Source organism: Streptomyces sp. NPDC086549, assembly GCF_044746205.1.
In the GTDB taxonomy this organism is placed as follows: domain Bacteria; phylum Actinomycetota; class Actinomycetes; order Streptomycetales; family Streptomycetaceae; genus Streptomyces.
The window spans coordinates 288,892-346,562 of the sequence record NZ_JBIVBS010000003.1; the positions used below are offsets into that span (position 1 = coordinate 288,892).

The 57,671-nt window shown below is 68.7% G+C and carries 47 protein-coding genes and 1 pseudogene (1 of these 48 running past the window's edge); 25 read left to right on the top strand and 23 right to left on the bottom strand.

What is annotated here, in order from left to right; all coding sequences use genetic code 11:
• Window positions 1–136 precede the first annotated feature (136 nt).
• The 4 genes from ACIPSA_RS12275 (at window position 137) to ACIPSA_RS12290 (ending at window position 5,162) form a co-directional block, all read left to right on the top strand.
• Window positions 137–979, top strand: a complete 843-nt coding sequence (locus ACIPSA_RS12275; RefSeq protein ID WP_402632476.1) for a nitrilase-related carbon-nitrogen hydrolase — start codon at window positions 137–139, stop codon at window positions 977–979.
• 106 nt (window positions 980–1,085) lie between these two features.
• Window positions 1,086–2,486 carry a dihydropyrimidinase gene (gene hydA, locus ACIPSA_RS12280; RefSeq protein ID WP_402632479.1) on the top strand — a complete coding sequence of 467 codons (1,401 nt, stop codon included), beginning with the start codon at window positions 1,086–1,088 and terminating at the stop codon, window positions 2,484–2,486.
• An 11-nt stretch (window positions 2,487–2,497) separates the two neighbouring features.
• A complete protein-coding gene (locus ACIPSA_RS12285; RefSeq protein WP_402632482.1) occupies window positions 2,498–3,517 on the top strand; it encodes a TIGR03842 family LLM class F420-dependent oxidoreductase in 1,020 nt (339 codons plus the stop codon).
• A 115-nt stretch (window positions 3,518–3,632) separates the two neighbouring features.
• Window positions 3,633–5,162, top strand: coding sequence for an NCS1 family nucleobase:cation symporter-1 (locus ACIPSA_RS12290; protein WP_402632485.1), 1,530 nt, complete (start codon window positions 3,633–3,635; stop codon window positions 5,160–5,162).
• Between the two features lie 27 nt (window positions 5,163–5,189).
• Here ACIPSA_RS12290 and ACIPSA_RS12295 read toward each other — a convergent pair whose 3' ends face one another.
• The gene (locus ACIPSA_RS12295) at window positions 5,190–5,858 is read right to left on the bottom strand and encodes a hypothetical protein (protein ID WP_402632488.1); all 669 of its coding nucleotides are present in this window, start codon (window positions 5,856–5,858) and stop codon (window positions 5,190–5,192) included.
• A gap of 270 nt (window positions 5,859–6,128) precedes the next feature.
• Between ACIPSA_RS12295 and ACIPSA_RS12300 the strand changes: the two genes are divergently transcribed.
• Window positions 6,129–6,965 (top strand): SDR family NAD(P)-dependent oxidoreductase, encoded by an 837-nt coding sequence (locus ACIPSA_RS12300; RefSeq protein WP_402632491.1) that lies wholly within the window; start codon window positions 6,129–6,131, stop codon window positions 6,963–6,965.
• 84 nt (window positions 6,966–7,049) lie between these two features.
• Here ACIPSA_RS12300 and ACIPSA_RS12305 read toward each other — a convergent pair whose 3' ends face one another.
• The 6 genes from ACIPSA_RS12305 to ACIPSA_RS12330 all read right to left on the bottom strand — a co-directional run bounded on the left by ACIPSA_RS12305 (window position 7,050) and on the right by ACIPSA_RS12330 (window position 12,606).
• Entirely contained in the window at window positions 7,050–7,934 is an 885-nt protein-coding gene (locus ACIPSA_RS12305) for an ABC transporter permease (RefSeq protein ID WP_402632494.1), read from the bottom strand.
• A complete protein-coding gene (locus ACIPSA_RS12310; RefSeq protein ID WP_402632497.1) occupies window positions 7,921–8,709 on the bottom strand; it encodes an ABC transporter ATP-binding protein in 789 nt (262 codons plus the stop codon). The genes ACIPSA_RS12305 and ACIPSA_RS12310 overlap by 14 nt, the downstream gene beginning before the upstream one ends.
• 34 nt (window positions 8,710–8,743) lie before the next feature.
• Complete coding sequence (locus ACIPSA_RS12315) at window positions 8,744–9,853, bottom strand: ABC transporter substrate-binding protein (RefSeq protein ID WP_402632499.1); 1,110 nt, start codon at window positions 9,851–9,853, stop codon at window positions 8,744–8,746.
• A 472-nt stretch (window positions 9,854–10,325) separates the two neighbouring features.
• Window positions 10,326–10,784, bottom strand: a complete 459-nt coding sequence (locus tag ACIPSA_RS12320; RefSeq protein WP_402632501.1) for an RrF2 family transcriptional regulator — start codon at window positions 10,782–10,784, stop codon at window positions 10,326–10,328.
• A 33-nt stretch (window positions 10,785–10,817) separates the two neighbouring features.
• Entirely contained in the window at window positions 10,818–12,047 is a 1,230-nt protein-coding gene (locus ACIPSA_RS12325) for an acyl-CoA dehydrogenase family protein (RefSeq protein ID WP_402632504.1), read from the bottom strand.
• A 31-nt stretch (window positions 12,048–12,078) separates the two neighbouring features.
• The gene (locus ACIPSA_RS12330; protein ID WP_402632507.1) at window positions 12,079–12,606 is read right to left on the bottom strand and encodes a winged helix-turn-helix domain-containing protein; all 528 of its coding nucleotides are present in this window, start codon (window positions 12,604–12,606) and stop codon (window positions 12,079–12,081) included.
• 163 nt (window positions 12,607–12,769) lie between these two features.
• Between ACIPSA_RS12330 and ACIPSA_RS12335 the strand changes: the two are divergent.
• Window positions 12,770–13,117, top strand: a pseudogene (locus tag ACIPSA_RS12335) (ATP-binding protein); the annotation flags it as partial.
• 74 nt (window positions 13,118–13,191) lie between these two features.
• On the opposite strand, the gene ACIPSA_RS12340 reads toward ACIPSA_RS12335, so the two are convergent.
• Window positions 13,192–13,809: an LmbU family transcriptional regulator gene (locus tag ACIPSA_RS12340; protein ID WP_402632510.1), complete on the bottom strand. Its 618-nt coding sequence runs from the start codon at window positions 13,807–13,809 to the stop codon at window positions 13,192–13,194.
• Window positions 13,810–14,407: 598 nt separating this feature from the next.
• Between ACIPSA_RS12340 and ACIPSA_RS12345 the strand changes: the two genes are divergently transcribed.
• Window positions 14,408–15,319: a LuxR C-terminal-related transcriptional regulator gene (locus ACIPSA_RS12345; RefSeq protein ID WP_402632513.1), complete on the top strand. Its 912-nt coding sequence runs from the start codon at window positions 14,408–14,410 to the stop codon at window positions 15,317–15,319.
• A gap of 46 nt (window positions 15,320–15,365) precedes the next feature.
• On the opposite strand, the gene ACIPSA_RS12350 is transcribed toward ACIPSA_RS12345, so the two are convergent.
• From ACIPSA_RS12350 to ACIPSA_RS12375, 6 genes are all read right to left on the bottom strand, one after another.
• On the bottom strand, window positions 15,366–16,391 hold the full coding sequence (locus ACIPSA_RS12350) for a DMT family transporter (RefSeq protein WP_402633745.1): 1,026 nt from the start codon (window positions 16,389–16,391) through the stop codon (window positions 15,366–15,368).
• 89 nt (window positions 16,392–16,480) lie between these two features.
• Window positions 16,481–17,953 (bottom strand): pyridoxal phosphate-dependent decarboxylase family protein, encoded by a 1,473-nt coding sequence (locus ACIPSA_RS12355; protein ID WP_402632516.1) that lies wholly within the window; start codon window positions 17,951–17,953, stop codon window positions 16,481–16,483.
• A 33-nt stretch (window positions 17,954–17,986) separates the two neighbouring features.
• The gene (locus ACIPSA_RS12360) at window positions 17,987–19,714 is read right to left on the bottom strand and encodes an NAD(P)/FAD-dependent oxidoreductase (RefSeq protein ID WP_402632519.1); all 1,728 of its coding nucleotides are present in this window, start codon (window positions 19,712–19,714) and stop codon (window positions 17,987–17,989) included.
• 112 nt (window positions 19,715–19,826) lie between these two features.
• A complete protein-coding gene (locus tag ACIPSA_RS12365; RefSeq protein ID WP_402632522.1) occupies window positions 19,827–20,513 on the bottom strand; it encodes a GNAT family N-acetyltransferase in 687 nt (228 codons plus the stop codon).
• On the bottom strand, window positions 20,513–21,226 hold the full coding sequence (locus ACIPSA_RS12370) for a gamma-glutamyl-gamma-aminobutyrate hydrolase family protein (protein ID WP_402632525.1): 714 nt from the start codon (window positions 21,224–21,226) through the stop codon (window positions 20,513–20,515). Before ACIPSA_RS12370 ends, ACIPSA_RS12365 begins: the two co-directional genes overlap by 1 nt.
• Window positions 21,227–21,684: 458 nt before the next feature.
• Window positions 21,685–22,617 (bottom strand): proline dehydrogenase family protein, encoded by a 933-nt coding sequence (locus ACIPSA_RS12375; protein WP_402632528.1) that lies wholly within the window; start codon window positions 22,615–22,617, stop codon window positions 21,685–21,687.
• A 182-nt stretch (window positions 22,618–22,799) separates the two neighbouring features.
• Here ACIPSA_RS12375 and ACIPSA_RS12380 point away from each other — a divergent pair, with 182 nt between their 5' ends.
• From ACIPSA_RS12380 to ACIPSA_RS12415, 8 genes are all read left to right on the top strand, one after another.
• Complete coding sequence (locus tag ACIPSA_RS12380; protein ID WP_402632530.1) at window positions 22,800–23,318, top strand: DinB family protein; 519 nt, start codon at window positions 22,800–22,802, stop codon at window positions 23,316–23,318.
• Window positions 23,319–23,327: 9 nt separating this feature from the next.
• Window positions 23,328–23,846, top strand: coding sequence for a flavin reductase family protein (locus ACIPSA_RS12385; protein ID WP_402632533.1), 519 nt, complete (start codon window positions 23,328–23,330; stop codon window positions 23,844–23,846).
• 103 nt (window positions 23,847–23,949) lie between these two features.
• A complete protein-coding gene (locus ACIPSA_RS12390; RefSeq protein ID WP_402632536.1) occupies window positions 23,950–25,449 on the top strand; it encodes an amino acid adenylation domain-containing protein in 1,500 nt (499 codons plus the stop codon).
• A complete protein-coding gene (locus ACIPSA_RS12395; protein WP_402632539.1) occupies window positions 25,446–26,720 on the top strand; it encodes an MFS transporter in 1,275 nt (424 codons plus the stop codon). Before ACIPSA_RS12390 ends, ACIPSA_RS12395 begins: the two co-directional genes overlap by 4 nt.
• A complete protein-coding gene (locus tag ACIPSA_RS12400; protein WP_402632542.1) occupies window positions 26,717–27,808 on the top strand; it encodes a thioesterase domain-containing protein in 1,092 nt (363 codons plus the stop codon). Before ACIPSA_RS12395 ends, ACIPSA_RS12400 begins: the two co-directional genes overlap by 4 nt.
• Before the next feature lie 89 nt (window positions 27,809–27,897).
• Entirely contained in the window at window positions 27,898–29,112 is a 1,215-nt protein-coding gene (locus ACIPSA_RS12405; RefSeq protein ID WP_402632545.1) for an acetyl-CoA carboxylase biotin carboxylase subunit family protein, read from the top strand.
• 33 nt (window positions 29,113–29,145) lie between these two features.
• A complete protein-coding gene (locus ACIPSA_RS12410; RefSeq protein WP_402632548.1) occupies window positions 29,146–30,768 on the top strand; it encodes a thiamine pyrophosphate-dependent enzyme in 1,623 nt (540 codons plus the stop codon).
• Window positions 30,769–30,840: 72 nt separating this feature from the next.
• Window positions 30,841–32,016, top strand: coding sequence for a pyridoxal phosphate-dependent aminotransferase (locus ACIPSA_RS12415; RefSeq protein ID WP_402632551.1), 1,176 nt, complete (start codon window positions 30,841–30,843; stop codon window positions 32,014–32,016).
• An 83-nt stretch (window positions 32,017–32,099) separates the two neighbouring features.
• Here ACIPSA_RS12415 and ACIPSA_RS12420 read toward each other — a convergent pair whose 3' ends face one another.
• The 6 genes from ACIPSA_RS12420 to ACIPSA_RS12445 all read right to left on the bottom strand — a co-directional run bounded on the left by ACIPSA_RS12420 (window position 32,100) and on the right by ACIPSA_RS12445 (window position 38,607).
• Window positions 32,100–33,458 carry an amidohydrolase family protein gene (locus tag ACIPSA_RS12420; protein ID WP_402632554.1) on the bottom strand — a complete coding sequence of 453 codons (1,359 nt, stop codon included), beginning with the start codon at window positions 33,456–33,458 and terminating at the stop codon, window positions 32,100–32,102.
• A 2-nt stretch (window positions 33,459–33,460) separates the two neighbouring features.
• Window positions 33,461–34,744, bottom strand: coding sequence for a serine hydroxymethyltransferase (glyA, locus tag ACIPSA_RS12425; protein ID WP_402632557.1), 1,284 nt, complete (start codon window positions 34,742–34,744; stop codon window positions 33,461–33,463).
• 37 nt (window positions 34,745–34,781) lie between these two features.
• Entirely contained in the window at window positions 34,782–35,801 is a 1,020-nt protein-coding gene (locus ACIPSA_RS12430) for an aldo/keto reductase (RefSeq protein WP_402632560.1), read from the bottom strand.
• A 117-nt stretch (window positions 35,802–35,918) separates the two neighbouring features.
• Complete coding sequence (locus ACIPSA_RS12435) at window positions 35,919–37,106, bottom strand: acyl-CoA dehydrogenase family protein (protein ID WP_402632563.1); 1,188 nt, start codon at window positions 37,104–37,106, stop codon at window positions 35,919–35,921.
• A gap of 17 nt (window positions 37,107–37,123) precedes the next feature.
• Window positions 37,124–37,783, bottom strand: a complete 660-nt coding sequence (locus ACIPSA_RS12440) for a cytidylyltransferase domain-containing protein (RefSeq protein WP_402632566.1) — start codon at window positions 37,781–37,783, stop codon at window positions 37,124–37,126.
• A complete protein-coding gene (locus tag ACIPSA_RS12445) occupies window positions 37,780–38,607 on the bottom strand; it encodes a PIG-L deacetylase family protein (protein WP_402632570.1) in 828 nt (275 codons plus the stop codon). Before ACIPSA_RS12445 ends, ACIPSA_RS12440 begins: the two co-directional genes overlap by 4 nt.
• A gap of 476 nt (window positions 38,608–39,083) precedes the next feature.
• Between ACIPSA_RS12445 and ACIPSA_RS12450 the strand changes: the two genes are divergently transcribed.
• Both ACIPSA_RS12450 and ACIPSA_RS12455 read left to right on the top strand, forming a co-directional pair.
• Entirely contained in the window at window positions 39,084–39,347 is a 264-nt protein-coding gene (locus ACIPSA_RS12450) for an indolepyruvate ferredoxin oxidoreductase subunit alpha (protein WP_402632573.1), read from the top strand.
• 531 nt (window positions 39,348–39,878) lie between these two features.
• Entirely contained in the window at window positions 39,879–40,709 is an 831-nt protein-coding gene (locus ACIPSA_RS12455; RefSeq protein ID WP_402632576.1) for a LuxR C-terminal-related transcriptional regulator, read from the top strand.
• Between the two features lie 74 nt (window positions 40,710–40,783).
• Here the strand turns inward: ACIPSA_RS12455 and ACIPSA_RS12460 are convergent, their stop codons facing one another.
• The 3 genes from ACIPSA_RS12460 to ACIPSA_RS12470 all read right to left on the bottom strand — a co-directional run bounded on the left by ACIPSA_RS12460 (window position 40,784) and on the right by ACIPSA_RS12470 (window position 42,020).
• Window positions 40,784–41,257 (bottom strand): LmbU family transcriptional regulator, encoded by a 474-nt coding sequence (locus ACIPSA_RS12460; RefSeq protein WP_402633747.1) that lies wholly within the window; start codon window positions 41,255–41,257, stop codon window positions 40,784–40,786.
• 6 nt (window positions 41,258–41,263) lie between these two features.
• Window positions 41,264–41,395 carry a hypothetical protein gene (locus ACIPSA_RS12465; protein ID WP_402632579.1) on the bottom strand — a complete coding sequence of 44 codons (132 nt, stop codon included), beginning with the start codon at window positions 41,393–41,395 and terminating at the stop codon, window positions 41,264–41,266.
• 376 nt (window positions 41,396–41,771) lie between these two features.
• Complete coding sequence (locus ACIPSA_RS12470; protein ID WP_402632583.1) at window positions 41,772–42,020, bottom strand: hypothetical protein; 249 nt, start codon at window positions 42,018–42,020, stop codon at window positions 41,772–41,774.
• A gap of 17 nt (window positions 42,021–42,037) precedes the next feature.
• On the opposite strand from ACIPSA_RS12470, the gene ACIPSA_RS12475 reads away from it, so the two are divergent.
• The 8 genes in view from ACIPSA_RS12475 to ACIPSA_RS12510 are tightly spaced (at most 35 nt apart) and all read left to right on the top strand, a layout consistent with a single transcriptional unit that may run on beyond the window.
• On the top strand, window positions 42,038–42,751 hold the full coding sequence (locus ACIPSA_RS12475; protein WP_402632586.1) for a thioesterase II family protein: 714 nt from the start codon (window positions 42,038–42,040) through the stop codon (window positions 42,749–42,751).
• Window positions 42,752–42,754: 3 nt separating this feature from the next.
• Entirely contained in the window at window positions 42,755–43,579 is an 825-nt protein-coding gene (locus ACIPSA_RS12480) for a mycofactocin-coupled SDR family oxidoreductase (RefSeq protein WP_402632589.1), read from the top strand.
• Between the two features lie 14 nt (window positions 43,580–43,593).
• The gene (locus ACIPSA_RS12485) at window positions 43,594–46,536 is read left to right on the top strand and encodes an amino acid adenylation domain-containing protein (RefSeq protein WP_402632592.1); all 2,943 of its coding nucleotides are present in this window, start codon (window positions 43,594–43,596) and stop codon (window positions 46,534–46,536) included.
• Window positions 46,533–47,786 (top strand): ATP-grasp domain-containing protein, encoded by a 1,254-nt coding sequence (locus ACIPSA_RS12490; protein ID WP_402632595.1) that lies wholly within the window; start codon window positions 46,533–46,535, stop codon window positions 47,784–47,786. Before ACIPSA_RS12485 ends, ACIPSA_RS12490 begins: the two co-directional genes overlap by 4 nt.
• Entirely contained in the window at window positions 47,783–50,947 is a 3,165-nt protein-coding gene (locus ACIPSA_RS12495) for an amino acid adenylation domain-containing protein (protein WP_402632598.1), read from the top strand. The genes ACIPSA_RS12490 and ACIPSA_RS12495 overlap by 4 nt, the downstream gene beginning before the upstream one ends.
• A 35-nt stretch (window positions 50,948–50,982) precedes the next feature.
• Window positions 50,983–56,154 (top strand): amino acid adenylation domain-containing protein, encoded by a 5,172-nt coding sequence (locus ACIPSA_RS12500; RefSeq protein ID WP_402632601.1) that lies wholly within the window; start codon window positions 50,983–50,985, stop codon window positions 56,152–56,154.
• 4 nt (window positions 56,155–56,158) lie between these two features.
• Window positions 56,159–57,403: a cytochrome P450 gene (locus ACIPSA_RS12505; RefSeq protein ID WP_402632604.1), complete on the top strand. Its 1,245-nt coding sequence runs from the start codon at window positions 56,159–56,161 to the stop codon at window positions 57,401–57,403.
• A 22-nt stretch (window positions 57,404–57,425) separates the two neighbouring features.
• Window positions 57,426–57,671 carry the 5' end (the start) of an ATP-grasp domain-containing protein gene (locus tag ACIPSA_RS12510; protein ID WP_402632607.1) on the top strand. It continues 1,020 nt past the right edge of the window, so the window shows 246 of its 1,266 coding nt (coding positions 1–246); its start codon is at window positions 57,426–57,428; its stop codon lies beyond the right edge, outside the window.

The window sequence follows — 57,671 nt, forward strand, 5'->3', positions numbered from 1 at the left end:
GGGGCCCCTCCGCGCCCGGGGGGTGTTACGCGTGGGGGGGGGGGGGCCCCGCGGGGCTCCCCGCGCCCCCCGCGGGGGGGCGCGGCGGCCCCCCCCCCGCCCCCCGCCCCAGAACACCGAGCGACCGGAGGTCCCGATGAGCAGAGTGATCCGTGCCGCCGTCTTCCAGACCGCCTGGACCGGCGACAAGGAATCGATGATCCAGGTACACGAGCAGGCGGCCCGCGACGCGGCCGCGCAGGGTGCTCAGGTCCTGTGCTTCCAGGAGCTGTTCTACGGGCCGTACTTCTGCCAGGTCCAGGACAAGGCCTTCTACGAGTACGCCGAGCAGATCCCCGACGGCCCGATCGTCAAACGCTTCCAGGCCCTGGCCAGGGAACTGGGCATCGTCCTCGTCCTGCCCATGTACGAGGAGGAACAGCCCGGCGTCCTCTACAACACCGCGGCCGTGATCGACGCCGACGGCTCGTACCTCGGCAAGTACCGCAAGCACCACATCCCGCAGGTCCCCGGCTTCTGGGAGAAGTTCTACTTCCGCCCGGGGAACAGCGGTTGGCCGATCTTCGAGACCGCCGTCGGCCGGATCGGCGTCTACATCTGCTACGACCGCCACTTCCCGGAGGGCTGGCGTGCCCTGGGCCTCGCGGGCGCCGAGATCGTCTTCAACCCGTCGGCCACCTCACGCGGCCTGTCCCGCTACCTGTGGCAGCTGGAGCAGCCGGCGGCGGCCGTCGCCAACGAGTACTTCGTGGGCGCGATCAACCGGGTCGGCGTGGAGGACCTGGGCGACAACGACTTCTACGGGACGAGCTACTTCGTCGACCCGGAGGCCCAGTTCGTCGGCGAGGTGGCGAGCGACAAGGAGACCGAACTCGTAGTCCGCGACCTGGACCTGGCCAAGCTCCGCGAGGTCCGCGACCGCTGGCAGTTCTACCGGGACCGCCGTCCGGACGCGTACGGCCCGCTGACCGCTCCCTGACCGCAGGCCCGCAGCCCGCGGGCCCGGCACACCGGGAACGGGCCCGCGGGGCTCGGCGGCGCCCCGAGCAGGAGCCTTCAGCAACGTCCGTTTAAGGAGAGGGAGTATGAGCCGTACCGTCATCCGCGACGGTCTCGTCATCACCGCGTCCGACGAGATCCACGCCGACGTCCTGATCGAGGACGGCCGTATCGCCGCCCTCGCCGCCTCCGGCACCCCGGCCGCCGAGGCCTTCACCGCCGAGCGGGTCATCGACGCCACCGGGAAGTACGTGATCCCGGGCGGCGTCGACGCCCACACCCACATGGAGCTGCCGTTCGGCGGCACCTTCGCCTCCGACACCTTCGAGACCGGCACCCGGGCGGCCGCCTGGGGCGGCACGACCACGATCGTCGACTTCGCCGTGCAGAGCGTCGGCCACACCCTGCGCGAGGGCCTCGACACCTGGCACGCCAAGGCCGAGGGCAACTGCGCGATCGACTACGGCTTCCACATGATCGTCTCCGACGTGAACCAGGAGACGCTCAAGGAGATGGACCTCCTGGTCGAGGAGGGCGTCACCTCCTTCAAGCAGTTCATGGCCTACCCCGGCGTCTTCTACAGCGACGACGGCCAGATCCTGCGCGCCATGCAGCGCTCCGCCGAGAACGGCGGCCTGATCATGATGCACGCGGAGAACGGCATCGCGATCGACGTCCTGGTCGAGCAGGCGCTGGCACGGGGGGAGACCGACCCGCGCTACCACGGGGAGGTGCGCAAGGCCCTCCTGGAGGCGGAGGCCACCCACCGCGCGATCAGGCTCGCCCAGGTCGCCGGCGCGCCCCTGTACGTCGTCCACGTCTCGGCGATGGAGGCGGTGGCCGAGCTGGCCCGGGCCCGCGACGAGGGGCTGAACGTCTTCGGCGAGACCTGCCCGCAGTACCTGTTCCTGTCGACGGACAACCTGGCCGAGCCCGACTTCGAGGGCGCCAAGTACGTGTGCAGCACCCCGCTGCGGCCGAGGGAGCACCAGGCCCAGCTCTGGAAGGGCCTCAGGACCAACGACCTGCAGGTGGTCTCCACCGACCACTGCCCCTTCTGCTTCGTGGGCCAGAAGGAACTCGGCCGCGGCGACTTCTCCAAGATCCCCAACGGCCTTCCGGGCGTCGAGAACCGCATGGACCTGCTCCACCAGGCCGTCGTCGACGGGCACATCTCCCGCCGCCGCTGGATCGAGATCGCCTGCGCCACCCCGGCCCGTATGTTCGGCATGTACCCGAAGAAGGGCACCATCGCCCCGGGCGCCGACGCCGACGTCGTCATCTACGACCCGCACGCCGAGCAGGTCCTGTCCGCCGAGACCCACCACATGAACGTCGACTACTCGGCCTACGAGGGCAGGCGCGTCACCGGCCGGGTGGAGACCGTGCTCTCGCGCGGCGAACTCGTCATCACCGAGCGGGAGTACACCGGACACGCCGGTCACGGCGTCTACACCCCGCGCTCCACCTGTCAGTACCTCACCTAGGAAGGGCGCCCATGGACTTCGGACTCGTCCTGCAGACCGACCCGCCGGCCTCCCGTGTCATCAGCCTGATGAAGCGGGCCGAGCGCAACGGCTTCACCTACGGCTGGACCTTCGACTCCGCCGTGCTGTGGCAGGAGCCGTTCGTGATCTACAGCCAGATCCTCGCCAACACCACGAAGCTGACGGTCGGCCCGATGGTCACCAACCCGGGCACCCGTACCTGGGAGGTCACCGCCTCCACCTTCGCCACCCTCAACGACATGTTCGGCAACCGCACGGTCTGCGGCATCGGCCGTGGTGACTCGGCGATGCGGGTCGCGGGCCGCAAGCCCAACACCCTGGCCCGGATCAGCGAGGCCATGAAGGTCATCCGCGCGCTGGGCCGGGGCGAGGAGGCCGACCTCGGCGGCACCGTGGTCCGGTTCCCGTGGATCAGGCCGGGCGCCGAACTCCCCGTGTGGATGGCCGCGTACGGGCCCAAGGCCCTGAAGATGACCGGCGAGGAGGCCGACGGGTTCATCCTCCAGCTGTCGGACCTGTACCTCACCGAGTACATGGTGAAGGCCGTCAAGGACGCGGCCGTAGCCGCCGGGCGCGACCCATCCGAGGTGAAGATCTGCGTGGCCGCCCCGGCCTACGTCACCGAGGACGACTCACCCGAGGCGCTCGCCCACGCGCGCGATCAGTGCCGGTGGTTCGGCGGCATGGTCGGCAACCATGTGGCCGACCTGGTCTCCAAGTACGGCGAGCACTCCGCCCAGGTCCCCGACGAACTCACCGACTACATCAAGGCACGTCAGGGCTACGACTACTCCCACCACGGACGCAGCGACAACCCCGACACCGAGTTCGTGCCCGACGAGATCGTGGACCGCTTCTGCGTCATCGGATCCGCGCAGAAGCACATCGAGAAACTGAACGCACTGCGTGAGCTGGGTGTCGACCAGTTCGCGGTGTACGACATGCACGACGCGCAGGAGGCCACCATCGACGCGTACGGGACGCAGGTCATCCCGGCCGTCAACGGCTGATCCCCGCCCGGCAGTTGATCTCCCCCTTCCCGCCGTCCCGGGGAGGGGGCCGCCACCCCCCTCGGCGCCACCCGCACGGCCTTTCCCGTCCCACCTCACCACGATTGGCCTGCCCATGACCGACACCGCTCCCGAGGCGATACCACTGTCCGGCCAAGTCACCCTCACCGACGGGCGCGTCGAGCTCACCCCGGGCTCCCCGCCGCCGAATGGTCCGTACGCGAACGAGGACCTGCTCCCGGTCCCCGTCGAGAAGCGCACCTGGACCACGTACAACTTCTCCGCGCTGTGGGTCGGCATGGCCCACAACACGGCCTCCTGGACGCTGGCCTCCGGGCTCATCGCCGTGGGCATGGACTGGAAGCAGGCCGTGTTCACCATCGCCCTGGCCAACCTGATCGTGCTGGTCCCGATGCTGCTCACCGGGCACGCGGGACCCAAGTACGGCATCCCCTTCCCCGTCTTCGCCCGCGCCAGCTTCGGTGTGCGTGGCGCCAACCTCCCCGCTGTCGTACGGGCGTTGGTGGCGTGCGGCTGGTTCGGCATCCAGACCTGGATCGGCGGCGAGGCGATCTACTTCCTCGCCGGGAAGCTGATCGGTGACAGCTGGACCGACGCCGGCAGGATCGGCGGATACGCCTGGACCATGTGGCTGTCGTTCGCGATCTTCTGGGTGATCCAGGTCGCGATCATCTACCGGGGCATGGACACGATCCGCCGCTTCGAGAACTGGGCGGCGCCCTTCGTGCTCGTCGGCGCGTTCGTGATGCTGGTCTGGATGAGCAACAAGGCGGGCGGCCTCGGCCCCCTCTTCGACCAGCCCTCCAAGCTCGGCTGGGGCGAGGACTTCTGGAAGCTGTTCTGGCCGTCCCTGATGGGCATGATCGGCTTCTGGTCCACGCTGTCGCTGAACATCCCCGACTTCACCCGTTACGGCAAGAGCCAGAAGGCCCAGACGTGGGGCCAGGCGCTCGGCCTGCCGACCACCATGACCCTGTTCGCCTTCCTCTCCGTGCTGGTCACGTCCGGTTCGCAGGCGGTGTACGGCAAGCCGATCTGGGACCCCGTACAGCTGGCCGCCCAGACCGACAACGTGGTGGGCCTGCTGTACGCGCTGGTGACGGTGCTGGTGGCGACCCTGTCCGTGAACATCGCGGCCAACCTGGTCTCGCCCGCGTTCGACTTCTCCAACATCGCGCCCCGGAAGATCAGTTTCCGCACCGGCGCCCTCGCCACCTGTGTCCTCGGCGTGCTGATCTTCCCGTGGAAGCTGTACTCCGACCCGCAGGGCTACATCTTCACCTGGCTCGGCCTGGTGGGCGGCCTGCTCGGCACGGTCGCGGGCATCCTCATCGCCGACTACTGGATCCTGCGCCGCACCCGCCTCGACCTCACTGACCTGTACCGCACGGGCGGCCGCTACTGGTACGCGGGCGGCTGGAACTGGCGGGCGGTCGTGGCCTTCCTGACCGGCGGTGTGCTCGCCGTCGGCGGCGCCAGCTTCAAGCCGCTGATCGACGGCAGACCCATCCCGGCGCTCTCCTCCCTGGCCGACTACGGCTGGGCGGTCGGCCTGGGCACGTCGCTCACGCTGTACCTGGCGCTGATGCTGCTGACCGGCCGGAAGGAGCAGGCCGCCGGCTGAGGGCGGAGTGTCCGGCGTGGAGGGCGGTCAGCTCGTGCGGCCGCCCTCCAGTGCCGTCACCGCGTCCTTGGCGGCCTTGATGGCGCCCTTGTTGATCACGTCCGCGCCGGGCGCCTTCTTCGTCTCGAAGTCACTGCCGTTGTACGTGACGACGACGAGGGCGTTGGAGGCGCGGGCGATCACCACGCCCTCACGCGTCTGCTGCTTGTCCTGCGTGGTCACGTTCACCACGGAGTAGGCGGAGTCGCCGAGGCCCGGTACGTCCCCTCCGCCGCTTTTCTCCGCGATGCGATCCTTGTACTGCTTTTGTGCGGTTTCCTCAGAGTCGGTGATCTCGAAGGAGACGTCGAGCCAGCGGTAGTCGTACCCCTTGAGCGCGTTCCAGGAGCAGGTGCGGCGCAGCTTCGTGTCGGTCGACGGTATCTCCTTGCCGGCCGTCTTGGCGCCCGGCACCAGGGAGGTGATGGTCTTCGCCGCCACGCTGCCGCAGGGCGCGGGCGAGGAGGCGTACGTCTTCGACGCCGCCTTCGACGAGGGCGCGGTGGGCGACTGGCTGGGCGCCTGCTGGTTCGGCCGGTGCTCGGCGGCCGGTGCCGGGGCGAACGGACCGGACGCCAGCGCCCAGCCGGCCGTGGCGAGCACGGCGACCGGCGACAGGCGCGCGGTCAGAGCGAGCGGCAGAGGAAGATCACGCACGGGCGCACTTCTCGTGGGGGAGGGGCGGAAGGAGTCCACACTGCGGACGGGACGCCAGTGTCACACGACTCTCTGTGAGGCGGTAGTGAAAACTCGCTCCGTGCCTGCGCGGTAACTGTGGAGTGTTGTTGACGGGCTGTGTGCCTCAGGGGCGTACGGCCGAAACCGTCCACAATCCGGCCCGGTGCCGGCTCGAAGCCGTCGGCGACGGATCACCGGGTCCTAGGCTCGGACGCGCTTCGTGATCCCGGAGGAGGGCGTTGAAGAGCAGTGAAGGACAAGCGAGTTGTCATCGTGACCGGCGGAGGTACCGGCATCGGGGAAGCCACGGCCCGGCTGCTGCGCGAGGGAGGTCACCACGTGGTCGTCTCCGGCCGGCGCAGCGAGCCCCTGCGGCGCCTCGAAGCGGAGACCGGGGCCTTGGCGTATCCGTCCGACGTGGGTGATCCCGAGGCGGCCGACGGTCTCGTCCGAACGGCCCTGGCCGCGCACGGACGTCTCGACGGGCTGGTCCTCAACGCGGCTATCGGGCGCGGCGGAGCCGTGGGCGACCTGTCGTTGGGGGACTGGGACGAGGTGATGCGCACCAACCTCACCGGCCCGCTGATGCTCCTGCGCGCGGCGCTCCCGCACCTGCTGGAGACGGGCGGATCGGTGGTCGCCGTCGCTTCGGTGTCCGCGCTGCGCAACGGCACGAGCAACGCCCCGTACGCCACGTCCAAGGCGGCCCTGCTGCAGCTGTGCCGCTCCGTCGCCGTCGACTACGGACGTCAGGGCGTGCGTGCCAACATCGTGTGCCCTGGCTGGGTACGCACCGAGATGGCCGACCGGCGCATGGCGCGTTTCGCCGAGGAGGCGGGTCTCGGGGACGGCGGTGTGGACGCCGCCTACGAGGAGGCGACCGCGCTCCTGCCCATGGGGCGGCCGGGTGAACCGCGTGAGATCGCCGAGGTGATCTGCTGGTTGCTGTCCCCGGCGGCGTCGTACGTCAACGGCTCGGTGCTCACCGTCGACGGCGGGGCGACGGCCCTCGATCCCGGGACCCTCGGGTTCGACTTCCACGTCACACGACGCGGCCGGGCCCAGGCCCACCCTGCCGAGGGGTGACGCGAAGGGAGCGGACGACGACCGAGGAAGCGCGACGGTGACTGATGCGCTGAGCCGGGCCGGTGCCGATGGCGATCCGGTGGTTCAGCGGGTGACCAGCAGGCCGCGGCTGCGCAGGACCCATCGTTCCAGCGGGCTGAAGATGAGCAGGTCGATGGCGATGCCGACGAAGAGGATGAGGAAGATGGCTTCGAACACCATGGACATGGAGCTGGCGTTGCGGCCGTTCTCCAGCAGTGCGCCCAGGCCGATGCCCAGGTCGGGGGAGGAGGCGATGATCTCGGCGGCCATCAGTGAGCGCCAGGAGAAGGCCCAGCCCTGCTTGAGGCCGGCGAGGTAGCCGGGCAGCGCGGCGGGCAGGACTATGTGCCAGGCGCCCTTCAGACCCGTCGCGCCCATGGTGCGGCCGGCTCGTAGGAACAGTGGTGGTACCTGGTCGATGCCGGAGACGAGGCCGTTGGCGATGGAGGGGACGGCGCCGAGGAGGATGACGGCGTACATCATGGAGTTGTTCAGGCCCAGCCAGATCACGGCGGGGGGCACCCAGGCCACCGACGGCAGTGACTGCAGGCCGGACAGGACCGGGCCGATGGCGGCGCGTACGAACTTGACCCGTGCGACGAGCAGGCCGAGAGGGGTGCCGATGGCGAGGGCGAAGAGGAAGCCGAGCAGGCCGCGGGAGACGCTGGTCCAGATGTAGCCGAGCAGTTTGCCTTCCAGCCAGGCGTCCTTGAACTCGTTGCCGACGTCGGTGGGTGAGGGCAGTTTGGTGGGGTCGTCGACGATCCTGACGGAGATCAGGGCCTGCCATGCGAGCAGGACGACGGCGGTGGCGACGAGTGGTGGCAGGATTTTGCCGGTGAAGGTCTGGCGGAGCGGGGTGCGGCCGGTGGTGGCGGTCTCCAGGGCGTCCAGGCCGGCCTCGACGCTTCCCGCGTCCGTGGGGGTCGTGGTGTCAGTGCTGGCCATGGCGGCGGATCTCCCCACGCAGTACATCGGTGATCTCGAGGGACAGTTCGGCGACCGGCGCGTCCTCGATGCGCCGTGGCTGGGGGATGTCCACCTGCCACTGGCGGGCCACCCGGCCCGGGCGGGAGGAGAGCAGCACGACCCGCTGGGCGAGGCGGACCGCTTCGCGCACGTTGTGGGTGACGAACAGGACGGACAGTCCGGTCTCGGCCCAGATGCGGGTGAGTTCGTCGTGCAGCACGTCGCGGGTGATCGCGTCGAGTGCGGCGAAGGGTTCGTCCATCAGCAGCAGCTGGCTGTCCTGGGCGAGCGCGCGGGCCATGGCCACGCGCTGGCGCATACCGCCGGACAGTTCGTGCACCCGTTTGCCGTACGAGCCCTGCAGTCGTACGAGTTCGAGGAGCTCCTCGGCGCGGCCGCGTCGTTCGTTCTTCGGGACTCCGCGGAGTTTCAGGGCGAGTTCGATGTTCTTGCCCGCGGTCAGCCAGGGGAACAGGGCGTGTTCCTGGAACATCAGGGCGGGGCGTCCGTGGGTTGCGATGGTGCCGGCGGTGGGCTGGTCGAGCCCTGCGACCAGGTTGAGCAGGGTGGACTTGCCGCAGCCGGAGGCTCCCAGGAGGGTGACGAACTCGCCGGGTGCGACATCGAGCGTGATGTCGTCCAGCACGAGCTGCTGCCCGGCGGGGCCGGCGAAGGACTTCGAGACGTGCTCGATGCGGGCGGCGTGCGTCGCCACCGTGGCATCCACGGCATCCTTGGCGATCGTGGTGGCCATGGTCGTCACCTCCTGGGAACTCTCGGATCCGGACTTACTTGACGCCGAGACCGGCGTCGCCGACCTCGTCCTTGCCCTCGGCCTTGAGGACCTTGTTGAGCGGTGCGAGGTCGTAGATGCCCTTCAGACTGGGGTTCTCCAGCAGGCCCGCCTTGACCGCGTGCTCCGCCTCGGTGTTGAGGGTGGAGGCCAGCGGGTCGTCGAGGAAGGAGACGGACTTCCAGGCCGGGTCGATGACGTCGGCGGGCAGCTCCTTGCCCGACAGCTCCTTCAGCGCCGCGTTGGCGGACGCCTTCGCCTTGTCCGGGTTGGCGTTGATCCACTCATTGGTCTTCACCGAACCGCGCAGCACGGCCTCGACGACGTCCGGGTGCGCCTTCAGGAACTTCTGCGACACGATGATGTTCGTGATCACGAACTTCTTGTCGGGCCACAGCGTCGACTCGTCGAGCAGCACCTTGCCGCCCTCGGCGACCAGCTTGGACGCGGTCGGCTCCGGCACCCAGGCCCCGTCGATGGAACCGGACTTGTAGGCGTCCGGAGTGATCTTGTTGTCGGTGCGGACGACGGAGACATCGCCCTTGCCGCTCTCCGCGTCGACCTTCCAGCCCTGCTCCGCGATCCAGTTGAGGAACGCCACGTCCTGCGTGTTGCCGAGCTGAGGCGTGGCGATCTTCTTGCCCTTGACGTCCTTCAGGGACTTGATCTTCTTCGGGTTGACGACGAGCTTCACACCGCCCGACGCCGAACCGCCGATGATGCGCAGGTTCTTGCCGTCCGACTTGGTGTAGCCGTTGATGGCGGGGGAGGGACCGATCCAGCCGATGTCGATGGACCCGGCGTTCAGCGCCTCGATCTCGGAGGGGCCGGCGTTGAAGGTCGAGGGCTTGATCGTGGTGCCGCCGAGCTCCTTCTGGAACAGGCCCTCCTGGACGCCCACGAGAGCGGTGGCGTGCGTGAGGTTGGGGAAGTAGCCGATCTTCACTTCGTCGACGGAGAGCTTCTTGGCGCCCGCCGCGGCCGCGGTCTTCTTGCTGTCGTCGTCGGTGGACTTGGATCCGTACCCGCAGGCGGTCAGCAGGAGGGGAAGCGCGGCTATGACGGCGATGGTGCGCAGGGCGGTGAGCGGTCTTGCGGCAGACACGGAGGTGTCCTCTCAGGAATGGGTGATCAGGGAGGTACGGAAGAGCGAGGAGTGGGGCCCATGGGCACGCACCAGTACTCCGCTCGCCGGCGCTCGGCGGCGGGAATGCCGCCTCGGGCCGAGGAGCGGGTCGTGGGGGAAGTGGTGTTGCGCTCGCGGCACGCGGTCAGGAGGTTGCGCGGTCGCCGTCAGCCGAAGGGTGTCCCGGTTGGCAGGTTCTGCGGAGGTCTCAGACGGACCGACAGATGGCGCTGGACGTACGGCCGAAGTCGATGTGGCGACGTGAGGTCAGGAGGGGCTGCAACCGGACGGTGCGGTCGAGCATTCGCATGGCCACACCTCGAAGTTCCCTAGTTTTCCCACCTGGCTGATAGGGATCGTGGCAGAAGGCTGCGTCCACCCCAAGAGGGTGTTCGCATGATGGACGTCCCCATCTCGAATTTCGAGATCAGAGGTGGAATGGTCCGGAATGTCAGGGGTTCACCCAGGCGCCCGGGGTGTCGGTCAATGCGGACACTTCGGTGGGTAGTTGGGCGGATGCGACATCGGCGAGCGACACGCCGTCGAGGATCTCGCGCACGTTGGACCGCAGTGCGATCCACAGGGGGAGCAGCGACTCGGCGGGGCCGGTGTAGCACAGCTCCGGCGGGCGGACCCCGCGCACCGAGACCAGCGGCCCGTCCACGATGCGGATGACGTCGGCGATGCTGATGGACTCGGCGGGCCTGGCCAGCCGGTAGCCGCCGTTGCCGCCGCGCCGGCTGAGGACGAGACCGCCCCGGCGCATGTCGTTCAGGATGCTTTCGAGGAATTTGTGCGGGATGGCCTGGGCGTCGGCGATGGCCTCGGCCTTCAGCGGCCCGTCGTCCCGTGCCGCGGCGAGCTGCAGCGCGGCACGTACCGCGTAGTCGGCCCTGGCTGAGATCCTCATGTGCTCATTGTCCCGTAGGGCTTCGGCCTGCCATCAGATGGGCAGGACGAACGGGGGGTGCGCCCCGTTGAGGAAGTAGTCGCCGACATCGCGGAGCCGGGGCGCGACGGGCTCGTGCAGGGAGTGGGTCCGGGCGTTGCGCCAGAAGCGGTCCAAGCCCAGCCGTGAGGAGGCGGAGCGGGCGCCGATGATGTCGAGGGCGCGGCTGGTGGACTCCTGCGCGGCCCGGGAGGCGGCGGCTTCGGCCACGGCCACGAGAACGGAGATCTCCGCGTACTCGTCGTAGCTGAGCTCTTCGCCGCGTGCCAGCCCGCCGTGCACGGCTTCCAGTGCCTGATCGGCGAGCGCCGACGCGGAGCGGGTGAGGAGGGTGAGTTCCCCGTAGACGGTCAGCACATGCGGGTCCTGGGGAGAGCCGACCGGCCAGGCGGGGTGCCAGGGCGAGTGACCCGCCCGGCTGTACTCACGGGTTTCGGCGAGCACTCCCTGGGCCATGCCGAGACGGAGCTGGACGGAGAGGAGCCGCCCGACCGGCGACACCAGACCGGCCAGGGGCGACAGGACGTCCTCGTCCGCGGACAGGGAACCGAGTACGTCGTCGGCGGCGACCGGTACGGCGTCGAACTCCACGCTCCCGCCGGCCGCGAGCCGCTGGCCGAAGGTGTCGGCGTCGCCGTCGATCCGCACGCCGTGCCGGGCGGGATCGACGACGACGGCGAGCGGTTCGCCGGTGTCGGTCCGAACGGCCCGCACGGCGAGGCGGTCGGCGACCAGGACCCCGGTGGCGTAGCTCTGCCGGCCGTCGAGCACATGGCCGCCGCTGGTCCGGGTCAGCGTCAGAGACGGTTCCTGGCCGGCGAAACCACCACCCCAGCACCACCCTTCCGCCGCGGACTGCTGCTCGATCCGGGCGGCGAGAGCGGGCTCGGTGAGGAACCGGGCGCTCCATGAGAGGAAGTAGTGACAGCCGAGCAGCTGACCGATCGCGCCGTCGGCCGCGGCGACCTCCCGGACCACGGAGCAGACCGTGGGCCAGTCGGCGCCGCCTCCCCCGAGCTCGGCCGGCACGAGGAGCGTCAGCAGTCCCGCCTCACGGAGCCGGGAGACCTCGTCGAACGGGACCTTGCCGGCCTGCTCTCTGGCCACCGCGTCCGTGGCCAGGTCGTCCGCCGTCTCGCGGGCCACGCGCAGCCAGTGTTCACGGCCGGATTCGATCCGGTCGGGCGGCGAAGTGGGGTCGGACAGCGCAGGGGCAACGGCCATGGAAGCGGTCTCCTCGAGGTCAACGGCGCGCTCAGGGTGCGTACTTGTAACCCACGCGTCGTACGGTGACGATCCGGTGCCGGTGAGCCGCGCCCAGCTTGCGGCGCAGGCGCGCGATGTGGACATCCACGGTGCGGCCGTCACCGATGTGGTCGTAGCCCCAGATGGCGACCATCAGCTGCTCGCGCGAGTGCACCTGGTGGGGGTGCCGGACGAGATGGGCCAGCAGCCCGAACTCCAGGTAGGTGAGGTCGAGTTCATGTCCGTCCAGCTCCGCGACATGGCGCGTGGGATCGACGCGGACGGCGTCGCCTGCCGGCTGCCGCACGGGAGGCGAGTCCGTGTAGGCGACCGGCCGGATCTCCGGCCGTGTCACGTCCTTGGCGAAGAGCTGGGCGGGATCGATGCCTTCGGGGACGAGCATGAGGTAGCCGACGAGGGGAGTGGAACGGTGTCCCTCGTCGCCGTCCTGCGCGGCGTCGTCCACGAGGCGGAGACGGCGGACGTCGGGGAGCGGCGTACCCGATGGGGCGGCCTGGGCCGGAAGTGCCGTGGTCATGGCGGTCGTCCTTCAGAAGTGCGTCGGGGCATCGGGCGCGGTGGGGTGGCTCGGCCTGATCGCCTGGGATGTGGAGAGAAGGAGTGGAGCGGCATGCGCGACGTGTGGGCCGCGTGCCCTACGCGCGACAGCAGGCGGCGCTGACGACGTGACCAAAGTCGACATGCCGACGACGAACGAGTCGCTGCTGTGTGTGGGGCATGTGTCTCATGCTGCGCACCTGTTGGCGGGCCGTCAACACTTTCCCAGTAAATCGATAGGAAATGTAGGGAACGCAACACCGAGGGTCCTCACCGAGGCCCTCACCAACGCGGCACGGCACGCCGGCCCGGCCCGGGTCCGGGCCGGACTCGACGATGGGGAGCGGGAGCTGACGGTACGCGTGGACGACGACGGCAAGGACCGCGACCCGGCCGGCCCGCCGGTACCGGGAACCGGACTCGCGGGCATGCGGGAACGCGTGACGGCCCTGGGCGGCACCTTGCACGCCGCCCCGCGCGCGGAGGGCGGCTTCTCGGTGTGCGCGCCCCTGCGCCACTCGGGCCGTGCGCGTCGGGGAACTCCGTTACCCTCGGCGCTTCCGGATCACCCGCCCTGGACGGACTCCAGACCCGCTGCCCGGTCGAGGTTTATGATGATCCACTCGGCCAGATCACGGCCGTCGCGCTCCGCGGCGTTCGCCCACAGGTTCTCCCGCTCGGTGGTGGTCCGGACCTGGAGGCGGACCTCCTCCTGCCGTTCCCGCTCGTCGGCCGGAGGGGACAACGCCTTCCGCAGCTGCTGACGGAGTGTGTTCCGGGACCACTCCTCCTGTGCGGCACGCTCCAGCCACATCCGGCGTTCCGAGGGCTCCAGTGAGGCCACCTCCGCGTGGTGCTGGAAGCTGACCTTCGCATGCCGCTCGGTCGTGGGGAACCGCCTGGCGATCCATGAGTAATTCCGCAGGGTCTTGTAGTCGAGACCCGTCTCCTTCATCGCCTGCCGGTACCTGTCGGGGTACTTTTCCTGGCCGTAGATGAGCCAGTCACCGAGCCACCAACACGACGAGTCCGATATCAAGAAGAGGTGCCTGCCGAAGCGTTTCCATTCCGCCAGCGAGAAGTCCTGTGGAAGGCAGAGACCGGTGCGACGGGTGAGGACGGATCCGTCGAGAGGGGACGTGGAGGAATTGCCGAGTTTGGTTGTGCTGAGAGACTTCCCCATGCTGATCATTACTCCCCGTGTGATGGATCGATCAAAGGGCTGCGTCGTTGCCCGGCGGCCCTCTACGCGCGTCATTCCGCGCCCGCCGGAGTCCTGGGGCCCACGGACGGGCGCATCGGTGCCGTATGCAGGGTCAGGTGCGGGAACAGGGTCTGACGGGAGGCCAGTTCGCCCCGCCGGGTGGCCGGTTCTTTCTGTTCGCCCGCGAGGCGGCCGTCCGCGATGGCGTGGGTGGGACCTGCGGGCCGCGGGAGGCGTACGTGGCGTCGGGGGGCGGCACTTCGCCCAGCCCCGGACGCCGGTCGACGCGGTGGCCCCACACTGAGCACTGCCTTGTAAACAGGCCGCGAGTCATGTCGACGAATCCCCCGATTCTCTGATCGCAGGGAAGTGTGACATCGCGTTCGAGCCGCGGTCTAGGCCGTTCAACTGTCACAAATCGGCCTGGCCGCCGGGTGCCACCCGGACTACCGGACAGGCGGGGTGAAACCGAATGGCCGAAAATCGTCAGGATCGGCGGTGGTCACACAACAAATGTTGCTGTCAAGCTCATTGGTGATCTTGGTAAGTTGTGCGCCGCCGTGCGAGGGAGGGTTCGATGCAGTCGCGAGATGGTTGGGATGTTCCGGCGTGGGCCGGAGAAGGCGGCTCGGAGCACCGGCTTTGCCGGTGCGGGGAGTCGGAGGCCGGGCCGAACCTGTCGGCCTCGGGCCTGAACCCGTCCACGGCGCTGGGGCAGGAGGCCGCGATGCGCCGGCTGATCGAGCGGACCACCACGGCTCTGCGCGACATGGCCGAGGAGTTCGACGAGCTCGGCGACTCCCTCGGCCGTAATCCCGCCAGGCCCGAAAACGGCTGGCAGCACCGCGTCGCGGCGTACGCCGTGGAGTTCCTCACCGACCCGGCGGAGATCGCCGAGGCGCTGCTCGACGCGGCGGCCGTCGCCGTCAACGAGATCATGAGCATGCATCCGGGCCCGGTGGTGACGGGCGCGGCACTCGCCGAGGAGCTCGAACGTACGCGGTACGCACGCGCGCGGGGCGTGACGGTGCGGAGCATCTACGCGGAGTCCTTCTCCAAGTCGCCGAACGGTGCCAAGCATCTGCGCAACCTCGCCGCGCTCGGAGTACAGATTCGACTCCTGGGATCGGTCCCCTTCCGGGTGGTCGTGAGTGACACTCTGGCCATGTTCTCGGCATCCGGGGATGACGGCCTGACCGTCCTGCGCCCGGCTCTCATGGCGGGCATCGGCCGGCAGGTGCTCGAACACTGGTGGGCGGTGGCCACCCCGCTCGACGAGCTCGCTCATGACCTGGAAGACGGCCCCACTCCGCAGGAACAGGCCATACTGCGGCTGATGTCGGCGGGGGTGAGGGACACGTCGATCGCACGCGAAATCGGCGTCTCGATACGTACGTTCCGCCGGAACCTGGTGACGCTCATGAACAAACTGGGTGCGGAGAACCGGTTTCAGGCAGGAGTCAAGGCTTGCAGCAAGGGGTGGCTGTAACCCGCGGCAGTTCTGGGAGCGGGCGAGTCCGCTGTCCCGTCTCACTTCACTTTGCGCGGGATTCCGGCACGCGCGCCCTGTCGAAGACGTAAAAACAGAGGAAGACACCGCCGATCACCAGCGAACAGCCCCAGAATTCCCCCGGCTTGGGCGCACGTCCCTCCCACAACAGGTAGAAGAACGCTCCGAACACGGCTTCCATCCCGATGATCGGCCCCATGATCGTCGATGGAAGCCGCTTCGACGCGATGTTCCAGAACCACGTGGCGCACCAGGACCCCAGGACCGCCAGTGCCGTGCACCATCCCAGGAACGGCAACAAGGTGCCGACACCGGCGAACGGGGACGTGCCCTCGGCGGACTCGGCCAGCGGCAGCAGGACCAGTGAGCCGCAGAACGCCCCGAATCCGATGCAGGCGGTCCAGGTGGTGTTGTCGACGACGGAGTCCGCCCGCTTCAGGATGATCCGGTTGGCGATGACGAAGTAGGACCATGCCAGACACGCGGCGAAGCCGAGCGCGGCTCCGACGAGCCGGTCCCGCCCGTCGCCATGGGGGCCGAAGGCGCTCACGCCGCCGTTCACCAGGAACAGACCGACCGAGATGACGGCGATGGGGAGCGCGCAGTTGCGCCATCGCAGGACCTTCTCGATCAAGTTGGAAGCCAGCGAGACCATGACCGGGATGAGCCCCGTCATGGTCGACGCAAGGACGCCCCCGCCGATGGCCGCGGACATGGACAGCAGGAGATAGAAGCCGATATACCCCACAATGCCAAGATGTAGGGCCAATGCGATATTTCGGATACCGAGATCTCGCAGTTTGTCCCGACGGGATGCCAGAACGGCCATGGACACGAGCCCGAAGACCGTGTACCTGCCCAGGACGAGGTAGTAGATGTTCACAGGGCGGACGGCGGCGGGGCCCAGGAACGTGAACCCCCACAGAGCCGTCGCCACGAGCGCGGCCGACACCCCGACGAGTGCCGGTGTGGCAGGCCGTCGCCGACTCCCCGGTGCCGCTTCTCCCGCCGGTTCGGCACGGGGACCGGTGGAGGTCTCCGTGCCTGGCACCGCCATGTCCTGCTGCCGGACGGTCCCGTGGCCCGGTCGCTCCATGTACTGCCCCCATTCCTCGGGTCCTTCGCTCCGTCCGTGCGCCGTCACCGCGACGACACGAGAAGTTCGTCGCCGATCGACAGGACCTGCTCGACGAGGAAGTCGAAGTCGGACCGGGTCGACCTGTGGTTGTTGTTGGCGACACGAAGGACGAACCTGCCGTCCAGCACCGTATGGGACGGCATGGCCAGCCCTTCCACCTGCAGCCGCGACAGAATGCTCCGGTTGACCTGGTTGAGTTGGTCCAGCGTGGCACCCGGCCGGACGTAGCGGAAGCACACGATGTTGAGGTCGCTGCGGGAGACGACCTCGAGCCTGTCGGAGCTGTCGGCCAGTTTCGTCACATGCGCGATCTGCTCGATGTTGCCCGCGATCGTGTCGGCGAAGGAGTCGGCGCCGTGGGTCTTCAGGGCGAACCACACTTTGAGCGCCCGGAACCGCCTGGACTGCTCGACTCCGCGGTCGGAGAAGGCGACAGGGTACGAAGAGGGGCCTTGCGCCGTGCTGCTGATGTAGTCCGCGCTGGAACTGAATGCGCTCTCGAGCGTGCCGGAGCGCCGCACGAGCACACAGCTGACGTCGAACGGCATGTACAGCCACTTGTGCAGATCGAAGACGAGCGAGTCGGCCTCGTTCATGCCGGCCAACAACGGCCGGCAGGCCGGTACCAGTTGCGCGAAGGCACCGAAAGCCCCGTCGACGTGGAACCAGAGGTCCTCCTCGCGAGCGATGTGGAGCAGCTCGTCTAGGGGGTCGACGGCGCCGGTGTTGACCGTGCCGGCGTTCCCCACCAGACACAGCGGGCGCAGCCCGGCCTCGCGGTCCTGCCGGATGGCGCTTCGCAGCGCGTCGACGTCGATCCTGAAGTCCGCGTCGACGGGGATCTGCCGGAAGTGACGTCGGCCGATCCCGAGCAGTTCGACCGCCTTCTCGACGGAGTGGTGCGTCTCCGTGGAGCCGTAGACGGTGAACTGCGGTCCGCCGCCGATGGCGCCGAGGCCGCGGATGTCCGCCGTCCCGCTCTTCGCCTCGCGGGCGGCGGCGAGGGCGATGATCTGCCCCATCGACGCACCGCTCGTCAGGATGCCCGAGCCGGCGGCGGGCCAGTGCATGGCCTGCTTCATCCACTCGATGACCTGCTGCTCGACCATCATGGCGGCGTTCTCGCCGGAGCCGAGCGTGCAGTTGATGACCGAGGCGAGGAGGTCGGCGTATGCCGCGACGGGTACGCCGGAGCCGTTCGCCCATCCCCAGAAGCGCGGATGGATGTTGCCCCGCGGGTACGGCAGAACCGTCTCGCGGAACTCTTCGTACACCTCCTGCATCGGCGCGCCGGTCCGGGGGAGAGCGGCATCGAACGACGTCCGGACGGCGTCGGGAACCGGTTGCCACACCGGCCGGTCACGGATGCCGGCGAGGTGGTCGGCCATGTCGTCGACGATGCGCTTGCCCAGCGCCCTGAACTCCTCCCAGTCCGAGGGGTCCAGGGGAGGGGTACCTTCTTCGTGCGGGAGCACCGTGCGTTGCCTCCAGGCTCGTGTCGGCGGCGGTCAGATGGTGGAAGCGGCCGAATCCGTCGTTACGGCGGCAGTCGACGGCGGGTCCGTCACGAACGCGGTGAGGCGTTCGGGATGGTAGAGCGCGTGCATGGCGTGGGATCGTCCGCCGAGCGAAGCGAGTACGGCACGGGCGATCGCCGGCGACTGCGCGAAGCCGCCGGTGTTGTGGCCGCCGTTGATGACGAAGAGGCGGTCGTGTGCGGTCGTCTCGGCGTGGTAGAGACCGAGTGACGTCGCGGTCCAGGGCCGGACGCAGTACTTGAAGTCGTAGTTGTCCACTGGCCGGGACGACGCCTGCAACGCGGCCCGGCCGGGGAAGAGCTGTTCGACGGTGTCGACGATGCCGAGCCTGATGGCGCTGAGCTGATCGCCGTCGGGATCCGAGGTGGCTCCGGTGTAGCCGTAGCCGGACCCGACGATCAGCGTCTGCCGACCGTCTCCGTCCACCGCGACGGTCACGTTGGCGTCCTCGGTCACATGCCCTCTGCGGCCGACCTTGAGTGAATGCGTGAGCCCCGCCGTGGCGTTGCTGACTCGCATCCACCCCCCGAGCACGCCGTGGATCCTGCCTTCGCAGGGGGAGCCTTCGAGCAGCGCACCGCCGTCGACGCCGGGAGACGCGACGACATGCGCGTCCTTGGGGATCGGGACGGCGCAGTCGAATCCGGTGACCGTTCCCGAGCTGTCGCGCCGGACACCGAGCACGGGAGTGTCCCAGTGGAAGACGACACCGCGGGCCTCGAGGAAGGAGGTGATCCGGCGTGAGAACTTGTGGACGCCCACGGTGAATCCGGGGACGAGGAACCCGCCGACGAGTGTCCCCGCGTCGAGGGGACGGGCCAGCGCCGGGAACTCGTTCGCCAGCTCTGTCGGTGTCAGCTCACGGGAGACGACACCGAGGGCGTGGTGCCGGGCGAGCGCGTCCTCGTAGTGACCGGGGTCGCTGTAGAGACGCAGGATGCCCTCGGCAAAGACGACGTCCTCGAACAGCTCGGGAAGCTTGCCCCGCAGATCCGTCCACTCGTCGAACGCCTCGGCGGTGAACGCGAAGATGTCCTCGTTGTAGGCGCCGGCGAGCCAGGACGGGACGCGTTCGAACTCGTCGATCCAGGACCGCTCCTCGTCGGACAGCGTCCGGTCACCGATGGCGAGCCAGCCGTTGTCCTCGACCGCGGACCGGAAGTAGTCCGGAGCGCTGCCGAAGAAGTCCCGGTTGTTGTAGCTGTCCATCTCGGTGAAGGTGAACATGCGCGCGTCGTCACCGGCATGAGTGCAGCCGTACCGGCTCCAGTGGCCGTTGCCCGGGGCGGGTGACCGGTCGACGACCGTCACGCGGTAGCCGTCCTCGCACAGGTACAGCGCCGTCATCAGATTGACGATGCCGGCCCCGATCAGGACGACCTCGCGGCTGTCCGCGACGGCCGAGGCCGCCCGGGCCGCGGCCGCCCGTTCCAGGGTGAACCGCCGCTCGCAGTGGCGCAGCGCCGCGGCGATCGACGCGAGGCCGCCGTCGTCCTGCGTGAACTCGAGGATGTCGGGTTGAACGGACGCATCCGGGGCGCCGCTCACATACGAGACGACCTTGGTTCCGTGGATTCCCTCCGACCATCGCCGGAGGAGGGAGTCGCCGGGCCGCCTGGACGTGATCAGCGCGTGCGCTCGGTGGGCGAGGAGCGCGCTGAGCAACTCCTCGGTCGACGCGGAATCCAGGGAGGGCATGTGTACGACGTTTTCGGAGCGCAGAAAATCCGAACCCGCCAGATCGGGATTCGCTATGGAGATCAATATCTTCAACGCAGTGGGCTTTCTCTGCGAGATGTGCGGATGTGATTCAGGGCTGACCGTCACTGAAAGGCAGTGGCTGGCGCTTCATCCGGAGGTGCGCGACTCCCCGCTCGTCGTGGGCGACGCGGATTCCGGTCCATCCGTCCTGGAACGCGCGTTCCAGTTCATCGGTGGAAGAAAGAGGGACGGACGCCTCCGTCCCGCCGCCGGACGCCGCTGCCCATCCACCTGGAGACGGGCGATAGAAGAGAAATCGGAGTTTGCCGCCGAACTTCCGGACGAGATCGACGGGGCGAAATCCGGCCTCGATCAGTGACCTGACGCCATGTGGATTCTTCGGTGAGCTGGTTGCGAACAGGTGCCGGATGTCCGTACCTGCCAGGTCGGCCAGGGCTCTGGCGTTCATGAGCCGTGCCAGTCCGTGCCCCCGCCATTCGGGAAGAACGGCGATGGTGTCCCAGTGCCCGACGTGACGGTACTCCGAGGGCGGAAGCGATGTGTCCCGCGACAGGTTGAATTCGCGGTCGCGTGGAAAATAGACCATCCGGTAGGCGACGGTCTCCCGTCCGTACGAGACGCCGTAGCAGCGACCGCCGTCGGCCAGGCAGTACGAGATGAATTCAGGTGTACTGGTCTGGAAGATGTCCTTTTCCATCAGGGAGGAACTGATGCGCTCTTGCATGTCCAGGACGAGCCCGAGATCCGCCGGGCCGAGAGGTCGGATGTCGAACATCAGCGCATACCCGCTGCCGACACGAAGGCGGAGATCAGAGGGTCGATGAAGTCGTCGGTGTCGCTCACGGGAAGTTCCGGGTGCCAGAGGACACCCACGGCCCATGCCCGCCCCGCCTGCTCTATCGCCTCGGCGAGGGAGTCGTCCGAACGGGCTGTCACCTGCCACCGGGTATCGTTCGCCCGCTGGTCGCCCAGGCCCTGATGGTGATACGAGGTGACGTCGACGCGGCGCTCGCCGTGCGCGAGGGCGACCTTGCTGCCCTCGGAGAGGGTGACGCGATGCTGCGACGTCTCGGAGATCGACGTCCGATGGGCGACGATACCGCTATTGATGTCTGGAATGTTCCCTATTAGTGGGTTGCCCGTCGCGCTGTACAGAATCTGGCATCCGCGGCAGATTCCGAGTGTGGGAAGGCCCGCTGCGAGTGCCGCCTTGGCGAGACGGAGTTCGAACGCGTCACGGCTCGGGTGGTACTGGTACCCGATCTGTCGCGTGGTGCCCTCGCAGTAGTCGGGATCGATGTCCTCGCCCCCTGTCAGGAGGAGCCCGTCGATCGATGACAGGAATGGTTCGCAAAGGCTCTCGTCGACGCACGGAATGACGACCGGTATCCCGCCTGCCCGGACCACGTGATCGATGTAACCCTGATGAATGCAGTGGCTCTGAATTGCTGTGCGGAATCGTGCTGTGATTCCGATCCGCGGTTTCATGAACTGTCCCTTTTGGAGACCCGAAAACGTCAAGTGGGCCGGAACGCTAACTGACGTCCTTCCGGCGGTGCAAGACTGAGGATCTGCGCCGGGAGATGTCCCGCCGGCGGGACATGCGCCTCCCCCCTCCAGCGAGCAGTGTCGACGTGCACTTCCGCCGCACTGCCCGGTGATGGCGTCGCCCTCTCGGCGACCTGATCGCGCTTCCCAGGTGTTGGTCGAATTTCGACTCTTGGGGCAGGCGGCGGAGGCTGACGGGTGAACGAAATGAACGGCGTATGCCTGCCGCTCGTGACGCCGTTCCAGGACGGCGCCGTCGATCTGGAATCACCCCGGCGCCACGCTTCGACCGTGCGGAACATTCGGACCGTCAAGGACGCCACCGGAAACATCATCCGGGCCGATACGTTCCGCGGAGTGCCGTCTGCCTCTCACGCGCGTCCGGGCGAGGGCGGCGCTCAACCGGACTGCGTCAAGGCGCGCAGGAAGAACAGGGTGTTGGCCGGGCGCTCGGCAAGCCGTCGGGTGAAGTAGCCGTACCACTCCGGTCCGAACGGCAGGTAGACCCGCACGGTGTTGCCCGCCGCGGCCAGTCGCCGCTGTTCGTCGCTGCGCACCCCGAACAGCATCTGGTGTTCGAACCCGGTCGCGTCCCGTCCATGACGTCGCGCCAACTCCGCGCTGATGCTGATCAAACGGGGGTCGTGTGTCGCGACCAGGGGATGGGCGTCGCCCGCGAAGAGGGTGCGCAGACAGCGGACGTATGCCCGGTCGACGTCCGACCGCCGCTGCAGGGCCACCGAGTCAGGCTCGCGGTAGGCGCCCTTGACCAGCCGCACCCGGGCGCCCGCGCGCTGAAGGTCAGCGCAGTCGGCCGGGCTGCGCCGCAGGGCGGCCTGGATCGCCACGCCGGTGAGGGGGAAGTCCCGGCGCAGCTCGCGCGCTATGTCCAGCGTGGAGTCGGTGCTGGTGTGGTCCTCCATGTCGAGGGTGACCAGCACGCCCGCCTCGCTCGCGGCGGCGCAGATGTGTCGCGCGTGATCCAGGGCCCGGGCGGGGCCGTCAGCGCCAAGCAGCTGTCCCAACGCCGAGAGCTTGAGGGAGAGTTCACTGACCGCACTGCCGAGACCGCCGTCCTCCAGGAGCCGGGCGAACGCCACGAAGGCATCTCGCGTCCGTACGATCTGCTGGGGATCGTCGGCGTACTCGCCGAGGAAGTTGTAGGTGACACTGAGCCGTCCCGCCACAAGGGCCGAGCCGGCGGCGACGGCATCCGCCGCCGCCTCCCCGGCGATGAAGCGTTCGACAATTGCGCGTGATGCGGGCAACGTCTGCAGGAAGGTACGCACGCGGTCATGGCGTGATGCGAACAACAAAATGCGGCGCAGCATGGTATCCCCTAATTCGAACTTGCTGGAAAGCGTCCGACTGATATTGACAAACTCGCCGCGACGGGAGCCTAACAGGCGGGGGGTCGCGCACTGGATGAACCGAACTGATCCTGGAACGCCTGTACTTGACGATGGCGACAGGACAAGCAGAACAGTTGCCCAGGTGAGTCGAGTTCCCTAACATGCCTGCCGTGAGCGACCTTGAGATCATTTTCGAACATCACATATGGGCAACTCGGACCCTCATTGAGCACTGCCAGACACTGACGCCGGAACAGCTTGCTCTTTCCATGCCGGGTACTTACGGTGCGATCGTTCCGACGATCACTCACATCATCGCGGAGGACCAGCGACTCCTTGAGCGACTGACGGGAGAGCGGGCCGAGGTCTCGGTGACCGAGGACGACACCTTCACCCTGGAGGAGCTGCTCGCGGTCTGGAACCGACAGGCCGAGCGCTGGCGCAAGGTGCTCGCGCAGGGGGAGACCCTCGATGTGACGCTGCCGGCCCGAGACCCCTGGCCTGCCGTGACCGGCGCGCGACCGCTCGTGCTGCTGGAGGCGATTCAGCACGGCAACGACCACCGGACCCATGTGTGCTCGGTCCTGGGCGCGAACGGACTGCCCATCGAGTTCCTGTGCGGCTGGGCATTCTGGCGCTCCACCGGACGCGTCACCCCGGCCGACTCGCTCCCGGCGTGACCGCAGTCATTGGACGCGCATACGCCGGCTCTCACGGACGCACTCGACACCGCACTGTTCCGCAAAGTCCTGGGAAGCTTCTGTTCGGGCGTCGTCGTCGTGGCCGCGCTAGGACCCGACGGGCCGCACGGGTTGACCTGCCAGTCGTTCAGCTCCTTGTCGCTGGACCCTCCGCTGGTGCTTCTCAGCGCGGCCCGCACCTCGAAGAGCTGGCCCAGGATCCGGCGGATCGGCACCTTCTGCATCAACATTCTTGCTGAGCAGCATCAGGAGCTCAGCACACAAATGGCCCGTTCCGGCACCGACAAGTTCGCCGGGGTGGACTGGGACACCACGCCATTGGGCGCGCCCCGGCTGAGGGGCACCGTCGCGTGGCTGGACTGCACGCTGCACGCCGAATACGACGGCGGCGACCACACGGTCGTCGTCGCGGCGGTGCACAACCTCGGCGTCCACCCGCACATACGCCCCCTGCTCTATTACCAGGGCCGTTATGCCACGCTGAATTCGACGCAGCAAGTCCGGTGACACGTTGAGGAGAGTATTCGCGATGGGAAGGCCGAGTGCCTCGCATTCCGCGGCAGGGCCGTCGTTGGCTGAAACCGCATCATTGGCTGATGCCTTCCGCGCCATGGTCCGACTCTTTCCGGACAACACGGCGGTGAAGGACGAAAGCCGAGCGCTGACCTACGCCGAGCTCGATGTCGCCTCCGACCGGATCGCGGCGGGCCTTCGCACAAGAGCGGCCAGGGGGGAACTGGTCGGCGTCGTCATCGACCGGTCTCTCGGTACGCCCGTCGCTCTGCTGGGGGTGTTGAAGGCAGGATGCGCGTACGTTCCGCTGGACCCGGCCTACCCCGAACACCGCCTCCGTCATATCGGCGAGGACTGCGGCCTCCGGGTCGTGGTCGGTGACCCGGTGACCGTGCGGGACTGCGGACTGGACAACCTGGAGGTCGTCGATCCCGCCGCGTGTGGCGACGGCGGCCGACCGTCCGTCGAGGAGCGGATCACCGCGGACTGTCCCGCCTATGTGATCTACACGTCCGGGTCGACGGGACGGCCCAAGGGCTGTGTGGTCAGCCATGGGAATGTGCTCGCACTCATGCGGCATGCGCTGCCGCTCTTCGACTTCCGGACGTCGGACAGGTGGACGCTCTTCCACTCCACCAGTTTCGACTTCTCGGTGTGGGAGTTGTGGGGTGCTCTGCTGACCGGTGGCACGGCCATCTGCGTCTCGGCCGAGACGGCCCGGGAGCCCGAGGAGTTCCTGCAACTTCTGGAACGGGAGCGCGTCACCGTTCTGAACCAGGTACCGTCCGCGTTCCGTGCGCTCTGCAGAATGTGTGTGGCCCTGGCCCCCGACCTGTCGCTCCGCTATGTCATCTTCGGAGGCGAGAGCCTCGACCTCGATGTCGTGGGGGAATTCGTCCGGTACACCGCGCCGCGGTCGCCCGTCATGGTGAACATGTACGGGATCACGGAGACCACTGTCCATTCCACCATCAAGGTCCTGACCGAGCCGGACATGGAATCGAAGGGCAGGGCTTCCATCGGCCGGCCCCTCCCGCATGTGGTGATCAGCCTGCGTGACAAGGACATGCTGCCGGTGAAGCCCGGTGAGGCCGGTGAAATGTACATAGCCGGGTCAGGAGTTGCGACCGGATACCTCAACCGGCCGGAGCTCACCGCGGAACGGTTTCTCACCTTGGACACGGATTCCGGGCCGCAGCGCTTCTACCGAACCGGCGACCTCGGACGCCAGTCGGAATCGGGCGACCTGGAATACCTGGGCCGCAACGATCAGCAGGTGAAGATTCGTGGATTCCGTATCGAACTCGGTGAGATCGAGACCGTGTTGCGGGAGCACCCCTCGGTACGTGACGCGGCGGTGACAGCGCGCGAGTCCGCCCATGGCCAGATCCTGCTGGCCTGTGTCGTCCCCAGGGAATCCACGGCCGACAGGTCGACGGAGGCGGAGCTTCGGCGGCACCTCTCCGGAAGAATGCCCGGCCACATGGTGCCCCGGCGATTCAGATTCATCGAGGAGCTGCCCCTCACCCTGTCGGGAAAGCTCGACCGCCGAGCGCTCCTGATCGTGTCCCATCCCGCGGAAGACAACCGCCCGTGAGCCTGGCGAAGCGGGTCCGCGCTGCCGCACAGCCGTATCACGCCCTGGTGGGAGGTGCGCTCCTCACCGCGCTGGGCCAAGGCATGTACTCGGCCGCGAGCGTCATCTACTTCACCCGGGTCCTGGACCTCTCCGTGAGCCAGGTGGGCCTGGCGCTGTCCGCAGCCGGAGCAACGGGCTTTTTGGCCACCGTGCCGCTCGGGCGGCTCGTCGACGAGATCGGCGCACGACGGACCGCGGTGGCACTCCAGCTCGCCAAGGCCGTCCTGGTGGCTCTGCTGGCAGTGATCCAGTCCTTCTGGCCGCTCCTGCTCGTGGTCGCTCTGCTGGGCGCGGCCACGCGCGGAGGCCAGGTCGCCTGGCAGGCACTGGTCGCCGATGTGGTGGGACCGAGCAAGCGGGTGCGCGTCCAGGCGCTGACCCGCAGTGCCTTCAACGGCGGTGTTTCGGTCGGTGTCCTGCTCGCCGCGCCCGTGATCGCGGTGACTGATCGCGGGCCGTTCGTGGCCATGCTGTTGGGCGTCGGTTTCTGCTATCTGGCGGTCTCCCAGGTGACCGCACGGCTGCCGGTGCCGCACCAGGCGGTGCGGAAGGATCTCAAGAGCAAGCCGGCCCGACCGAGCGTCAGCTTTGTGGCCCTGGGCTTCGTGACCGGGTTTCTCGGTCTGCACATCAGCGTCCTCGAGATCGCGATCCCCCTGTGGGTCGTGCAGCAGACCGACGTTCCGAAATCCGTGGTCTCGCTCCTGCTCTTCGTCAACACCGTGCTCGTGATCGCGCTGCAGGTTCCGCTCAGCCGGTCGTCGAAATCCATCCGCGGAGCCACGGTCGCGCTCACCTGCTCGGGATTCGTCATCGCCGCGTCCTGTGCGGCCTTCGCTCCCACGCACGGTCTCGGCGGTTGGACGGCGATCACGCTGCTCATCTCGGCCACTCTCCTGCTGACCCTGGGAGAAATCCTTCAGTCGGCGGCGAGCTGGGGTCTGGGGTTCGAGCTCGCTCCGGTCGGCGGCCGCGGTGGCCACCTCGGAGCGTTCTCGCTGGGTGCGGCCCTGCAGGATGTCGTGGGCCCCGGACTGATCGCGTTCGTGGTGATCCAGCACGCCCCGGAGGGGTGGTGGCTGCTGGCTGTCGGGCTCGCGGCGGCCGGCGTGGTGGCGATCCCGCTCGTCCGCCAGGCCCACCGGCATTTGATCTCGAGTACCGCGGAGGCCGAGGCGACATCCGGCTCCGTTGAACAGACACCTCTCGAAGGAGGCAAGACCTCATGACTCCCGAGCATCGGTCGGTCCGCGAGATCGCGGATCTCATCTGCGACATCTGGGCGAAGCTGCTGGACACCGACGTGAGTCCGACGGACGACTTCTTCCAGATCGGCGGAGATTCACTGCTGGTGGTCGAGGTCCTCATAGAGGCACGGAAACATGGTCTCGAGATGAAGACCGCCGCCGTCTTCAAGCATCCGACGCCGGCCGGACTCGCCAGGTTTCTGACCGACGCGCACGAGCCGGTGCCCGCCACCGCCCCTCAGGCTCCGGCGGCCCTGTTCGCGAGCGCCGACGACATCTGGAGCACGCATCGCAGCACCTGGGAACCGGACGCACCCCGCTGCCTCTTCCCTCTCGTCCCCGAGGGAGCGGGCGAGCCCCTGTTCATCGTGCACTGGGGAAATGACGCGGGGTTCGTGTGGGACGCCACCAGCGCCTGGGGTTCGGGGCGTCCCGTGTACGGCTTCGAGGCACCCGGCTACCGCGGCGCCGTCCGTCCGGTCTCCACCATCGACGCCATGGCGGACCGGTACCTGGTCGAACTGCTCGAGCAGCAGCCGGTGGGGCCCTACCACCTGGCCGGTCACTGCCACGGGGCTGTGGTCGCGTTCGAGTTGGCGCAGCGACTCCGCGCCAGGGGAGAGGAAGTACGCCTGCTGGCCATGGTGAAGCCCTCTGCGCTGGAGCGGTTCGTCAGCTATGGCTGGGGCCTGGACGAGATCACGCGCTATCGACTCGAATCCCTGGCCACCCAATTCGGTCTCAAGGGCGACGAGAGCCTCCAGGAAGTCTTCTCCAGGGTGCGGCAGGAGGACTGGTACGACGACCGGCTCGGCCCCGAGGATCTGCCCCGGCTCCAGGTGCAGTGGTCGGCGCTGGCGCTCGCGCTGCACCACTACGAGCCCCGGCCCTACGACGGTCCTGTCCTCCTGGTCCAGGACAACAAGGACCGGGAGGACACGGAACGGAACTGGCTCTCCGTACTGCCGAATGCCGAAACGCTCTGGCTCGACTACGGCGTCGACCTTCCCCTCCCCATCCTGCGCGACGCCGGGGTCGCGGCGCTCATGGCAGAGAAGCTCACCCCCTGATGGGCCTCGCCATCCTCTTCGAGCAGGCCGCGGCGACCGCAGGCGAGTTGGTGACGTCACTGGAGTCGTTCGGGGACCTGGTCTTCGCGGTGAACGACGACCCGTACGCACAGCGTTTCGTCCCCCTGCTCGAATCGGCAGGCACCGTCGTCGAGTTGACCGGGGACGCGGCCGAGGACGCGGCAGGACTCCGGGCGGCCGGCGTCACCGGTATCACCGCCTTCGGAGACCGGGGAGTCCTCGTAGGCGCCGACATCGCCGCGGAACTGGGTCTTCCGTTCCACGACCGGGCCACCGCGAGAGCGCTCACGGACAAGTACGTGCAGCGTGAACTGCTCAACCGGGCCGAGGTGGGCGCCGTCGCACACCGCCTGGTGGAGGCGCCTGCCGACTGGGACGATGTCGTGCGGAACTTCGCCTTCCCCGTGGTCGTCAAACCGAGTCAGGGAAAGGGAAGCCGCAATACGTGCCTGGTTCACAATTCCGCGCAGGGACGTGAACTGGTGGCCCGGCTGCTCGACCGGACCCGGGCAGAGCACGAAACGTCTCTGGTGGTCGAGGAATACCTTATCGGCGGCGGAACGGACCCGTACGGGGACTATGTCTCGGTGGAGTCCCTGTGTTCAGACGAGTCGATCCGGCATGTGGGGGTCACCGGAAAGCTGCCGCTGGCTCCGCCCTTCCGGGAGACGGGTCAGTTCTATCCGGCGGTTCTTTCGAAGTCCGTTCTCCAGGAGGTCCTGGAGCTGTCCGAAGCGGCTCTTCGGGCGCTCGGTGTCGAGCACGGCATCACCCACACGGAGATCAAGCTGACCGATCGGGGACCCCGTGTTCTCGAAGTGAACGGACGGCTCGGCGGGAATATCGCGGAGCTCTATCGGCGAGCCCTGGGCATCGATATGATCCGCGTGGCCGCTGATGCGGCCATGGGGGCGCAGCCTCTTCACGAATGGTCCGTCAGCGCGGATTCCCCGAGCGGCGGCACCTATTTCCAGTACTACAACCAGGCTCCTCTCGGCGCCACCCATCTGAAGGGTGTCGCGGGTGTGCGTACCTTCCTGCCGCATCGTCACATCGATTCGTACAGCCAATTCATCAGGTCGGGAAGCGGACTTCCGAGCGACATGCGGTCGGTCTTTCTGGACCGCATCTCCGGATCGGTGACGTCGCCGCAGCGGATGTGGGAGGTGCTCGACGAGTGCCTGCCCCGGCTGGAGTTCTCCTTCGGCGGGCCCGATGGCGGGACCGTGGTCGACGGGGCGACCCTCAGAAAGATGAACACCCAGTCAGGGACAGGTAATTGATGCCCTGGTACGGGGGAGCGGAAGGGTGGGAAAATGGCGAATGATTCGTCACCGACAACCGTCGCGGAGCACGTTGCCGCGAAGCTGGTGGACGAGGGCGTGGAGGTCGTCTTCACGGTTCCCGGAGAACAGATCGATCCACTGATGGGCGCCATCGCCAAGGCAGGCATACGCATCGTGCACACGCGGCACGAACAGGGCGCCGCCTTCATGGCCTACGGCTACGCCCGTTCGACCGGAGGGATCGGCGTGCACGCCGTCATCTCGGGGCCGGGGGTGCTGCACTCCACCGCCGGGCTCGCCCTCGGTTATGCGGGGGACGCCCGCATGCTCTGCATCGCCGGTCAGATTCCGACGGCGGCAATCGGACGCGGCCTCGGCGTCCCGCACGAGATCCCCGACCAGCTCGCGATCCTCAGGACACTCACCGGACGAGCGGATCGGATCGAGACCCCGGACCAGGTGACCACCGTCCTCGGCGAGGCGTTCCACCATCTCAGAACCGAGCGGCCTCGACCGGTCGCCGTGGAGATACCGGCCGACGTACTCGCCTCCGACGCCGGTTGCCCGGACGTCTGGATGGAGCCGGAACCGAACCGGTCGCCCGACCGTGCCGCCGTCGAAGCCGGCCGGAAGCTGCTGGCATCCGCCCAGGCGCCGATCATCTTCGTCGGCAGCGGGGCACGCGGAGCCGCGGCGGAGATCACCGAACTGGCCGAGTGCCTGAAGGCGCCCGTGACCTCCGAGTTGGGCGGCCGCGGCATCGTCGGCGACGACCACGAGCTGGCGATCTCCTATCCCGCCGCCCACCGGCTATGGCCCAAGGCGGACGTGGTACTGGCCATCGGCACGCGCTTCATGCGGCCTCAGGTCGAGTGGGGGCTCGACGACCGTGTAAAGGTGATCCGGGTGGACATCGACGCGGCGGAGATCGAGCGGGTGGCGACACCCGAGGTCGCCCTCGTCGCCGATGCCGCGGAGGCGGTACGGGTCCTGCGGACCGGCCTCGCCGACGTGGCCGACCGGGAGCCGTGGCTGGCCGAGGTGAAGGAGGCACAGCGAAGCGTCGACGCGGACCTCGACCGGTTGACGCCGCAGGTCGACTTCATCCGGGCGATGCGGAGCGCTCTGCCCGAGGACGGCTTCTTCGTGGACGAGCTGACTCAGGTGGGGTACACCGCGCGCGTGGCCTTCCCCGTGCTCAAGCCCTCCACCTATGTGCCGGCCACGTACCAGGGCGGGCTCGGCTTCGGGTTCGCCACGGCCCTCGGGGTCCAGGTCGCGAATCCGGGGCGGCCGGTGCTGTCGATCTCGGGTGACGGCGGATTCCTCTACACCGCCTCGGAGTTGGCGACCGCCGTCCAGCACCGGATCCCCGTGGTCGCGGTGGTCTTCAACGACAACGCCTTCGCGAACATCAGCCGGTCCCAGCTCAGCCTCCTGGGTATGACCGTCGCCACCGACCTGCACAACCCCGACTTCGTGGCGTTCGCCGAGTCGTTCGGCGCCCGAGGCGTCCGGGTGAGCGAACCCGCGGAACTGGCGGCCGAGATCACGGCCGCGTTCCGGCGGACGGACCGACCGACGGTCATCGAGGTGCCGGTCGGAGAGATGCCCAGCCCGTGGTCGTTGATCCGCCTGCCCCGAGTGAGGTGAGGGTTTCCACCCCGCAGGACACCGCCCGACTCCCTCGGCATTACCCGGAATTTCGGCAAGGAGACATCCCCCATGGTTCAGGCACAGCAGGAGCGCACTCCCCCCTTCCGAGAGGCACTGACGCGGATGCGCACTCAGCGCATCGTCGAGGTGAACCGCGTCTGCCGGGACTACCCGGACGCGATCAGCCTCTGTTTCGGAGAGTCGGATCTCCCCACCCCGGCGGTGGTGCGCGAGGCGGCGGCGCTGGCCGTGGCCGAGGGGAGGACGCTCTACGCGGACCGTCGTGGAATCGCCCCGTTGCGCTCGGCGATCCAGGCTTATCACCAGCGGACCCACGGCATCGAACTCGACCCGGAGCGGATCAGCGCGACGTCGTCGGGCATGACCTCGATCATGATCTCGCTCCAGTGCCTCGTCGAGCCCGGTGACAATGTGGTGGTCGTGGCGCCCGTCTGGCCTAATGTGCCGATCGCCGTGGAAGCCATGGGAGCCACTGTCCGGTTCGTTCAGCTCGACGCCACCCCCGAGGGCTGGTCGCTCGATCTCGGCAGGGTCGACGCCGCGTGCGACGAACGAACGCGGGCGATCTTCGTCGCCTCGCCCGGCAACCCGACGGGCTGGACGATGACCTCGGCCGAGCAGCGCGAGCTGCTCGAACTCGCCCGTCGACGACGTACATGGGTCATCGCCGACGAGGTCTACAACCGCATCGTGTACGACGGTTCGGTCGCCACGCCGTCCTTCTTGGAGGCGGCGCGCGACGACGATGCCCTCTTCGTCGTACAGAGCTTCTCCAAGACGTGGTCCATGACGGGATGGCGCCTCGGATGGCTGGTGCACCCCGCCGCACTCGCCCACCAGGTGGGCAACCTCAGCGCCATCAACAGCACGGGTTCCGCGACCTTCGTGCAGCACGCCGGCGTTGCCGCGATACGCGAAGGCGAACCGTTCGTCGAGGAGATGCGGGCCCGGTGTTCGCTCGGCCGGGACCTGGTCCTCGACGCCTTCAAGGGCAACGACCGCATCGAGGCCCCCCATGTGCCCGCCGCGTTCTACTCGTTCTTCCGGATCGACGGTGTCGAGGACGATCTCGAGTACGCGAAACAACTCGTGGCCCGGGCCGGAGTGGGACTGGCCCCCGGAACGGCCTTCGGACCCGGGTACGAGGGGTATTTCCGCATCTGTTTCGCCCAGTCGCCCGAGCGCCTCACGGAAGCACTCGAACGGCTCGTCGCCGCGGTCTGACGGCGACCGCGCTGGTGCCCACGTGGTCGTTGAGACCGTGGTCACCAGCGCCTCATGACGGCCGGGGCAGCCGCCCTCGTGTGTCAGGGAGACGGCGGTGCCTGCCGGCGCAGGTGGTGCGGGCTGCACGGCACGTCGTCGCCCAGGTCCGGCGACGGCAGGAACGGGCCGCCGACGATGTCGTCGGTGAGCACATCGAGGTCGAGGACCTCACCGGAGAGGATCACCGCCGCCCTGTCCCGGAGCGCCGACACGTCCTGGAGCGGGTCGGCGTGCACGAGCAGCAGGTCGGCCCGCTTCCCGACCTCGATGGTGCCGCGGTCGTCCGCGAAGCCCCACGCGGCGGCGGCGTCGCTCGTGGCCATGCGCAGGGCCCGCGCGGGCGTGAGACCGGCCTCCGTGTAGAGCGCGAGCTCCCGGAGGAGGGATTCGCCGGGGAAGGTGTACCAGGTGCCCGCGTCCGATCCCGCCACGACGTTGACCCCGCTCTCCACCATGTGCGCGAGCGCCTTCAAAGACTGCTCGAACGCCTCGCGGTAGAGGGGAAGTTGGCCGTTCGTCTCGTAGAGGCTGCGGTGCGTGGACACGTACCTGTCGACGACCTCGGGCGGCGAGGCGGCCGGCAGCGCGATCCGCCACCGTTCCAGCGATCGCGACTCGTAGGAGGCGAGGGTCGGAATCACCACGACGCCCCGGTCGACGAGTTCGGGTATGAGACCGTCGGGCACGTCGTCCACGATGCCATGGCCGATGATGTCGGCTCCCACGTCGACGGCGTCCATGGCGTGCGCACCTGACGCGACGTGGACGGCGACCCGGAAGCCGCGATCGTGCGCCGATGCGACGAGCTCGCCCAGCATCTCCTTCGTCAGGTTGGGGAGTGTGCCGAACACGTCGTCGTAGACGATCTTGACGAAGTCGGGGCGTACGGCGGTGATGCGGTTCATCTCCCGGTCGACGTCTCCGCGCGTCACCACGGCTGAGGCGGCGTCACCGATCGAACAGTCGCAGAAGCCGCCCGGGGCGTTGATGCAGCCATAGGACGTCAGCATGCGAGGGCCCAGGAACGTACCGGCGTTCACGTCGTCGCGCACATTCTCCGGCGACGATCCGGGGAAATCACCGCCCGCCGTGAAGAAGTCGACCACGCTCGTCACACCGTGCAGCAGGAACTGCTTGAGCGTGCGGGTGAAGTCGGGCCGTACGTCGAGGAACCCGTTGAAGGCGATGTGCACATGGGAGTCGATCAGGCCGGGCACCAGGTACTTGCCCTGCCCGTCCAGGCGCCGGAGGGCCGCCCGCTCCGCGGACGGGGCCGCCTGGTGGGGCGTGATGGCCACGATGGTGCCGGCGTCGTCGACGCGGACGTCGTACCCGCGGCGGACCGTCCCGGCCACGACGTCGACGACGGCGACGTTCTCGATGATCAGTGTCGGTTCCATGGTCAGACCAGTTCCTCCGCGTTGATGCCGGACCATTCGCTTGTCGGAGCGCCGAATTCACAGCGAATCTCGGCGGCCCTCGAGCGGACCTGGTCCACGGCCCTGCGACCGTCCCCCCGCAGGACGGCCGACATGAGTCCCGCGATCTCGGCCATCACAGGCGGGGTCATGCCGAGCGTGGTGACGGCCGCGGTGCCGAGCCGCAGCCCGCTGGGCCTGCGGGGCGGACCGGGATCGTTCGGGATCTGGTTTCCGTTGGCGAGGATGCCCGCCGACGACAGCCACCGCGCGGCCACGTCACCGGTGATGCCGAGAGACCTCACGTCGACCAGGCAGGCGTGGTTCTCCGTACCGCCGGTGACCAGGTCGAAGCCGTGCAGGGTGAGTTCGGCGGCAAGACGTCGGCTGTTTTCGAGGACTTGCCGGGTGTACGTGCCGAACGAGTCGGTGAGCGCCTCCCCGAGCGCCGCGGCGATGCCGGCCAGGACCCGTACGTTCGTCCCGCCCTGGCATATCGGGTAGACGGCGCGGTCGACGGCCTTGGCCAGGCTCGCCTTCGCCAGGATCAACCCCGCACGCGGCCCTCTCAGCGTCTTGTACGTCGCGGCGGTCATGATGTCCGCGTGGGCCGCGGGGCTCGGGATCGCGCCGCCGGCGATGAGGCCGACGGACTGTGACACGTCCGCGATGAGGGCCGCCCCCGACTCGTCGGCGATCTCGCGCAGAGCCGCGTAGTCCCACAGCCGCGGGTACGAGGTGTCGCCGCAGAAGATGGCGCGTGGGCGCTCCTTGCGGGCGACGGCCGCTATGGCGTCGTAGTCGAGTTCGCCGGTGTCCGCCGCCACCTCGTAGGGGACGACCCGGAACATGCGGCCGATGAGATGGAGCGGACCTCCGGTCGAGTAGTGCCCGCCGGAGGCGGTCTCCAGCCCCAGCAGGGTGTCACCGGGGTCGAGTACGGCGACGGCAGCGGCGAGGTTCGCCATGGTCCCCCGATAGGGCTGGACATTGGCGTGATCGACCCCGAACAGGCGGCAGGCGCGATCGATCGCCAGCCGTTCGAGTCCATCGGCGACCTCCTGGCCCTCGTGATATCTGCGTCCGGGATATCCCTCGCAGTGGATGGACTCCAGAGCCGGGTGCATGGCCGCAACGACCGCGGGGCTGAGGTAGTTCGCGGCCGCGATCAGGTTGATGGTCGAGGACTGTCGCGCCAGTTCGGATTCGATGAGCCGGGCCGTGGCCGCGTCCGTACCGGTGTGCTGTGTGGCTGCCTGGTCAATCACAACAAGTGACTCCCCCAAGAAGTTACGTAACGGAATGTCAAGGTGCTTTGAGCGTCGGGGTTTCGGCGGACGATGCCGACAGGGGCGTCGTGCGGGCCAGGATCCGGTCGATCTCCCGGAGGTCGGCGGGACTGAGCGCGCCGTGGGCAAGGGCGCCCGCGTTCTCCTCCACCTGCGCCGCGGTCCGGAAGCCGGGAATGGGCAGGCACTGGGGGGCGCGGGCCCAGATCCAGGCAAGGGCTCCCTGGACCAGGCTGCGACCACCGGAGGTCAGGATGTCCCGTACGGCGTCCCGCCGGTCGAGCCACGACTGGTCGGGACGGCCGTCCTGGAAGTACGCCACCCACTCGGGTTTGTCACCGCGCACGTCCTCGCGGCTCAGCCGAGTCCCGGACGTGTACTTCGGGCTCAGCATCCCCATGGCCAACGGCCCCCTGCAGACACTCGTCCAGCCGTTGCGGCCGGTCAGCGAGAGCATCTCCGGAGCGTCCCTGAGGACGTTCAGCTCGTGCTGTACGGCGGCGAAGCGGGGGCCCGCCATCGCGTCGGGAAGGGACGGCTTGTCGGTGCTCCAGCCGTAGAAGCGGATCTTGCCCTCCGCGACCAGCTCCTCCAGCGTGCCGACAAGGTCTTGAGCCACGCCCGACTCCACATCTCCGACGTGGAGTTGGTACAGGTCGACGTGGTCGGTGCCGAGTCGCCGGAGCGATGCCTCCAGCGCCGGACGCAGATAGCCCGGTGTGGTGTCCCTGCCGACGATCCGACGGGACGTCTCGTCGAAGACGTTGCCCCATTTGGTGGCGATCAGCACCTCGTCCCGGTGGCCGGCCAGGGCGCTGCCGAGGACGCGCTCGCTGTGCCCGGCACCGTAGACGTCCGCGGTGTCGAACACCGTGACGCCGAGTTCCAGGGCGCGCCGGATGGCCGCCGTCGACTCGGCGTCGTCGACCGAGCCCCAGCCGAAGGGCTTGTCGCCGGACCAGAAGGGGCCACCGATGGCCCAGCAGCCCATGCCCAGCGCGGGTGCCGCGGATTCGGCGGTCAGGCGGTGCTTCATCGTGTCTTTCTCCTACGGACGTGCTGACGCCGCCGGAGATCTCCCGGTGCGGGAAGGTCTCCCGGACGGCGGTCAACCAGTGCTGGTGCGGGCGGAGTCGCCCGGCCCGGACGTGCCTCAGAAGTAGCCGTTGGCGGGCAGCGGCTCTCCGTTCACCAGCAGATCGCCGACGGCGATGGCCTTGTACGAGGTCGGGTTGTGCAGGGTGACGGTGCGGATGTTGCGCCAATGACGGTCCAGGTTCTTGGCACGGCTGGCCGCCGAGGCACCGCCGACGTCGAAGATCGCGGCAGCGGCGGCGAGTCCCACCTCGTCGGCGTGCACCTTGACCCGCGCGGCCGACAGAGATGCCTTCGCGAACAGCTCCGGCTCCGGAGCGCCGCCGCGTTCACTCGCGTAGGCCGCGTCGATGTCCGCGGCCGCGGACAGCACCGCCGCCTCGACGGCATAGGCGGTCGACGACAGTCGCCCGATGGTCGCCAGCAGCATGGGATCCCGCGACGGGTCCGGCGAGGGCGCGTGGTCGAAGGTGCGCGTGCGGCTCGTGAGCAACGCGTTTGCGTCGGCGACCACGGACCGCAGGATTCCGGCGATCAGCGCCTGCAGATACAGCTGCATCAAAGGGACGTCCGAGGCCACCCTGCCCTGACCGGGGTCGGTCACCGAGACGAAGTCGTCCTCGGTCACGACGACATCGGTGAACTCGGTGGTCCCGGTTCCCGTGCGGTGCTGGCCGATGCCGTCCCAGTCGTCCCGCAGCGTGATTCCCGGCCGGTCCAGCGGCAGGTTGATGCGGGCGACCCGCTTCTCGTCGAGGTGGGCGACGACCATCACCCAGTCGGAGAATGCCGTCCCGGTGCTGTAGTACTTGGCGCCGGAGAGCTTCCAGCCGCTGTCGGACGGAATCAGCCTCGTCGCGTACTGCGCGGTTCCCAGTGCTCCGTCCCGCTCACTGGTGGCATTCCCGAATATCTTGCCCGCGAGGATCTCCGCGGCCCACCGGTCTCGAACAGGCCCGTCCGGAAGCCTTCTGAGCATCTGCGGCTGCAGGTAGTGGGAGCGCAGGATGTGCGCGACGATCGGGTCGGCCTCGGCGAGCTCCATCACGAAGGTCATGAGATCGACGATGCTGCCGCCGGGACCACCCAAGGATGCGTCCAGAGTGAGTGCGGTCAGCCCGCTCTTCCGCATCATGGCCATCTGCTCGTGCGGGTCGACGCTGTGCCGTTCCCGGTCGGCCGATCCGTCGGCGATATCGGCTATCAATTCTGAACGATCCCGGAGAATCGACGTCAGATCGGTCATGTGCGCTCCTACGATCGTCACTGCGCGGGCTCGGCCAGACGGCTGTAGATCACCTGGGCCATGGTGAAGTCGTCCTCGTCATCGATGTCCACCATGCGGTTGCGGGCATGGAACCAGTGGGGCCGCGCACCGATCGGCCCGAGGGACACCGCGGTGGAACGACGCAACAAGGACAGGGTGAAACCCAGTTGGTAGCGGACCGGGAGGCGCTGCGACGGGGTGTGCCACGGGCCGAACCCGAATCCCATCGGCTGGTGGTCCGGGTCGAGCAGATAGCCCCGGAAGGGATAGACGACCACCAGGGAATCGTGCTTCTCCCGGGCCTCGTCCCACGTCTCGAGGCAGGATCCGATGTCGTCGAACAGCGGGTCGGTGACATGGCACCAGGCGATGTCGTCCTCACCGGGAACCTGCCGGCACACCTCGCTGACCACATGGGCGTAGGGCGTCTCGTTCAGTGCCAAGTGCGGCTGTCTCGGGAGGAAGTTGATGCCGAGCTCGGCGGCGTGCTCGGCGACTGCCGGATCCTCGCTGCTCGCGTAGATGTCCTCGGCGGGCAAGTGACGCAGAAGCTGCTCGACCTTGATGTCGAACAGGGACCTCCCTTCGTGGAAGGGCCGGAAGTTCTTGCCCGGAACCCGTGAAGAGGAGTTCTTCGCAGGGATGACCGCCTTCACGGCCGACTCCTTCCCGTGCTGGCCGGTACGTCTGTTCGTTGTGAGGTTCGCGGACCGGGCGCGGCGTGGGCTCCGGTCACGATGCGTTTGAAGGCTTCGGCGTAGGCGCAATCGGCTGCCGTGCCGTTGTTGCGCATGCGGTCGACCACCCAACGGAGGTCCGCCGTCGGGTCGGCCGAGGCGGCGAACTGGCTGCGGTGGCAGAGAATCGCCTCGACCTTCTGCTGAGCGTGCCGGCCGACGTCGACGAAGAGGTCGGTGTGTTCATGGCCGGGCACCCACACTTCGTCGACCACGTGCGGCTGCAGGCCTTCGGCGAGCAGCTCCGGATGGGCCCGGGGATTGCGCGCGTCCGGATACACGGCGCTGAGCGTCGCCTCGCCTGCCGCGAGGTGGTCCGGGTGGGACGCCCCGATCGGAAAGACCAGCGAACGCAGGGGCTGGTGCGCCAGCACGAGCTCGGGACGATGGCGCCGGATCTCCCGGGCCAGGGCCTTGCGGAGACTGGTGTCGGCGGTGAGACCGCCGTCGCGAAATCCGAGGAATACCACCTCTTCCACGCCCAGATGTCTGGCGGCGGCGCGTTGTTCCGCATAGCGGGTCGCCGTCAATCGGGCGGCGGGTTCGGCTGGGTCTTCACCGCCCTGCGATCCGTCGGTGCACACGACATAGACAATGCGCGTACCGGTGGCGGTAAGCCGGCCCACCGTCGCCCCGAAGCTGTACTCAGCATCGTCGGGGTGCGCGGCGACAACCATGGCGCGAGAGAAAGTCCGGGGTAATGGCTGAATCTGCTCTTCATTAGTAAGTGGCTCGATGAGCATGCGCCAACCGTACAGGGCGATGTCAAGCGTGTTTCGGTGTCGTGCAAGGAGTAACTCTCCGGCCCTGATTGGCGATTGCCGCAGAGTTGCGCAGCAAGTCGGTTTGATTCCGGCTATTACTCTCGATCTGTCTCCGAAAGCTTGACGACGAGGATCCGCCTGTGATCTCGCCCGGTCGCTCTCGCCGATGTCCCGCCAGCGGGACATCAGCGAGACACCGGTGAGAGCGACCGGGGCCATGAGCGGCCGCGACCTGGCCGTTCCCTTTCGGGCGTCCTGCGACGGTGATTTCGGCCCAGCCCGGTCGCCGAAGCGAACGGATTCTTGACATCAACTCGAACGCTCGGCCAACCTTTGGGCAGTCACGGGCTAGATCGATCACAATCTCCCGTCGAATGGCATGGGATTATTCGCCGGGCCGTCCTGTGCGACGTCTGCGCGGCGCACATACGCGGGCCGATGGCTATGGAGGCAATTTGGCCTTCGTGATCGCTGAACCATGTGTGGATGTCAAGGACAAAGCCTGTCCGGATGCCTGTCCGGTCGACTGTATCTATGAGGGCGAACGCACCCTTTGCATTCAACCCGACGAATGTATCGACCGCTCGGCCTGTGAACCGGTCTGCCCGGTCGAGGTGATCCATCGGGACACGGAACCCAACGGCGCTTTTACGGTTGGTCCTACCGCGATGGATCACGATCGCGTCGCCGCTCCGCCCCGGCCGGCCTCCCGCACCTGAGGAGGCTCCGGCCGGTTTCGATCCACACGCTTCTGGCCCACCACCCTTGCGGCGGGACAGCATGTGACGAAGACGAACCGGAACAGCGAGGCTCATCCCGCGGAACGGTTGCATCCGTATTTCACCATGCGCCGGGTGCCCGGATCTTGTCCATGGGCAACGTGGGCTGCATACACCTGGGAACCGACCCTCTCGACGTCTTCGCGCTGGGCGTCCTCGAACGCCTGTCCTTATCCGTGCGATCGACCTGGTCGCCATCTCCGCACGGCAGCGGTGGAAATGGCCCTTCTGGTGCGGGAAGGGCCTGATCGAGGGAGCGCGGATTCGCCGTGGCGGCCGCGCTGACATGACAGGCCAGGTGCGGGCCTCCCTGAAGTGACGGCCGTGCCCCGGCTCGGCGACCGAGTCGGCAGGGTGGTTCGACTGGGCGGATGGGCGGGACCTGTGTTTCTGACGCACCGTTGTGTCAGATGCTGAGACGGCGGGCTATCGTCGTGATCTTCGGCGGCCCATACGCAAGGGGAGCGACGCATGCCGGGATCTCTGGGGCTCGACGACTTCGTGGCCGAACTCCGTGCCACCCTGGACGAGGCCAGAGAAGCCACGGACCAGCTGGCCGAGTTGTCGCAGGCGCAGCGCACTCTGGAGCGCAGAAGAGCCACCGCCATGGACCTCATCTCCCGCTACGCGCACGCACATGTGCCGCCCGGCACCACACATGCGCGTATGGAGCGACTCGAAGGTGTGGCAGCGGTCCGGGAGCGGCTGAACGGGATCACCCAGGACGTACGGGAGGAGGTCATGACCCTGTGCCCGGGCGGTGCGCAGACGCCGGAAGGCATGGCGGCCAGCAGGCCGCATGACGGGGTACTCCTCGGACGCGGCGTGCGGATGCGCGCGATCTTCACGGAGAGTGCCCGCAGGGACTCCGCGACCATGGAGTACATCAACTGGCTGGGCGGGCAGGGCGGACAGGTCAGGACCGCTTCGGAGATTCCGCTGCGGATGATCGTGCTCGACCGGGAGACGGCGGTCGTACCCCTGGTCCCCGATCGTTCGGAGGTCGGCGCGGTCGTCCTGCACGGCCCCGGACCGATCGCCGCGCTGATCGCGCTCTTCGAGCAGATCTGGGCGGGCGGAGTGCCGGTGGACTCCTCGGAAGCGGTTGGCAGCGGCATGGACCGTCAGGAGCGCGAAGTGCTTCGACTGCTCGCGCAAGGCCTCACGGACGAGGCGGTCGCCCTGCGGTTGGGTGTCTCCGTGCGGACGACCCGCCGGATGGTGGCGAGGCTGATGGAGCGACTCGGAGCAAGGAGCCGCTTCCAGGCGGGCGTTCTGGCGGCTCAGGGTGACTGGTTCTGATCAACCCGGACCGCGCGGGGTGAGGGGCGAGGCCCACGTGCGTACTGGATGGTTCGCCCCGATTTGCTACGCTTTTACCCGCCCGCCATCAGGTCCGCGGCGTGGTCCAGGGTGAGGATGATCCAGTCCGACAACTCCCGGCCGGCGCGCTCTGCGGCGGAAGCCCACGCGGTTTCCCGCTCCGGGCTGGTCAGGACCCGCAAACGGATCTCTCCCCGTTCCTGCGCCGTGTCCGCGCCGCCCGCCGGCGCGGCCCGCACCTGTTTGCGGAGGGTGTTCCTGGACCAGTTCTCCCGCTCGGCCCGATCCAGCCAGGCGCCCCGTTCGGCGGGCGGAAGGGAAGCGACCTCCGCATGGTGCTGGAAACTGAGTTCGGCTCGACGCGATTCGGACGGGTAACGCCTCGTGATCCAGGCATAGTTCCGCAGTGTCTTGTAGTCGAGACCGGTTGCCTTCATCGCCTGGCGGTAGCGGTCCGGGAATTTCTCCTGGCCGTAGACGAGCCAGTCGCCGAGCCACCAGCTGGACGAGTCGGAGATCAGAAACAGCTGTTTTCAGAACCGCTTCCACTCCCCGAGCGGTAAGGACTCGGGGAAGGTCAGGCAGGTGCGCCGGGTGAGCGCGGAACCGCTCAGGGACAGGGCAGGGTCCCCGTGCGCGGATGTGACGGCGGAATCTTTCGCCATGCTGCTTTCAATTTCTGCGGTGGGGGGAGTCGGAGCGGTTGTCGAAACGGCGTGGGGTGGGACGGACGATCAAGGATTCTGGCGGCGGCCCCCATGATCGTCCAGGACGGCCGGGTGGCAGGAAGTGGCCATGGCGCGAATCTGCCATCTTGTCGGCCCGTGGGCTCGAGGATCACTGGATCTCCTGGCGACGCGGCGGGTCGGGGGATGGTTTCCGCTGGTCGGGCCACCGATGTGGTCCCGCCGGCGGGACACGCGGGTGTTCGGTCAGAGGCGGACGAGGTCTGCGTGAGGTGATCGCCCCGGCGCGTCGTGGTCGGTCCGCGATGATGAACGGACTCTGAATTTCCGGATGTCGCTTGCGTTTCCCTGGAATTCAAGTGGAGGTTCGGCCGGTCCGGATCGTAGGATTCCGGACACCGATCAATCCGGACCGAAAGGTTCCGGCCTCGACATCCGTACCGGCCTTGTGCATGATCTTGACGTCGGGTGCAGGCACCTCGTCGATGTCTGCCTGCACCCCGCCAGCTTTGTTGTCACGTCGGGCCGCGGTCCGGCCTTTCAATGTCTGCTGCGTTTCGGGCGATTTACCCGAAGGCGAGTTCTCGTCATTGTCGAACTCCACCCACGGAGCCAGCGTTCATGTCCAATTCCATTCCACTGCTGTGTCTGCCATTCGCCGGGGCCGGTGCCAGCTTCTATTTCCCTTGGCGCAATCTCGGTGTCGATGGGCTCGACATTCAGCCCCTGCAACTGCCGGGGCGTGAACGCCTGGTGGGGGAAGAGCCGTACACCAATGTGCAGGCGGCCGCCGACGGGCTGCTGCCCACCGCCCTCGAACTGGCCGGCCGTGGCCCAGTGGCTGTTTTCGGTCACAGCCTTGGCGCAATCCTTGCGTACGAACTAGCCCACCGCATCGCCGACAACGGGGCGAACGAGGTCGTGCACCTCTTCGTCAGCGGCTCGCAGGGACCATGGAACGGCCGTACGGAACGCGCCACCGGACTGGACGACGACGCCTTCCTCGCCCGCGTCCAGGAGTTCGCCGGATACACGCACCCGGCATTCGACATCCCGGAGATGCGCGAGCTCCTGCTTCCGACCCTCCGCGCCGACGTGGAGATGCACGAGAGCTACGTCCCGACGTCCGCCCGCAAGCTCGATGCCCCGATCACCTCGGTCCGCGGCGTCGACGACCACCTCGTCTCCGCGCAGGCGGCCGACCACTGGCGTGACGCGACTACCGGCGCCTTCACCGCCTTCGATGTGCCCGGTGGCCACATGTACCTGGACGACGACGCCAAGTCGCTGCTCGCGCTCATCGCCGAGACCCTGTCCACCGGCGCGGAGGGCTGAGCCATGCGACTGTCGGGGAAGACCGCGCTGATCACCGGCGCCGCCCGCGGCCTCGGCCGGGCAGGCGCGCTTCGACTCGCGCAGGAGGGTGCCGATCTGGTGCTCGTGGACGTGGCCGCGGACATAGCCGACGTGCCGTACCCCTTGGGTACGGCAGACCAGTTGGAGGCCACGGCGAAGCTGTGCCGCGAGTTCGGCGCGGCCGTTCTCACCGCCGAGGCCGATGTGCGCCGGCAGCAGGACATCGACAGCGCGGTGTCCGCCGGGCTCGACAGGTTCGGACGCATCGACGTTCTCGTCAACAACGCCGGAATCGCCGCCCCTTCCGGCAAGGCCATCCACGAGATCACCGAGGACGAGTGGCGGGTCATGCTCGACATCGACCTCTCGGGCGCCTGGCGGATGATCAAGGCAGTCGTTCCCACGATGGCGCGGCACCGCTCCGGCAGCATCATCAACGTCTCGTCCACCGCCGGACTCGTGGGCTACCGCTATTTCGCGGGCTATGTCGCCGCCAAGCACGGTCTGATCGGCCTGACCAAGGCCGCGGCACTCGACTACGCGGCACTGCAGATCCGCGTCAACGCCCTCTGCCCCGGCCAGGTGCGCGAGGAGCCCGTGCTCGAGGGCCGCATGCTCTCCGAGGTCGCGCGCTCGCTCGGGGTCGCTCCGGAGGACCAGGAAGCGGAGTTCCTGGCGTCCCAGCCGATGAACGCGCTCGTCGATCCCGAGGACGTGTCGGCGGCCGTGCTCTACCTCGCCAGTGACGACTCCCGGCAGGTGACCGGCAGCGCGATCACCGTCGACGGCGGCTTCAGCACGCGATGACCACGCCGTCCCCGATGACAGACCTCACCGTGAGCACCACCCAGGAGACCAGCATGTCAACTCCGAGCAGTCCGGCCGCGGCGGGCGAACACGTCGGCGGCGCCCGCGAGTTCTTCGCCCGCGCGGACTTCGAAGCCCAGCCCGCGAAGGCCTGTCACGCGTGGGTGCGCCGCTTTCCCGACCGGCAGGCCGCGGAACGGGTCGCCGGGCGCCACACGGCCGCGCTGGCGAGCGGAGCACTGCCGGCCGGCACACGGCTGTGGACCGAAGAACTGCCCACCGAGGCCGGGCACCCCGCCTCCGTCGCGCTGCGCGAGCGCGAGATCTCCCGCCCGGTGGGACACACCGGCCCGCTGGTCCGCGCGGTACTCCTGTCGTACGCCGACGGAGCCGCGGACCTCGTCCTGGTCGCCCACCGGCACAACGTCGACAGCCTGGCCATCGCCCGGGTGGGCTCGCTGCTGTCCGACGACGGACAGGAGGAGAACGGGTTTCGGCTGAACGTGCCCGCCCAGGCCGTGCGCCGCCCCGCCCCGGACATCGTGCTCCCGGCGTGGGGACTCGGCGACGCCCGACGGGCCGGAGTCGTCGGCCGGGTACCGATCGGACCGGTCGAGGTCGCGCCCGAGCCGGCCGACCCGGTCCTGCTCGCCGCCACCGCCCTGGCGCTGTCCCGGTACGGCGAGGGCGCCGCTCACCGGGTCGGTCTGCTGGCCCAGGACCCGGAGTACGGGGACTTCTGCACCGCGGTCACGCTGCCGGTCGACCAGCACGGTCCGATCGCGGACGTGGTCGCCGCCGCCGACAACGCCATCGCGTCCTCCAGAACCACGGGTGTCCAGGACGAGCCCCCCGCCGTCGGCCTGCTCCTGCCACGGTCGGGCCGAGCCGACGAGTACCGGCCGTTCCAGGCGCCTCCGTTCCCCGTCACATTGGTATGGGAACCGCGGCGCGACGGAACGCTCGCAGGCACTCTCTGGTACGACGAGTCGGCTCTGTCCCCGGCCGTGGCGGCCCAGTTCGCCCGTCATGTCCGTGTCCTCGTGGAGCTGTGCGGACGCAAGGCACCCGAGGCCGGTGCCACGCAGATCGGGGGCATCGAGCTGGTCGACGCGGAAGAGCGCTCGGCACTGCTCGCCCTCGGCAGGCCGTCCGCGTTGTCCGAGCACGCTCCGTCCACCATCCACGAGGCGTTCCGGCGGATCGCCGACGCCCAGCCGGACGCCCCGGCGCTCTCGGACTCCGCGCAGACACTGACGTACCGCGGACTCGACGAGCGTGCGGACCGGTTCGCCGCCGGTCTGCGGAACCTGGGCGTGCTGCCCGGCGCGCTGGTCGGAGTCTGCCTGGACCGCGAGGCGGACCTCGTGGTCACCCTGCTCGCGGTCCTCAAGTGCGGCGCGGCCTACGTCCCGATGGATCCGCGCTACCCCACCGACCGGCTGCGCTACACCGCCGAGGACGCGGGGCTGCGTCTGGTGGTCACCACCCTCGACGAGTTCCCGGAGCTGGACGGCGTGAGCGTGGTCCGCCCCGGCACACTGTCCGACTCCGCACCGGCAGGGCAGGAGACGGCCGAGCCCACCGACCCGGACGCGGCGGCATACGTCATCTACACCTCGGGTTCGACGGGCCGGCCCAAGGGCGTCGTCGTGCCGCACCACAACGTCGGCTCGCTGATCGCGGCGACCGCGCCGGACATGGGTCTCGGACCGGCCGACGTGTGGACCCTCTTCCACTCCAGCGCCTTCGACTTCTCCGTCTGGGAGATCTGGGGATCTCTGCTCACCGGCGGCCACCTGATCGTCGTGCCGTACTGGGTGTCGCGCAACCCCGCCGAGTTCCACGCGCTGCTGGTGGAACGGAAGGTGACGGTGCTGAGCCAGACCCCCTCGGCCTTCGCCTCGCTGCGTGAGGTGGACCTCGCCCAGCAGACCCCGCTCTTCCTGCGGCTGGTGGTGTTCGGCGGCGAGCCGCTCGACGTACGCGCGCTGGAGCTCTGGTTCCGCCGCCATCCGCACGACCGCTGCCGTCTGGTGAACATGTTCGGCATCACCGAGACCACGGTCCATGTCACCACCCAGACGATCACCCCGGTGGAGGTCGCCGCAGGCTCCCGCTCGGTCGGCACCGCGCTGCCCGGCTGGTCCCTGTCCGTGCGCGACGAGCGAGGTCGCGTACAGCCGCTCGGCGTGCCCGGAGAGATCTACGTCGGAGGAGCCGGGCTGGCCGACCGCTACCTCAACCGGCCGGAACTGACCGCCGAGCGCTTCGTTCACGACCCGTTGACGGGCGAGCGCGTCTACCGCAGCGGCGACCTGGGGCGCCTGCGTCCGGACGGCCGGCTCGACCACCTCGGCCGGATCGACGACCAGGTGAAGGTCCGCGGCTTCCGTATCGAGCTGGGTGAGATCAGGTCCGTCCTGCTGGACGACCCCGCTGTCATCGCCGCGGCGGTGGTGCTCCACCAGGGAGCGGGCGACGCCGCGGACGTGCGCCTCGACGCCTACGTGGTGCTGCGCCAGGGCGGCTCCGTCACGGAGGTACGGCGCCGCGCGAAGGGCATTCTGCCCGAGTACATGCTGCCTGCCACGGTCACCGCAGTCCCCGAGATCCCGCTGACGGTGAACGGCAAGGTCGACACCGCCCGGCTGCCCAAGCCCGACCAGACGCCCGTTCCTCTGCCCGGCCCGGCCGAGGACGAGGTCGGCGCCCCCGCGGAGAAGCCGAAAGACCTGGCGGAGGTCGTTCTGAACGCCTGGCGCGCCACGCTGGGACCCCAGGTGACACCGGAGGACGACTTCTTCGAGCTGGGCGGCAACTCTCTGATGGCGATCCGCCTCTCCGCCGCCCTGCGCCGCGAGGGGATGCAGTCCGTGCCGCTGCGCGACCTCTATCTGTATCCGACGGCGGCAAGCCTCACCGAGCACCTCAAGTCCACGGGGGCCCAGGTATGAGTGCCGCACGACAGCTGCCGCGCGTGGCAGTCGTCCATGACTTGGGCTCCGCCACACCCGGAGACATCCTGGCCGCCGCCCACCGGCTGTGCCGCCCGGTCTTCGTCGCGGACTTCGAGGGCGCGCGCAGGGGCATGGACCGGGGTGCTCTGTCGCAGTACGGCGAGGTGGTCGACGTCACCGGCGCGGGGCCCGAGCGCCGGTCGGCCCTTGTCCGGGAGGCCGGAGTCGACGGCGTGGTGACCTTCAGCGAATATCAGCTCGCCGAGACCTCCCGCCTCGCGGCCGACCTGCAACTCCCCTGCCACTCGACAGCGTTGATCCCGGTGCTGATCGACAAGCTGGTTCAGCGCCGCATCCTGGACGAAGCCGGGGTCGAAACCGTCAAGATCGCCGTGATAGGTGCCGACCCGCAGGCGGCTCTCGCCCGGGTCGGCGCACCGGCGGTGATCAAGCCGCGGATCGGCGCGGGGAGTCTGCACACCGTCCGCGTGGACACCCCGGAGGACTTCCTCTCCGTGTGCGCGGCTCTTCCGGAGGGGTGGGAGTTCGTCGCCGAGGAACTGCTGGAGGGCGATCCCGGCGTGGCGGGCCCCTTCTGGGGCGACTACGTCTCCGTGGAATCCGTGCACACTCCCGCCGGGTCCCGACAGGTCTGCGTCACCGGTAAGTTCGCCCTCGCCGAGCCGTTTCGTGAGACGGGCATGCTGCTGCCCGCCACCCTGGACGAGGAGACGGCCGAGGCCGTTCTCGCTCTGGACGCGGCTGCGGCACGGGCGTTGGGGATTCGGTACGGGATCACGCACACGGAGATCAAACTGACCGCCCAGGGGCCGAGGATCATCGAGGTCAACGGCCGGCTCGGCGGTTATGTGCCGGAGATCCTGAGAAGGGCCACCGGCGTCAACCTGGTCCGGGCGGCCCTGGAAGTGGCACTCGGCCGAGAGCCCGCCGTCCCCGCGACCCGCTACCGCGACGTCACCTACCAGTACTTCCTCAGCCCACCGCCCCTCGCGGGCCGGATCCGGGAAGTGTCCGGAGCAGACGAACTGCGCACGCTGCCGGGCGTGCGGACCGTCGAACTGGACGCCGAGCCCGGGCGGTTCGTCGACTACCGCGACGGCACCCAGAGCCATCTGGGTGTGGTCTACGGCAGCGCCCCGGACCACGCCACCCTGCAGACGATCGCCAAGTCGATCGCCAAGACCTTCCGGCCCGGCTTCGACGTGACGACCGGAACGAGAGCATGAACACCGAACCGACGATGACCTCCGCGCCCTCCGTGCCCGCGCACGCCTTCGGCCGAAAGTCCCGCATCCCACACGACACCACCGTGCACCGGCTGTTCCTGCGGTGGGCCGACGCCACCCCCGACGCCCCCGCTGTGATCAGCGGAGCCGGCACGCTGACGTACCGGCAGCTCGCCGACCGCTCGGCCCGGCTGGCACGACGACTTCTCGCCCACGGCGTGCGCCGCGGCGAGCTCGTGGCCGTACGGGCGGAGCGGAGCGCCGAGTGGGTGATCGCGAACCTGGCGGTGCTGCGGGCGGGCGCGGCCTACCTGCCGATCAGCCCGGCCGAACCGGCCCAGCGCGTCGAGCTGCTGCTCGAAGACGGTGGCGTACGGCTGGTGCTCGGTGACCGGGAGGCCGAACTCCCGGGCGGGCGCGGTCGGGAGCTGTCGGTGGCACAGGATCTCGACGCCGAGGCCGGGCTGCCGCTCGACACAGCGGCGACCGACCGTGCGTACGTCATGTACACCTCGGGCAGCACCGGCCGGCCGAAGGGTGTCGTGGTCTGCCACCGCAACATCGCCCGCCTGGTGACCGACGCCGACTTCGTCGAGTTCTCCGACCGGATGCGGGTCCTGCAGACCGGCGCGGTCTCCTTCGACGCCAGCACCTTCGAAATGTGGGGCCCGCTGCTGAACGGCGGCGTACTGGTCCTGCCCGGCGAGGACGTCATCCTGCACGCGGACCGGCTGGGCGCCGCGCTGAGCGAGCACCGCATCACCACGATGTGGCTGACCTCCCCGCTGTTCAGCCGTCTCGTGCGGCAGGATCCGGGGATCTTCGCCCCGCTACGGGACCTGATCGTGGGCGGCGACGTCGTGGCCCCCGAACACGTGGCCGCCGTACAGGGGGCAGCGCCCGGAACACGGATCGTCAACGGCTACGGACCCACCGAGAACACCACCTTCTCGACGACACACCTGATCCTCCCCGAGCAGGGCGCGGGGCCGATCCCCATCGGCCGCCCGATCGCCAACTCCTCGGCGTACGTGCTGGATCCGGAGGGTGTACCGCTGCCGCCGGGCACGATCGGCGAGCTGTACGTGGGGGGCGACGGTGTCGCGCTGGGCTACCTCAACCGGCCGGAGCTCACCGAGGCGGTCTTCCTGCCCGACCCGTTCCTGCCCGGCGGCCGGATGTACCGGACCGGTGACCTGGTACGGCAGCGAGCCGACGGCGTCATCGAGTTCCACGGCCGCGCCGACGGGCAGGTGAAGATCCGCGGATACCGGATCGAGCCCGGCGAGATCGAAAGCGTGCTCCGCGGCCACCCCCTGGTCTCCGAGGCCACAGTGGTCCCCCGGGTGCGGGCCGGTGACGATCCGGCGGACCGGTACCTGGCCGCGTACGTCACGACGACGGGCGCGACCGATGTGCCGGAACTGCGTGCGTACCTGGCCGATCAGCTGCCGCGGCACCTGATTCCCGGGCATCTGGTGGTCGTCGACGAACTTCCGCTGACCGCGCACGGAAAGGTCGACCGGTCGGCACTGCCCGACCCGGAGGAGCTGTACGACCTTCCGGTGGAGTACGTCGCACCGCGTGATGCCACCGAGGAGCGGCTGGTCGCCATCTGGGAGCGGCTGCTCCCGAACACCACCGTCGGTGTCCTGGACTCGATGTTCGACCACGGCGTGGACTCGCTCACCGCGGCCACACTGGCGGCCGCCGTGTCCAAGGAGTTCGGCACGACCCTGGCCCTCTCGGACGTGTTCCGCAACCCCACCGTCGAGGAACTCGCGGAGTTCCTCGCCGAACACACCACCGAGCCCGGCGGACTCCCTGCCCTGAGCGTGGCACCGAGCGCGGCCCACCATCCGCTCGCACCGCAGCAGCACCCGCTGTACGTGGAGCAGAGCAAGGAGACCTCGTCGGTGCGCTACAACGTGCCGGTCCTGCTGGAGATACCGGAAGACACCGACGCCGACCGGCTCGCGGCCGCCTGGCGGGCGTTGCTCGACCGCCACGAGACGCTCCGCACCTCCTTCCAGCTCGCGGACACACCGGTCCAGGTGGTGCACGAACGGGTCGACTGCGAGCTGCGGATCGCGGACGACGGGGAGCCGGACCTCGCCGCTCTCATCAAGCCCTTCGACCTGGCCACCGCACCGCTCGCCCGCGCGAGCCTGCACCGGTCGGGCCGACGCCGCTGGCTCTTCGTGGATCTGCACCACCTGATCGTCGACGGTGCCTCGCTCACCCGCCTCTTCGCCGACCTCGACGCGCTGTACCGGGGCGCCGAACCACCCGCGGTGGAGCACACGTACCTCGACTACGCCCACTGGGCGAGCCAGGGCGAGGGCAGACGCCGTGCGGAGGAACAGCGCGCCTTCTGGGCCGCCGCCTTCGCCGGTCGTCCCGCCCCCGCCGAACTGCCCACGGACCGCCCCAGGCCCGCGGTCCGCAGCCACGCGGGCGATCTGCTCGCGTTCCGCCTGGGCGCGCAGCGCACCGCGACGCTGCGCGCGCTCGCGGCACGGCACGCGACCACGCCGTTCGCGGTGCTGGCAGCGGCGTACGCGGTCTTCCTGTCGGCGGTGACCGGACAGGACGACGTCACCTTCGGTGTGCCCGCCTCGGGCCGGACCGTGTCCGGCCTCGACATCACCGTCGGCATGTTCGTCAACACGGTCTGCCTGCGGCTGCGGCCCGGCACCCATCAGCGGTTCGGCGAGCTCCTCGACGAGACCTCGACCACGGCTCGCGGGGCCTTCGAGCACCAGGACTTTCCCCTCGGTGAACTGGCCGGCATGGTCGCCGAGGAGCGGTCCCCGGGCCGCAACCCGGTGTTCGACAGCATGCTGGCCCTGCAGTCGGCCCCCCTCCTGACGATCGACTTCCTGGCGGAGCGCCGACTGCTGCGTCCCCGCTACACCGGCGCGACGATGTTCGACCTGAACATGCAGGCGTACGAGGAGCCCGAGGATCTGCACATCGAGTGGGAGTTCTCGGTGGAGCTCTTCGACCGGGCGACCGTCGAGGCGTTCCGCGACCTCCTGCTCGGCATCCTCGACCGCGCGCTGGCCGACCAGGACACGCCACTCGTCGACCTCGTCGGGCCGGCCTCCGCACCCGCCGCCACCGCGCCGGTTCCGTCCGCCGCCGACTTCGCCTTCTGATCCACACCGATCCACGCGCTGAGGAGCACTCCCTCATGAGTTCACACCTGACCGTCGGCCAGCAGAAGATCGCGGCCGCGCAGCGGCCCGCGGCGGCCGCCTTCTGGGCGCGGGCCCTGGAGGGTGCGCCGAGCACCACGTTCCCGGCCGACGTCGCGACGGCCCGACGGACCGGAGCCACTCGTTCCGCAGCCGTGGTCGACCTGGACGAGGCGCTCGCCCAGCGTCTCGCCGCGGTCAGTCGTCAGGACGACACCACCCTGCACATCCTGCTCACCGCGGCGGCCGCGGTGCTGCTGAACGTGTACGGCGGAGACCGCGACCTGCTGGTCGGGCAGCCCCCGACCGTGCCGGACTCGCTCGCCCGGGTGGTGCCGACCAGGGTTTCGCTGGAGCCCGACGACACCTTCCGCACCTTCCTGGGCCGTCTGCGCGGGGCCACGCTGGAGGCCCTGGCCCACCAGGACTACCCGGTGGAACTCTCGGGCGTCGCGACCGAGGTCGTCGTCGCGCTGGACGGACTGCACGCATCCGCCGCGGTGGACGCGGTCGCCGCCGACACGCTCTTTCATGTGCGTCGCACCGAGACCGGCCTCGCACTCGACCTGCGGGTCGAACCCCAGCGCTTCACCGAGGAGAGTGCCGCCCGTCTCGCCGCGCACTATCTGAGGCTGCTGACCGCGGTGCTGGCCGACCCGGACGCCGCGCCGACCGCGCTCGACCTGGCCGGTGACGAGGACGCCGCGGTGGTCGCGACCGCCAACGACACCGCGGTCGCCTTCCCGGACGACGTGACGCTTCCGCAGCTCTTCGCCAGGACGGTCGCGGCGCACCCGGACGCCGTGGCGGTGCGGACGGCGAACGGCTCCGTCACCTTCGCCGAGCTGGACCGGGCGAGCACCCGCCTCGCTCTCGACCTGCGCGAGCGCGGCGTGGGCCGGGAAACCGTCATAGGCGTACTGGCGGAGCGCTCGGTGGAGATGCTCGTCGCCGTCGTGGCCGTCCTCAAGGCCGGCGGGGCCTACCTTCCGCTCGACGTGGCGCTGCCGCCCGCCCGCATGTCCTACATGCTCGAGGACAGCAAGGCGGCCCTGGTACTGGCCACGTCCGCCCGCGTGCACCAGGTGCCCGAGCCGGTCAACGTCCTCGAGATCGTGGCCGACACCAGCGGGACCGGGGCTGTCCAGGCGCCCGAACCCGGTGCCGCGACGGACGCCGCCTACGTCATCTACACCTCCGGCTCCACCGGCGCGCCGAAGGGCGTGGTGGTCGAACACCGCAGTGTCGTCAACCGGCTGAACTGGATGCAGCGCGCGTACCCGCTCTCCCCGGACGACACGATCCTGCAGAAGACGCCGATCTCCTTCGACGTCTCGGTGTGGGAGTTGTTCTGGTGGCACATCGAGGGTGCCGGTGTCGCGCTTCTGGAGCCCGGCGGCGAGCGGGAGCCGGAGGCCATCGTGAGCGCTGTCGAGCGCCATGGCATCACCACCCTGCACTTCGTTCCGACCATGCTCGGGGCGTTCCTGGACTACGTGGCAGCCACCGGGGCCCAGAGCAGGCTCACGTCGCTGCGCCGGGTCTTCGCCAGCGGCGAGGCGCTGGGCGCCCACCACGTCCGCCGCTTCGCCGAACTGCTCGGCCACGCCGAGCTGGTGAACCTCTACGGACCGACCGAGGCGACCGTCGACGTCACCCACCACCGCACCGGCCCCGAGGACACCACGGTTCCGATCGGCATGCCGATCGACAACACCCGGCTCTACGTCCTCGACGAGCAGCGCCGGCAGCGCCCGGTCGGCGTTCCTGGCGAGCTGTACATCGCCGGCGACGGACTGGCCCGCGGCTATCTGCACCGGGCCGAGCTGACGGCCGAACGGTTCGTCGAGGACCCGTTCCCGGGGGAGAAGCGCGCCTATCGCACCGGCGACCTGGTGCGCCGACTGCCCGACGGCGCCCTGGAGTACCTGGGCCGCAACGACTCCCAGGTCAAGCTGCGCGGCTATCGCATCGAACTCGGTGAGATCGAGAGGCGCCTGCTCGAACATCCCGCCGTCACCGACGCGGCTGTGATCATCCGTGCCGGAGCCGACGGCCAGCAGCAGCTCCTCGGCTATGCGGTGGCCGCCGGCCCGGTCTCGGAGCAGGAACTGCGCGGCCACGCCGCCGAGTCGCTGCCCGAGTACATGGTGCCGATCCGCGTACTGACGCTCGACGTCTTCCCGCTGTCGCCCAACGGCAAGCTCGACCGCGCCGCGCTGCCCGAGCCCGCCGCGCAGACCACCGACTACGTCGCTCCGCGCACAGAGCGCGAACAGCAGCTCGCGGACCTGATCGCCGGTGCCCTGGGGCTCGACCGGATCGGAGTGCACGACAACTTCTTCGCCCTCGGCGGCAACTCGATCCACTTCGTCTCGGTGCTCGCCCAGGCACGGAAACTGGGCCTCGACTTCACCTTCCAGCAGCTCTTCGCGCACCCGACGGTCGGCGGACTCGCCGAGGTGCTCGACGCGGGCGCCACGGTTGCCGCACCGCGCCACGAGTTCGCCCCCTTCGAGCTGATCAGCGAGGCGGACCGGGCCCGGCTCCCGGAGGACGTCGAGGACGCCTATCCGATGTCCATGCTGCAGGCCGGCACCATCTTCCAGAGCGAGATGACGCGCGGCAGCTCGCAGTACCACGACATCATCGGCTACCTGATCCGCAGCAGCTTCGACGCCGAGGCGTTCACGGAGGCCGCCCGCATCCTGGTCGCGCAGAACCCCATCTTCCGCACGAGCTATCGCCTGACCGGGTTCAGCGAGTACCTCCAGCTCGTGCACCGCGACATCGACCGGCCCCCGGTCTTCATCGCCGACCTCCGTCACCTGGACGAAGCGGCCCAGGACGCCTGGTACGCCGAGTGGGAGATCCGGGAGAAGGGGCACGCGTTCGACTGGGAGTACCCGGGCCTGATCCGGCTCCACGTGCACGTGCTGCGCGACGACCTGTACCGCTACAGCATCAGCCAGCACAACTCCGCGCTGGACGGCTGGAGCATCAACCTCGTCCACACCAAGCTCTTCGAGATCTACTACGCGCTGCGTGACAAGGGCACCTACAACGGCGAGGCAGTCCCCAACCACCTGCGCAACTTCGTGGGTCTGGAGCAGCAGTCCCTGCGCTCCGACACGGACCGGCAGTACTGGCTGGACGCCCTGCGCGACCGCCCCCGTACGGTCGTCCCGAGGCTGCGCCCGCGCGACGAGCAGGCCGCGTTCAACGTCGTACTGCAGGACGTCCCGCTGCCCCGCGGACTGTCGGACCGCGTCATCGCGCTGGCCGACCGCCTCGGCGTGCCGGTGAAGACCGTCCTGCTCGCCGCCCACCTGAAGGTGCTTTCGGTGGTCACCGGGGAACAGGACGTGATGACGGGCTACGAGCACAGCGGGCGCCCCGAGGTCGCGGACGCGGACAAGGCGGCCGGACTGTTCCTCAACTCGGTGCCCCTGCGGGTGCGTCTGGCCGACGGCAGCTGGGAGCAGGTGATCCGGCAGATCTACGACGCCGAGGTCTCCTTCCTTCCGCACCGCCGGTACCCGATGGCGAAGATGAAGCAGGATCTGCAGACGCAGGAGTCACTGTTCGAGACCGTCTTCAACTTCACGCACTTCTACTCGCTGAAGAAGCTCCGCGAGCTGCCCGAGTTCTCGCTGCTGGACGTGCGCGCGGTGGCCATCACCGAGTTCGCCTTCCGGTCCGAGTTCTCGCAGCACTACTACACGGACGAAGTGCTTCTCAGCCTGCACTACCACACCGACGTCTTCGACAACGAGCAGATCGTGCGCATCGGCGGGTACTTCGTCGCCGCGCTGGAGCAGATGACGCACGACCCCGCCGCCGGACACGCGCTCCCCGGACTGATCGGCGATACGGAACGGGCCGAGCTGACCACGTTCGCCGCCCGCCCGCAGGCCCTGCCCGGACACACCGACGCCGCCGGGACGGTGACGGTGCTGGACGCGGCCGGTCTGCCGGCTCCGCTCGGCACCCCCGGCGACCTGGTGGTCACCGGCCCCGACGGCACCCGTACGGATGCGGGAAGGGGCCGCTGGCTGCCCGGCGGCCGTCTGGAGGCGGACGGCGCCGACTCCCAGGAAGCGGTGGGAGAGGCCTCCGAGCAGGACGTGGAGGCGCAGGACGGCGAGCTCTCCTCGGCCGCCCTGCGCATCGCGGCGGTCTGGGGTGAGGTCCTGGGCATCGACCCCGCGACGGTCCGGACCACCGACGACTTCTTCGAGCTGGGCGGCAACTCACTGGCGGCGATGCGCGTCGTCATGATGCTCAACGGCCTGGTGTCGATCAAGGACGTGATGCGCAACTCGCGACTGGGCGAGCAGGCCCGGATCGCCGAAACCGCCACGGCCGACGCGAGCTCGGGTGTCCTGGTGCGGCTCACCCCCGCGGACGAGCACCCCGCCGCCACGCTCGTGTGCTTCCCGTACGGTGCCGGTCACGCCGTCCACTTCCGTCCGGTGGCCGACGCCATGATCCGCAAGGACCGCAGCTGCGCCGTCCTCGCCGTCGAACTGCCCGGCCATGACCCGAAGTCGACGCCGGACCAGCTGCTCCCGGTCACCGAGACCGCCCGGCTGGTCGTCGAGGAACTGTTGCAGCAGGACCGCGGCCGGATCATCCTGTGGGGCCACTGCGTCGGCTCCGCGCTGGCCATCGAGGTCGCCAGACTGCTTCAGGCGCGTGACGTCGCCGTCGAGCACTTGTTCATCGGCGCCAAGCTCCTCTACGACGCGCCGGCCCTGCGCGAGAGCATCGAGTACGTGTCCTCGATGACGTACGAGGACATCAGGCACTGGCTCACCGTCGAGACCGGCTTCACCGGGTTCGACGAGCTCGGCGCCTCCTACGCGGACCTGCTCGTGCGCACCTTCCGGCACGACTCCACCAGTGCCAACGCGTACTACCTGTCCGCCTACGAACCCGGGGCGGCCGAGCCGGTGAGCGCCCCCACGACCGTCGTGTACGCGACCGACGACCCGGTCACCGAAGGGTTCGCGGACGGCCACGCCGCCTGGGAGCTGTTCACCGTGACCCCCCGGATCCGCGAACTTCCCGGAGGCGGCCACTACTTCACCAGGACCCGGCCGGCCAAGGTCGTCGAGCTGGTCGCCGAGGTTCTGGCCGACGACTCCACCAGGAACGAGAACTGAGGTCATGACCGCCACCGAATCCCGCACCGTCGACCTGGCGTCTCCTGCCGAGTTCGTACCGCAGCCCCCGTACGAGGCGTGGGCCGCCATGCGTCGACTCCCCGAACTGCACTGGCAGGACCGTGAAGGCGCACCCGGCTTCTACTCGGTGACCCGCCACGACCACACGCGTACCGTGCTGCGAGACGTCAAGACGTACAGCTCCGAATGGGGCATGACGCTGGACAGCACGCTGGGCACGCGGGACCCGGCCGCCGGACTGATGATCGAACTCACCGACCGGCCCCGCCACGCCCGGCTGCGCAAGCTGGTCACCGCCGCCATCACACCGCAGTTCGTGGCCTCGCTCGCGCCAATCATCCAGGGGCACGCCACCCGGCTGGTAGACGCGGCACTGCGCGACAACCGGAGCGAGGGCATGGTGAACGTGGTCACCGCGCTCACCGCTCCCATGCCACGTCTGACCATCGGCTCGATCCTCGGGATCCCCGAAGAGGACCAGGAACGCGTCGCGGCCATGGCGAGCCGCGCCATCACGGGTACGGAGGGACCGGGCGCCGCGGCGCCGACCCTCGCCGAGCGCCGTCGATGCAGCGAGACCGGCAACAACGAGCTGTTGATGTACTTCGTCGAGATCATCGAGGGCGAACCGCACCGGCTGTCCGAGAACGGCATGGTCAGACGGCTGATGGACATCGAACTCGACGAGGCCAGGCTCACGTCGGACGAGGTGCTGCTCAACTGCCTCAATCTCGCCATCGGCGGCTACGAGACCACCAAGAACGCCGTCGCGGCCGGCCTGTACCAGCTGGCATCGAGGCCGGGGGCCTGGCAGTGGCTGCGGGAGGACCACGCGCGTATCGACGCGATGATCGAGGAGATGCTCCGCTTCGACACACCCGCGATGCATCTCATCCGCACGGTGACGGAGCCGACCACGCTGGGCGGCACCCGGCTCGCGGAAGGCGACACGGTCTGTGTCTGGCTGTCCGCCGCCAACCGTGACCCGGAGGTGTTCGAGGCGCCGGACGAATTCCGTATCGACCGGTCCCCCAACAGCCATCTCTCCTTCACGATCGGCCCGCACTTCTGTCTGGGCGCCGTGCTCGCCCGGCTGGAGATGCGGTCGCTCTTCGCCGAGCTGCTGACCCGCGTGGAGTCCGTGGAGCCCCTTTCCGGTCTGGTCCGTCGGCCGTCGAACTTCATTGCGGGCATCGACCGGTTCGACGTCACCCTCCGCCCCGCCTGACCCTCCACAGAGAGCGATACGCATGGAATTCGAGAGCCTGCCCGGCCGGGTCGTCATGGTCGGATTCGGCAAGCTGCTGCTGAACCAGATGGAGCAGTTCCTGCCGGAGAACAGCGTCGTGGTGATCGAGGACCCGGACATCATCCGCAAGCGCGCGGTGCACGACGCGGCCGCCGAACTGCGGTGTGTCGGCTCGGTGGTCGCCGCGCCCTACCATCAGAATCTCGCGCTCGTGGAGGCGGCCGAGGCGCACCTGCGGGACGAACCG

What these genes read in the sequence shown, in the direction of transcription:
- ACIPSA_RS12505 (WP_402632604.1), top strand. Translation starts at nt 56,159, where the DNA reads ATGACCGCCACCGAATCCCGCACCGTCGACCTGGCGTCTCCTGCCGAG.
- ACIPSA_RS12310 (WP_402632497.1), bottom strand. Translation starts at nt 8,709, where the DNA reads ATGGCCACCACGATCGCCAAGGATGCCGTGGATGCCACGGTGGCGACG.
- ACIPSA_RS12435 (WP_402632563.1), bottom strand. Translation starts at nt 37,106, where the DNA reads ATGACCGATCTGACGTCGATTCTCCGGGATCGTTCAGAATTGATAGCC.
- ACIPSA_RS12325 (WP_402632504.1), bottom strand. Translation starts at nt 12,047, where the DNA reads ATGGCCGTTGCCCCTGCGCTGTCCGACCCCACTTCGCCGCCCGACCGG.
- ACIPSA_RS12285 (WP_402632482.1), top strand. Translation starts at nt 2,498, where the DNA reads ATGGACTTCGGACTCGTCCTGCAGACCGACCCGCCGGCCTCCCGTGTC.
- ACIPSA_RS12420 (WP_402632554.1), bottom strand. Translation starts at nt 33,458, where the DNA reads ATGGAACCGACACTGATCATCGAGAACGTCGCCGTCGTCGACGTCGTG.
- ACIPSA_RS12445 (WP_402632570.1), bottom strand. Translation starts at nt 38,607, where the DNA reads ATGCTCATCGAGCCACTTACTAATGAAGAGCAGATTCAGCCATTACCC.
- ACIPSA_RS12400 (WP_402632542.1), top strand. Translation starts at nt 26,717, where the DNA reads ATGACTCCCGAGCATCGGTCGGTCCGCGAGATCGCGGATCTCATCTGC.
- ACIPSA_RS12455 (WP_402632576.1), top strand. Translation starts at nt 39,879, where the DNA reads ATGCCGGGATCTCTGGGGCTCGACGACTTCGTGGCCGAACTCCGTGCC.
- ACIPSA_RS12345 (WP_402632513.1), top strand. Translation starts at nt 14,408, where the DNA reads ATGCAGTCGCGAGATGGTTGGGATGTTCCGGCGTGGGCCGGAGAAGGC.
- ACIPSA_RS12380 (WP_402632530.1), top strand. Translation starts at nt 22,800, where the DNA reads ATGCCTGCCGTGAGCGACCTTGAGATCATTTTCGAACATCACATATGG.
- ACIPSA_RS12415 (WP_402632551.1), top strand. Translation starts at nt 30,841, where the DNA reads ATGGTTCAGGCACAGCAGGAGCGCACTCCCCCCTTCCGAGAGGCACTG.
- ACIPSA_RS12370 (WP_402632525.1), bottom strand. Translation starts at nt 21,226, where the DNA reads ATGAAACCGCGGATCGGAATCACAGCACGATTCCGCACAGCAATTCAG.
- ACIPSA_RS12305 (WP_402632494.1), bottom strand. Translation starts at nt 7,934, where the DNA reads ATGGCCAGCACTGACACCACGACCCCCACGGACGCGGGAAGCGTCGAG.
- ACIPSA_RS12275 (WP_402632476.1), top strand. Translation starts at nt 137, where the DNA reads ATGAGCAGAGTGATCCGTGCCGCCGTCTTCCAGACCGCCTGGACCGGC.
- ACIPSA_RS12490 (WP_402632595.1), top strand. Translation starts at nt 46,533, where the DNA reads ATGAGTGCCGCACGACAGCTGCCGCGCGTGGCAGTCGTCCATGACTTG.
- ACIPSA_RS12485 (WP_402632592.1), top strand. Translation starts at nt 43,594, where the DNA reads ATGACAGACCTCACCGTGAGCACCACCCAGGAGACCAGCATGTCAACT.
- ACIPSA_RS12500 (WP_402632601.1), top strand. Translation starts at nt 50,983, where the DNA reads ATGAGTTCACACCTGACCGTCGGCCAGCAGAAGATCGCGGCCGCGCAG.
- ACIPSA_RS12390 (WP_402632536.1), top strand. Translation starts at nt 23,950, where the DNA reads ATGGTCCGACTCTTTCCGGACAACACGGCGGTGAAGGACGAAAGCCGA.
- ACIPSA_RS12340 (WP_402632510.1), bottom strand. Translation starts at nt 13,809, where the DNA reads ATGGGGAAGTCTCTCAGCACAACCAAACTCGGCAATTCCTCCACGTCC.
- ACIPSA_RS12290 (WP_402632485.1), top strand. Translation starts at nt 3,633, where the DNA reads ATGACCGACACCGCTCCCGAGGCGATACCACTGTCCGGCCAAGTCACC.
- ACIPSA_RS12410 (WP_402632548.1), top strand. Translation starts at nt 29,146, where the DNA reads ATGGCGAATGATTCGTCACCGACAACCGTCGCGGAGCACGTTGCCGCG.
- ACIPSA_RS12320 (WP_402632501.1), bottom strand. Translation starts at nt 10,784, where the DNA reads ATGAGGATCTCAGCCAGGGCCGACTACGCGGTACGTGCCGCGCTGCAG.
- ACIPSA_RS12495 (WP_402632598.1), top strand. Translation starts at nt 47,783, where the DNA reads ATGAACACCGAACCGACGATGACCTCCGCGCCCTCCGTGCCCGCGCAC.
- ACIPSA_RS12465 (WP_402632579.1), bottom strand. Translation starts at nt 41,395, where the DNA reads ATGGCGAAAGATTCCGCCGTCACATCCGCGCACGGGGACCCTGCCCTG.
- ACIPSA_RS12360 (WP_402632519.1), bottom strand. Translation starts at nt 19,714, where the DNA reads ATGCCCTCCCTGGATTCCGCGTCGACCGAGGAGTTGCTCAGCGCGCTC.
- ACIPSA_RS12365 (WP_402632522.1), bottom strand. Translation starts at nt 20,513, where the DNA reads ATGTTCGACATCCGACCTCTCGGCCCGGCGGATCTCGGGCTCGTCCTG.
- ACIPSA_RS12475 (WP_402632586.1), top strand. Translation starts at nt 42,038, where the DNA reads ATGTCCAATTCCATTCCACTGCTGTGTCTGCCATTCGCCGGGGCCGGT.
- hydA (WP_402632479.1), top strand. Translation starts at nt 1,086, where the DNA reads ATGAGCCGTACCGTCATCCGCGACGGTCTCGTCATCACCGCGTCCGAC.
- ACIPSA_RS12480 (WP_402632589.1), top strand. Translation starts at nt 42,755, where the DNA reads ATGCGACTGTCGGGGAAGACCGCGCTGATCACCGGCGCCGCCCGCGGC.
- ACIPSA_RS12330 (WP_402632507.1), bottom strand. Translation starts at nt 12,606, where the DNA reads ATGACCACGGCACTTCCGGCCCAGGCCGCCCCATCGGGTACGCCGCTC.
- ACIPSA_RS12430 (WP_402632560.1), bottom strand. Translation starts at nt 35,801, where the DNA reads ATGAAGCACCGCCTGACCGCCGAATCCGCGGCACCCGCGCTGGGCATG.
- ACIPSA_RS12375 (WP_402632528.1), bottom strand. Translation starts at nt 22,617, where the DNA reads ATGCTGCGCCGCATTTTGTTGTTCGCATCACGCCATGACCGCGTGCGT.